The organism is Streptomyces sp., from assembly GCF_035644915.1.
In the GTDB taxonomy this organism is placed as follows: domain Bacteria; phylum Actinomycetota; class Actinomycetes; order Streptomycetales; family Streptomycetaceae; genus Streptomyces.
Window position 1 is genome coordinate 56,254 of the sequence record NZ_DASQNP010000082.1, and the last position, 44,862, is coordinate 101,115.

The window sequence follows — 44,862 nt, forward strand, 5'->3', positions numbered from 1 at the left end:
TCGCCCGTGCGGCCGGTCAGCTGCGCGAGGCCGGTTCCCAGCAGCTCGCGCTGGCGCCCTGCCTGATCGGCCCGGAGATCCCCGAGGGCCTGCTGGCCTCCGCCTCGCAGGAGGCGGACTGCCCGGCCGCGGAGCCGCTGGGCTCCTACACCGCGGTGGGCAAGCTGGTCGCCTCCACCTACGGCGCGAAGCTCGGCATCGTCCAGCGGACGCCGCAGGGAACCCCGGTCCGCTGAGCGGGGCCGGACCCGGCTCCGGCCCCGCCCGGCCGGTGCCCCGGTGCGTCCGGCCGGTCAGCCGAAGACGACGCAGGTGGCGGCCGGCGCCTCGATCGAGCCCGCCCGGTGCGGCACGCCGGTGTCCGGGTCCAGGTCGAACCAGGTGACGTCGCCCGAACGCTCGTTGGCGGCGTAGAGCCTGCGTCCGGCCGGGTCGAGGGCGAGGTCGCGCGGCCAGTGCCCGCCGCAGGGGACGGTGGTGACCAGCTCCATGCCGTCGCTCCCCGGGTCGAGGGCCAGGACGGCGATGCTGTCGTGCCCGCGGTTGGCGGCCCAGGCCCAGCGGCCGTCGACGGAGACCACCAGCTCCGACGGGTAGTTCTCCCCCGCCCCGGCGTCCCCCGGCAGGGTGCTGACCTCGCCGACCGGTTCCAGGGTGCCGGTCCCCCGGTCCCAGCGGCAGACGGTCACGGTGGACTCCAGCTCGTTGATGACGTACGCCCGCTCGCCGCGCGGGTGGAAGGCCAGGTGCCGCGGTCCGCTGCCGGGCCGCAGCGGCGTCCGCCCGTGCGGGAGCGGCGCGGCCCCGGTGTGGTCGAGCCGGTAGATCCACACCGAGTCGGTGCCGAGGTCGACCGCCAGCAGCCAGCGCCAGGAGGCGTCGGCCACCACCGCGTGGGCGTGCGGGCCCTCCTGCCGTTCGCGCACCGGCCCGGAGCCGTGGTGCCGCAGCACGGTCGGCGGCGCGCCGGGGGTGCCGTCGGGCCGCAGTGGCAGGGAACTGATGCTGCCGGAGGTGTAGTTGGCGGTGATGAGCTGCCCGGCGGCGCAGGTCAGATGGGTGGGTCCGGCTCCGCCGACGGACACCGCCGCGCCGATGAGGCAGGGGCGGTCGGGATCGGTCAGGGACAGCGCGGCCGCCGTGCCGTCCTCGGTCTCGCCGACCGCGTAGAGCAGGCCGGCGCCGGGTCCGAGCGTGAGGTAGGAGGGATCCGCCACCACGTCCGTGTGGTGGAGCACGGCCAGCTCGCCGGTGTCCGGGTGGACGGCGGCCGTGGTGATGCCGCGTCCGCCCGCCGAGGTGTAGGAGCCGATGTACGCCCGCCGTCCGCCGTCCGCGCCGTTCACTGTGCCGCCCTTCTCGTCCGTTTCCGTCCTGCGCCCGTGCGACCTGCCCGTGCGACCTGCCCGTGTGGCCCAGGTCTCGGGTGACCGTAGCAGTTGGACTGGACCAAGTGGGAGCGCTACCACGCAGCCCGCCCCGTCCGGGCCCGGGGCCCTTGGCATGCTGATCCCATGAGACCCTCGCCCGTGGCCGCGGTGATCTTCGATCTCGACGGCACGCTCGTGGACAGCGAGCCCGCCTACTACGAGGCCGGCCGCCGGCTCCTCGCCCGGTACGGCGTGACCGGCTTCACCTGGCGGGACCACACGCGCTTCATCGGGATCGGCACCCGGGAGACCCTCGCCACGCTGCGGCGGGAGTACGGGATCGACGCCCCGGTGGAGGAGTTGCTGGCCGGGAAGAACCGCATCTACCTGGAGCTGGCGCGCACCTCGGCCACCGTGTTCCCCGGAATGCGGGCGCTGGTCGAGCGGCTGCACGCCTCCGGGTGCCCGATGGCCGTCGCCTCCGGCTCCTCGCGGGCCGCCATCGACGCGGTGCTGGGCGGTGCCGGCCTGGACGCCCTGCTGCCCGTCCGGGTCTCGGCCGAGGAGGTCGGCCGGGGCAAGCCCGAGCCGGACGTCTTCCTGGAGGCGGCGCGGCGGCTCGGCGTCGAGCCCGCGCGGTGCGCGGTGGTGGAGGACGCCCCGCCCGGCGCGGAGGCGGCCCGCCGGGCGGGAATGCGGTGCATCGCCGTCCCCTACCTGCCGGAGACGGCCGACGACCCGGCCTTCGCCGCGGCGGGGTTGTGCTTCCCCGGCGGCCAGGGGGAGTTCGACGCCGAGGTCGCGTACGACTGGCTGACGGCCCCGGGACGCTGACCCCCGGACGTCCCGGCCGCCCCGGAGGAGGCGGCCGGGGGCGCGGCGCCCGTGCTCAGGACCGGCGGGCCCGTGCCGCGATCCGGTCGGCCAGCACGGAGAGGGGCACGGCGGCGATCCAGCTGTAGACCGCGGCGGTCGGCGAGACGGCCGCGACGCCCACGGAGAGCAGGAACACCAGGGCCTGGGCGGGCGGCGGCACCCTGCGCCACCAGGGGCCCGCCGAGCGGGGGGTGACCTCCACCGCCATCGCGTGGAGCACCGCCGCGGCCGTGCCGATGACCGCTCCGTACAGGCCGGGGCCGATGAACCGGTCGCCGTAGTCGTGGAGGACGGAGGTGGGGAACGGGATCAGGGACATCAGGGCGAGGAACGCGACGTTGAGCCAGAACAGCCGGGTGCCGATCCGCTCGGCCTCCCGCAGCACCGCGTGGTGGGCCCGCCAGAACAGGGCGATCACCACCACGCTCAGCAGGAAGGTGCCCACCTGGGACCAGACCCCGTCCAGCGCCTCGCGCAGCTCCGCTCCCTCCAGGCCGTCGGGCAGTTCGATGTCCAGGACGAGCAGCGTCATGGCGATGGACATCACGCCGTCGGTGAGGGCGGACATCCTCTGCGCCGACACGAACTGCTGCCGGGACCGGGCGGCCGGGCGGCGCGGACCTTCGTTCATCACCCCGTGGTAGCACGGCCCGGCACCCCGGGCGGCGCCGTGCCGCGCGCGTGTCCCCCGGTCGGTGCCGGGCGGCCCGCCACCGCGGCGCGGGAGCGGGCCGCCCGGCGCGGGTCACCCGAGGAAGCTCAGCCGGACCTGGCGGTCGGGGTTGTCCCGGTTGGTGTCCACCAGGCAGACCGACTGCCAGGTGCCCAGTTCCAGCCGCCCGCCGACCACCGGCAGCGTGGCGTGCGGCGGGACGAACGCCGGGAGGACGTGGTCGCGGCCGTGCCCGGGGCTGCCGTGCCGGTGGCGCCAGCGGTCGTCGGCGGGCAGCAGGTCGCGCAGCGCGGCGAGCAGGTCGTCGTCGCTTCCGGCGCCGGTCTCGATGACCGCGACGCCGGCAGTCGCATGGGGGACGAAAACATTCAGCAGCCCGTCGCGGCCGTCGGCCACCTCGGCGAGGAAGCGCTCGCACTCCCGGGTGAGGTCGGCGACGGTCTCGCCCGAGCCGGTGGTGATGTGGAGGGTGCGGGTGGTGAAACGATCGCTCATGGCTCCATCTTGGTGCCTGCCGGTGCCGCCCGGCCCTCCCCCGCCCGTCTCCGCCCTCCCCCACCCGTCTCCGGGCGCCCGCGTGCGGCCGTGCGCCGGGAAGCTCCCGACCCCCTCCATGGTTGGTTGAGATATGAACGATATGGCGGTCGAGGTCGTGGTGGTCGGCGCCGGGCAGGCGGGCCTGTCCAGCGCGTACCACCTGCGGCGCACCGGGTACGAGCCCGGCCGGGACTTCGTCGTCCTGGACCACTCCCCGGCCCCCGGCGGCGCCTGGCAGTTCCGCTGGCCCACCCTCACCTACGACCGGGTGCACGCCATGAACGCCCTGCCCGGCATGGAGCTGACCGGCGCCGATCCCCGCCGCCCCTCCTCCGAGGTGGTCGGCGAGTACTTCGCCGCCTACGAGCGCGCCTTCGACCTGCGGGTGCGGCGCCCGGTCCACGTGCGGGCGGTGCGCGAGGCGGGGGACGGACGGCTGCGGGTGGAGACCGACGCCGGCACCTGGACCACCCGGGCGCTGATCAGTGCGACCGGCACCTGGGACCGGCCGTTCTGGCCCCGGGTGAAGGGCCAGGAGACCTTCGCCGGCCGCCAGTTGCACACCGCTCAGTACCCGGGGCCGGACGCCTTCGCCGGCGAGCGCGTGGTCGTCGTGGGCGGCGGCACCTCCGCCGTCCAGCACCTGCTGGAGATCTCCCGGGTCGCCGCCGCCACGGCCTGGGTCACCCGCCGCGAGCCGGTCTTCACCGAGGTCCCGTTCGACGAGGAGCGCGGACGCGCCGCGGTCGCCCTGGTGGAGGAGCGGGTGCGGGACGGACTGCCGCCGCGGAGCGTGGTGTCGGTGACGGGGCTGCCGATGACGGAGGAGGTGCGGCGCGCCCGGGAGAGCGGGGTGCTGCGACGGCTGCCGATGTTCGACCGGATCACGCCCGGGGGCGTGGTGTGGGACGACGGGCGGGCAGTGGCGGCCGACAGCATCGTGTGGGCCACCGGCTTCCGCCCCGTGGTCGGCCACCTGGCGCCGCTGCGGCTGCGCGAGCCGGGCGGCGGCATCCGGATGGCGGGCACCCGGGTGGTCCGCGACCCGCGGATCCACCTGGTCGGCTACGGGCCCTCGGCGAGCACCATCGGCGCCAACCGTGCGGGACGGGCCGCGGTCCGCGAGGTCCGCGCGCTGCTGGCGGCCGGGGCGGAGGGCCCGGCCTGGAGGAGTGGGACCGCGCTGGTGGGCGCCGTCTGACGGGCGGTCCGGCGCGGGCCCCGGCCGGCCGGAGCCGGCCGGTTCCGGTCAGTGCTGGTCAGGGCCGGTCGGTGCCGGTCAGGGCCGGGAGGCGGAGATGCTGGAGTCGCGGACGACCAGCTCGGGCTGGAGCACGATCCGCTGGTGCCGGTGCTCCCCGGCCCTCTCGCCGGTCTCCTCGATGAGCAGGTCGGCGGCCGTACGCCCCATCCGGAAGGCCGGCTGCCGCACCGAGGTCAGGGGGACGGCCGCCGCCGCGGCGAACTCGATGTCGTCGTAGCCGACCAGCGCGATGTCGCCCGGCACCGAGACCCCGGCCGCGAACAGCGCCTGCAGCACCCCCAGGGCCAGCAGGTCGTTCGCGCAGAACACCGCCGTCGGCCGGGGGATCATCCCCAGCAGCCGCGCCCCGGCGTCCCGGCCCGCCGCCACGTCCAGCCGCTCGCCCTCGATCCGGCGCAGGGCCCCCTCCGGCAGTCCGGCCTCGCGCAGGGCCGTCAGCGCGCCGGTGTGGCGGTCGCGGCACTGCGACAGGTGCATCGGCCCGCTCACGTAGACCAGTTCGCGGTGGCCCTGGGCCAGCAGGTGCCGGGCGGCCAGCGTGCCGCCCGTGACGTCGTCGACCGACACCGAGCAGCCCTCGGCACTGGGCACCACCCGGTCGACCACGACGTAGGGGATGCCGTGGCGCCGGAAGCCGGCCAGGTTGCGGCCGCTGGTGTCGGCCGGGATGATCAGCACGCCGCGCACCCGCTGCTCGGCGAAGAGGGCGAGGTAGTCGGCCTCCTCCGCCGGGCTCTGGGCGCTGTTGCACAGCATCACCCCGAGTCCCGCCTCCCGGGCCGCGCGCTCGGCGCCCGTGGCGACGTCGGCGAAGAAGGGGTTGGTCATGTCGAGCACCAGCAGCGCGATGATCCGGCTCCGGCCGGCCCGCAGGTGCCGCGCCGACTCGCTGCGCACGTACCCCAGCCGGGCTATCACGGCCTGCACCCGGGCCCGGGTCTCCTCGGCGACCATCTCCGGGCGGTTGATGACGTTGGAGACGGTGCCCACCGACACCCCCGCCTGACGTGCCACGTCCTTGATGCCCACCATGCGCGCCACGAGCCCGTCCGTCCCCTGACCTTTTTCGTCCGCGGCGCCTGGCCCGGGGCCGCGCGCCCATGCTACGCACCGGATCGGGCGGCGGTGCGCGCCACGGGCCGGGGCGCCGCCCTCCCGCCGTCCAGCCGGGGCGTTCCGCCGGGGCTGAGGGCCTCGGTGCACGGGTTCCGGGAGGCGGGTGCGCCGTACGGGCTCTTCGTCCGGCGCCGCGACCGATCATGAAAGGTTTCACTCGGAGCGGACGCACTGCGGAGGGAGCCGGTACGCGCCGACGGCCGTCTCCGGTCGGGTGTCCGGAAGTCCTTGCCGGGGCGGACCACGGGCCGGTGCCCTCTTGACACCCCTTCCGGCGCCCCCTAGCTTTCCCGCGATGAAACGATTCATGCCCATGCTTGGCAACCGGGAGCGCTGACGCATGACCGCCGTGCCCGCCGTGAAGGCGGCCCTCAGGAGACAGGCCATCGAGACGCCGTCGTGGGCCTACGGCAACTCCGGGACGCGCTTCAAGGTCTTCGCGCAGCCCGGCGTCCCGCGCACCCCGCAGGAGAAGCTCGACGACGCGGCCCGGGTGCACGCGCACACCGGCGTCGCGCCGGCCGTGGCCCTGCACGTCCCCTGGGACCGGGTCGACGACTACGGGGAACTCGCGGCGTACGCCCGGGAGCGGGGGCTGCGGCTCGGCGCGGTCAACGCCAACGTCTTCCAGGACGACGACTACCGGCTCGGCAGCGTCTGCCACCCGGACGCGGCGGTGCGCCGCAAGGCGCTGGACCACCTGCTGGAGTGCGTCGACATCATGGACGCCACCGGCTCCCGGGACCTGAAGCTGTGGTTCGCCGACGGCACCAACTACCCCGGCCAGGACGACCTCCGTGCCCGCCAGGACCGGCTGGCCGAGGCGCTGTCGGCGGTGTACGCGCGGCTGGGCGAGGGGCAGCGGATGCTGCTGGAGTACAAGCTCTTCGAGCCCGCCTTCTACACCACCGACGTCCCCGACTGGGGCACCGCCTACGCCCACTGCCTGCGGCTGGGCGGGAAGGCGCAGGTGGTGGTGGACACCGGCCACCACGCGCCGGGCACCAACATCGAGTTCATCGTGGCGCTGCTGCTGCGCGAGGGGAAGCTGGGCGGCTTCGACTTCAACTCCCGCTTCTACGCCGACGACGACCTGATGGCCGGCGCCGCCGACCCCTTCCAGCTCTTCCGGATCATGCACGAGGTGGTGCGCGGCGGCGGGTACGGCCCGCAGACCGCCTTCATGCTCGACCAGTGCCACAACATCGAGCCCAAGATCCCGGCGATCATCCGCTCGGTGATGAACGTCCAGGAGGCCACCGCCAAGGCCCTGCTGGTCGACCGCGAGGCGCTGGCCGCGGCGCAGGCCGCCGGTGACGTGCTCGCCGCCAACGCCGTGCTGATGGACGCCTACGACACCGACGTGCGGCCGCTGCTGGCCGAGGTCCGCGAGGAGATGGGCCTGGACCCGGACCCGGTCGCGGCCTACCACCGCTCGGGATGGGCGGAGCGCATCACCGAGGACCGCAGGGGCGGCCGGCAGGCCGGCTGGGGAGCGTGAGGCACATGGACGGCCACGAGAGCGGCGGCGGGAACGACGGCGTGCGGAACGGGACGGTCGAGGCGCTCCTGGCGCGTTCCCGCCGGCTCGGCGCCGATCCGCGCAACACCAACTACGCCGGCGGCAACACCTCCGCCAAGGGCACCGCCACCGATCCCGTCACCGGGAGCGAGGTCGAGCTGCTGTGGGTCAAGGGCTCCGGCGGCGACCTGGGCACCCTCACCGAACGGGGCCTGGCGGTGCTGCGCCTGGACCGGCTGCGCGCGCTCCGGGCCGTGTACCCGGGGGTGGAGCGCGAGGACGAGATGGTCGCCGCCTTCGACCACTGCCTGTACGGCCGGGGCGGCGCGGCCCCGTCGATCGACACCGCGATGCACGCCCTGGTCGACGCCGCCCACGTGGACCACCTCCACCCCGACTCCGGCACCGCGCTGGCCTGCGCGGCCGACGGCGAGGAGCTGACCGCCGAGTGCTTCGGCGACACGGTGGCGTGGGTGCCCTGGCGGCGGCCCGGCTTCCAGCTCGGCCTGGACATCGCCGCGGTCAAGGAGGCCAACCCGCGGGCCGTCGGCTGCGTCCTGGGCGGGCACGGCATCACCGCGTGGGGCGCCACCTCCGAGGAGTGCGAACGCAACTCGCTGAAGATCATCCGCACCGCCGAGGCGTTCCTCGCCGAGCGCGGCAGGCCCGAGCCGTTCGGCCCGGTGGTCGAGGACCACGCGCCGCTGCCGGACGCCGAACGCCGGGCGCGCGCCGCCGCGCTCGCCCCGTACGTCCGCGCCGTCGCCTCCCGGGACCGTCCCCAGGTGGGCCACTTCACCGACGCCGAGGTGGTGCTGGACTTCCTCTCCCGCGCCGCGCATCCGCGGCTGGCGGCCCTGGGCACCTCCTGCCCGGACCACTTCCTCCGCACCAAGATCCGCCCCCTGGTCCTGGACCTGCCGCCGACCGCGCCCCTGGAGGAGGCCGTCGCGCGCCTGGCGGAGCTGCACGAGCGGTACCGGGCGGAGTACCGGGCGTACTACGAGCGGTACGCGGGGCCGGACTCCCCCCCGATGCGCGGCGCGGACCCGGCGGTCGTCCTCGTGCCCGGCGTGGGGATGTTCTCCTTCGGCGGGGACAAGCAGACCGCGCGGGTGGCGGGCGAGTTCTACGTCAACGCCGTCAACGTGATGCGCGGCGCCGAGGCGGTCTCCGCGTACACCCCCATCGAGGAGTCGGAGAAGTTCCGCATCGAGTACTGGGAGCTGGAGGAGGCCAAGCTGCGCCGGAGGCCGGCGCCCAGGCCGCTGGCCGCCCGGGTCGCGCTGGTCACCGGGGCGGGCTCCGGCATCGGGCGGGCCGTCGCGCGCCGGCTGGCCGCCGAGGGGGCGTGCGTGGTGGTCGCGGACGTCGACGCGGACGCGGCCGGGACGGTCGCGCGGGAGCTGGGCGGTCCCGACCGGGCCGTGGCCGCCGCCGTGGACGTCACCGACGAGGCCGGGATCAGGGCCGCCTTCGCCGAGTCCGTCCTCGCCTTCGGCGGCGTGGACCTGGTGGTCAACAACGCGGGCCTGTCCATCTCCAGGCCGCTGCTGGAGACCACCGCCGAGGACTGGGACCGCCAGCACGCCGTCATGGCCCGCGGCTCCTTCCTGGTCTCCCGCGAGGCCGCCCGGGTGATGACCGCGCAGGGCATGGGCGGCGACATCGTCTACGTCGTCTCCAAGAACGCCGTGTTCGCGGGCCCCGACAACATCGCCTACGGCGCCGCCAAGGCCGACCAGGCCCACCAGGTGCGGCTGCTCGCCGCCGAGCTGGGCGGGCGGGGCATCCGCGTCAACGGCGTCAACCCCGACGGGGTGGTGCGCGGCTCCGGCATCTTCGCGGGCGGCTGGGGCGCGCGGCGCGCCGCCGTCTACGGCGTGCCGGAGGAGAAGCTCGGCGAGTTCTACGCCCAGCGCACCCTCCTCAAGCGCGAGGTGCTGCCCGAACACGTGGCGAACGCCGTCTTCGTCCTGACCGGCGGCGACCTGACCCACACCACCGGGCTGCTCGTCCCGGTGGACGCGGGCGTCGCCGCGGCCTTCCTGCGCTGACGCCGTGCCCCCGCAGACCCCTGCCCGGCCACCGCGCACCGGCCGCCGTGCCGCCGCGGTCGCCGGGCGGGCCCCGTCCCCCGCCCACCCGCGAGGTTCCCGTGTCCCCATCCCCCTCCGGTCCCCTGTCCTTCGCCGCCGTCGACCTGGGCGCCTCCAGCGGGCGCGTCATGGTGGGCACGGTCGGGCCCGGCACCCTGGAGCTGCGCGAGGCGCACCGCTTCCCCAACCGCCCGGTCCGCGCCGCGTCCACCCTGTACTGGGACGTCCTCGGGCTGTACCGGGGCGTGCTGGACGGACTGCGGGCCGCGGGGAGGTGCGTGCCGGACGCGGGCCGCCTCGCCTCCGTCGGCATCGACTCCTGGGCCGTGGACTACGGGCTGCTGGACGCCTCGGGCGCGCTGCTGGGCAATCCGGTGCACTACCGCGACGGCCGCACCGACGGCGCCGCCGAGCGGGCCGCGGCCGTGATGCCGCCGCGGGAGCTGTACGCCGCCACCGGCCTCCAGCACCAGCCGTTCAACACCCTCCACCAGCTCCTGGCCGCGCGGGGCACGGCCGCGCTGGCCGCCGCCCGGCACCTGCTGCTGATCCCCGACCTCATCGCGTACTGGCTGACGGGCGAGCTGGGCACCGAGCTGACCAACGCCTCCACCACCCAGCTCGTCGATCCGCGCACCGGCGGCTGGGCGCGGCCGGTGGCGGACGCCTTCGGCGTCGACCTGGCGCTGTTCCCGCCACTGCGCCGTCCCGGGGATCCCGCCGGCGTGCTGCTGGAGGAGGTGCTGGAGGAGACCGGGCTGCCCGGACCGGTACCGGTCACGGCCGTCGGCTCGCACGACACCGCCTCCGCCGTGGCCGGGGTTCCGGCGAGGGGCCCGGCCGGGGGCGGGCGGTTCGCGTACGTCGCCACCGGCACCTGGTCGCTGGCCGGTGTGGAGCTGGACGCGCCCGTGCTCACCGAGGAGTCCCACGCCGCCAACTTCACCAACGAGCTGGGCGTGGACGGCACGGTCCGCTACCTGCGCAACATCACGGGCCTGTGGCTCCTCCAGGAGTGCCTGCGCGCCTGGGAGGCCGAGGGGCGCCCCGTGGCGCTGGGGGAACTGCTGCGCGGAGCGGCGGAGGCGCCCGCGCTGCGGTCGGTGGTGGACGCGGGCGATCCGGCCTTCCTGGCGCCGGGGAGGATGCCCGGGCGCATCGCCGCGGCGTGCCGCCGCACCGGGCAGCCGGTGCCGCGCGATCCGGCCGAGACGGTCCGCTGCGTGCTGGATTCGCTGGCCCTGGCCCACCGCAGGGCCGTCGCCGACGCCCGGCGGCTGTCGGGGCGGGAAGTGGAGGTGGTGCACGTCGTCGGGGGCGGCGCCCGCAACGAGCTGCTGTGCCAGTTGACGGCCGACGCCTGCGGGCTGCCGGTCGTCGCCGGCCCGGCCGAGGCCGCGGCCCTCGGCAACGTCCTGGTCCAGGCGCGCGCCGCCGGCGCCGTACGCGGCGACCTGGCCGCGCTGCGCTCCCTGCTGCGCGCCACGCAGCCGCTGCGGCACCATGGGCCCATGGGTGACCGGGACGCCTGGCGGCGGGCGGAGGACGTGGTATGCGCGTGGCGCTGTTCGTGACGTGCGTGACCGACGCGCTCTACCCGGGCACCGGGCGGGCCGTGGTCGCCCTGCTGGAGCGGCTGGGGGTGGAGGTGGACTTCCCCCTCGCCCAGAGCTGCTGCGGGCAGCCGCAGTTCAACACCGGCTACCGGCGCCAGGCCGAGCCGCTGGTGCGCCGCCACGCCGGGGCCTTCACCGGCTACGACCACGTCGTCACCCCGTCCGGCTCGTGCGCGGCGATGGTGCGGGAGAACCATCCGCGCATCGCCGCACGCTCCGGCGACGCCGCCCTGGAGCGGGCCGTGGCCGAGGTCGCGCCGAGGACGTACGAGCTGACGGAGTTCCTGGTGGACGTGCTGGGGGTGGTCGACGTGGGGGCGTACTACCCGCACACCGTCACCTACCACCCGACCTGCCACGGGCTGCGGGCCCTGGGGCTGGGCGAGCGGCCCCGCCGGCTGCTGGAGCACGTGCGCGGGCTGGAGCTGGTGGAGCTGCCGGGCGCACAGGAGTGCTGCGGTTTCGGCGGGACCTTCGCGGTGAAGAACGCGGCGGTGTCGGCGGCGATGGGCGCGGACAAGGCGCGCAGCATCGAGAGCACCGGCGCGGAGGCGGTGTGCGCGGTCGACAACTCCTGTCTGATGCACATCGGCGGCATCCTGTCCCGGCGGGGCTCGGCGGTCCGGCCCGTCCACCTCGCCGAGATCCTGGCCGCCACGGAGGACGGCGCGGGAGACGGCATGGGGGACGGCGCGGAGGACGGCGGCACGGGGAGCGGTGCACGATGAGCGGCCGTACGCACCCGGACCCGCCCGCCTTCCCGCGGGCCGCCGCCCCGGCCGTCCGCGACGCGCGGCTGCGCGGCAACCTGCGCCGCGCCACCGGCACCATCCGCGCCAAGCGCGCGCAGGCCGTCGCCGAGCTGGACGACTGGGAGGCGCTGCGGGCCGCCGGGGCCGCGGTCAAGGACCGTACGCTGCGCCACCTCGACCACTACCTGGAGCAGTTGGAGGCGGCCGTCACCGCCGCGGGCGGCACCGTCCACTGGGCGGCCGACGCCGCGGAGGCCAACCGGATCGTCACCGGCCTGGTGCGCGAGACCGGCGAGCGGGAGGTGGTCAAGGTCAAGTCCATGGCCACCCAGGAGATCGGCCTCAACGCGGCGCTGGCGGAGGCGGGCATCCGCGCCTACGAGACCGACCTGGCCGAGCTGATCGTCCAGCTCGGCGACGACCTCCCCTCGCACATCCTGGTCCCGGCCATCCACCGCAACCGCGGCGAGATCCGCGACATCTTCCGCACTCAGATGGGCCGGTGGGGACGCCCGGCGCCCGAGGACCTCACCGACCGCCCCGCCGAGCTGGCCGAGGCGGCCCGGCTGCACCTGCGCGAGAAGTTCCTCAGGGCGAAGGTCGGCATATCCGGCGCCAACTTCATGGTCGCCGAGACCGGCACCCTGGTGGTGGTCGAGTCCGAGGGCAACGGCCGGATGTGCCTGACCCTGCCCGAGACCCTGATCTCGGTCGTCGGCATCGAGAAGGTGGTGCCCACCTGGCGGGACCTGGAGATCTTCCTCCAGCTCCTGCCCCGCTCCTCCACCGCCGAGCGGATGAACCCCTACACCTCGATGTGGACGGGCACCACGGACTCCGAGGCCGCCGACGGTCCGCGCGCCTTCCACCTGGTGCTGCTGGACAACGGCCGCACCGATGCCCTCGCCGACACCGTCGGCCGCCAGGCGCTGCGCTGCATCCGCTGCTCGGCCTGCCTGAACGTCTGCCCGGTCTACGAGCGGGCGGGCGGGCACGCCTACGGCTCGGCCTACCCGGGCCCGATCGGCGCGATCCTCACCCCCCAGCTTCGCGGCACGGCCTCGGAGCTGGACGCCTCGCTGCCGTACGCCTCCTCGCTGTGCGGCGCCTGCTACGAGGTCTGCCCGGTCGCCATCGACATCCCCCGGGTCCTGGTCCACCTGCGCGAACGCGTCGCCGAGGGGGGCGAGACGACGGTGCGCGGGCAGCGGACGACCATCCGGCCCGCGCGGGGCCACGCGGCCGAGCGCGCCGCGATGCGCGCCGCCCGCTGGGCCTTCGACCATCCGCGGGCGCTGCTGGCCGGCCAGCGGCTGGCCTCCCGGACCCGCCGGCTGCACCCGCGGCGGCTGCCGGGGCCGGGCCGCGCCTGGACGGCGAGCCGCGACCTGCCGCAGGTGCCGGCCGAGTCCTTCCGCGACTGGTGGCGGCGCACCCGGACGGTCTCCCCGACGATCCCCCCGGAGAACGGAGGGGAGCGGTGAGCGGCCGCGACGTGGTGCTGGGCCGGATCCGCCGGGCGCTGCGGGACGTGCCGCGCGCGGAGACCCCGGAGGACGTCCCCGTCCCCCGGGAGTACCGGCGCGCCCACGCACCGGCCGGCGGGGAAGCGGCCGGGCAGCTCACGGACCTGCTGGCGGAGAACCTGGCCGACTACCGCGCCCTGGTGCACCGTACGGACGCCGACGGACTGCCCCTGCTGCTGTGCCGCCTGCTGGCGGCCCGCGGCAGCGGCACGGTGCTGGTGCCGCCCGGTCTGCCGCCGTGGTGGCTGAAGGCCGCCGGTCCCGTCCGCGTCCCCGACCGGGCCGCCTCCACCCCGGGCGAACTGGACGCGGTGGACAGCGTGGTGACCGGATGCGCGGTGGCGATCGCCGAGACCGGCACGATCGTGCTGGACGGCGGCCCCGACCAGGGGCGGCGCCGCATCACCCTGATCCCCGACCACCACATCTGCGTGGTCCGGGTGCCCGGCCAGGTGGTGGCCTCCGTACCGCAGGCGCTGGAGCGTCTGGACCCCACCCGGCCGCTGACCTGGATCTCCGGCCCGTCGGCCACCAGCGACATCGAGCTGGACCGGGTCGAGGGCGTCCACGGCCCGCGCACCCTGGAGGTCGTCCTGCTGCGCGAGTGACCCGCCGGGCCGTTGCTCCGTCGGGACCCTCCCGCTGCTCCGTCATTGCTCTACACCTTTGTCACCGTGCGTGGCCCCTTGTCGCTCCCCGCACGCGTGGATAGCTTCCCGGCATGCCTTCCCGCCGATCACTTCTCGCCACCGGCGCGGCCGCCGCGCTGGCCGCGCCGCTCCTCCCCACCACCGCCACCGCCGCCGCCCCCGGCCGGTCCGCCGACCCGTCCCGCGAACGGGGCGTCGTCACCGGCGCCGACGCCGCGGCCGCCCGGAACTGGTCCATGCTGCGCGGCCGCCGGGTCGGCGTGATCAGCAACCCCACCGGCGTCCTGCGCGACACCAGCCACATCGTGGACTCCATGGCCGCGCGCGACGAACTGGACATCGTCGGGGTGTTCGGCCCCGAGCACGGCTTCCGGGGCAGCGCGCAGGCGGGCGAGTCCGAGCCGGAGTTCACCGACCCGCGCACCGGCCTGACGGTGTACGACGCGTACGGCGCGGGCGCGGCGAAGATGGCCGAGCTGTTCACCAAGGCCGGCGCGGACACGATCGTCTTCGACATCCAGGACGTCGGCGTCCGCTTCTACACCTACATCTGGACCATGTACAGCGCGATGGTCGCCGCCCGCTCGACCGGCGCCCGGTTCGTGGTGCTGGACCGCCCGAACCCGATCGGGCGCCGGGCCGACGGCCCCCTGATGACCGAGGAGTTCACCTCCGGCGTCGGCGCCGAGGTGATCATCCAGCAGCACGGGATGACGGTGGGCGAGCTGGCCCGCTACTTCAACGGCGAGCTGCTGCCGAAGGAGGGCGAGGGCGGCGAGGTGGAACTGGAGGTGGTACCGGTGCGCGGCTGGGACCCGCACTCCACCGCCCACGAGAACGGCCTGCCGTGGGTGCCGCCCTCCCCGAACATGCCGACGGCGGACACGGCCGTCGTCTACGCCGGAACCGGCTACTTCGAGGGCACCAACCTCTCGGAGGGACGCGGCACCACCCGCCCGTTCGAGTTCGTCGGCGCGCCCTACCTGGACCACCGCTACAGCGACCGGCTCAACGCCCGGAAACTGCCGGGCGTACGGTTCCGCGAGGGCTACTTCGTGCCGACGTTCAGCAAGCACTCCGGCGTCACCTGCGCGGGCGTCCAGATCCACGTCACCGATCCGCGCCGCTACCAGCCGATCCCCACGGCGGTCGCGATGCTGGTGGAGGCGCGCCGCTACGCCGACTTCGCCTGGCGCCAGGACTCCTGGGACGCCAAGCGCCCGTTCTGGATCGACAAGCTCTCCGGCTCGCCCCGGCTGCGCGAGATGATCGACGCGGGCAAGGACGTGGACGAGGTCGTGGGCGCCTGGCGGGACGAGGTCCGCGCCTTCGAGCGGACCCGGCGCGCGTACCTGCTCTACCGCTGAGCCGACGCTCCGCCCGGCCCGCCGGGGCTAGTCCTCCGCCCGCCCCTCCATGCGGGCGAGGACCCGCGGGTCCTCCGCGATCCGGGGTGGCAGCCCGGTCCCCCCGGTGGGACGGGCTGCCACCACCTGCCGCACCGTGAGCCCTCGGGCGCTCCGCAGGTCCGCTCCGTCGAGACGGGCGTCGGTGAGGGTCGCCCAGTCGAGGTGGGCACCGGTGAGATCCGCCCCGCTGAGATCCGCCCCGGTGAGGTCCACGTTGATGAGCCGGGCGCCGACGAGATCCGCGCCGACGAGCCGGACACCGGCGAGTGTCGCCCCGGTGAGGAGGGTGTCTGCGAGCTTCGCCCCGTCGAGACGGGCACCGGTGAGATCCGCCGCGGTGAGCTGCGCCCCGGTCAGGTCCGCCCCGTCGAGACGGGCACCGGCCAGCCGCGCCCCGTCGAGATGAGCACCGGCAAAGCTCACTCCGTGGAGCCAAACGTGCGCGAGGTTCACCTCGACGAGCCAGGCACCGGCGAGTATCGCCCCGGCGAGATGGGCGCCGGCGAGCTTCAACCCGTTGAAATGGACGCCGGTGAGATCCGCCCCGCTGAGGTGGGTTCCGGTGAGGTCCGCCCCGTCGAGACGGGCACCGGCCAGCCGCGCCCCGTCGAGATGAGCCTCGGTGAGATCCGCCGCGGTGAGCTGCGCCCCGGTGAGATCCGCCCCGCTCAGCCCGGCACCGGCCAGAACCGCCCCCTCAAGACAGGCATGGCCGAGCCGCGCCCCGTCAAGACGCGCACCGGTGAGATCCGCCCTGCTCAGCCCGGCCCCGGCCAAGACCGCCCCCTCAAGACAGGCATGGGTCAGAACCGCCCCGCCGAGCCGGGCACCGGTGAGATCCGCCCTGTCGAGCCGGGCATGGGCGAGACCCGCGCCGTCGAGCCGGGCCCCGGCAAGGTGCAGTTCGGTGAGGTCGAGGAGCTGTGCCGGATCGGCGTGTCGGCGTACGGCCGGACCGGTGAGCGCGGTCAGCGCGTACTGCACGTCCGATTCGGGCTTGCCGGGAAGGTCGCGCGGGGATTCGGGGAGCAGTACAGCGCCCCGGTGAGGGGAGTCACGGGCTGCGGGGACATCCGCCCGGGTGCGGCGCGGGGCGTGGCGCCGGAGGAGGGCATTCAGGACCTGCGCCGCATGGGTGGCCTGGTCGGGCGCGTCCTGGACGATCTGTTCCAGGGCCAGGACGCCGCCGGTGCGGACGTACAGTTCCTCGGACCCGAGGCGTTCCAGAGCCTTGATGAAACGGTCGGTGATCTGGCCGCGGCGGGTGAGCCGGTAGTTGAACGCGGTGAACACCAGGGCTATGCCGGCGCCGAAGACGGCGAAGAGCTGGACGACGGACGTGCGGAATCCGGTGACCAGGGCGGAGGAACCCGAGCGCAGATCCTCGGTGCTCAGGTAGTGGCCGTCCAGCCACCACGGTCCCCGCCACACCAGGAGCACCGCTCCGACCAGCGCACCCACGACCGCAAGACATCCCAGGACGAGCAGAGTCCGTGCCATCACCCGTTGCCTGCGCATGTTTCATGACAACGCAACGTCGGGCGTCCGGGCGGGGAAACCGCCGAATCGGTGCGGCGCGAACACCCGCCCCGGCCGCCCGCCGACGATCCCCGCTCCCGGGCTTCCGCCGCCGGGCAGCCTGTGGAGGGTCGTGCGCGTCTCCCGGGACAGAAGTAACATCCCGTTCTTGCGCAAGTCGATGAAACGTATTGCAAGGGTGGCATGGTGAGGGACCGTCACACCCGCGAACCCGTGTGAAGGAGTCACCGTGCTGCGGATCGTCACCCCGCTCGCCACCCTGCCCCTCGTGCTCCTCGCCCTGAGCGAGCCCGGGGACACCGAGGCGGACGGGGCACCGTCGTGCCTCGACGGCCCCGCGGGCCGGCGCTACACCCTGGCCGGCAACGGCCACGACGACACCTACACCGTCCAGGTGGTCTGCGCGGACGGCACGCTCAGCCCCTGCGGGGAGACCGAGCCGGAGACCACCGCGGCCCGCGCGGACCACGGCACGGACGCCGACCGCCCCGTGGACATCGGTTCGTGCTGAGCCCGGTGGGCCCGGCGGCGGTCACAGCGCCGCGCTGAAGGCGTCGTGGGCCCGCTGGTCGAACAGCACGAAGCGGATCTCCTCGAACGCCTCGTCCTTCCCGGGCCCTTGGGTCTCCTCGCGCACCGTGCGCAGCGCGATGCGGGCGCCGTCGTCCAGCGGCCAGCCGTAGGCGCCGGTGGAGACGGCGGGGAAGGCGACGGTGCGGGCGCCCAGTTCGCGCGCCACGCGCAGCGACTCGCGGTAGCAGGAGGCCAGTTGGCCGGAGCGGTCCTCGGCGGGGGACCAGACCGGCCCCACCGTGTGGATCACCCAGCGCGCGGGCAGCCGGCCGGCCGTGGTGGCCACCGCCCGGCCGGTCGGCAGCCCCTCGCGGTACCGGGAGGCGCGCAGGGCGCGGCACTCGGCGAGGATCTCCGGGCCGCCCCTGCGGTGGATCGCCCCGTCGACGCCTCCGCCGCCCAGGAGCGAGGAGTTGGCGGCGTTCACCACCGCGTCGACGGACTGCTCGGTGATGTCTCCCCGAAGGAGGCGGATCGTGGCCATGCCTCCATCCTGTCACCCGTCCCGCCCCGTCCCCGTCCCGTCGCCCCGCCGGGCCGCGCCCACGGAGCCCCGGCCGGTCTCAGGAGGGCAGGGGCAGCCGGGCCGCCCAGGCCAGCCCGCCCAGCAGGTGGCGGCGGAAGACGGGATCGGCGTAGGACTCGGCGGTGTGGCCGAGGGCGGTGTAGAAGGTGCGGCCCCCGGTGTTCTCGTGGCACCACACCAGCGGGTGGTCCTCCCCCATCCCGCCGCCCTCGTACGTGGCCTCGTCGGCGGAGACCAGCACCCGCACCCGGCCGCGCGGGCTGGAGCGGAAGTCGTACCACTCGTCGGTGAACGGCCAGGTGGCTCCCAGGTGTCCGGTGGCCGGGTGGTCGTGGTCCTCGACGACCGCGACCCCCGGCTGGAGGGCCGGGTGCCGCTCGAAGCGGGCGCCGAGCAGCTCGCCGTACCAGGGCCAGTCGTACTCGGTGGTGGCCGCGGCGTGGACGCCGACGAAGGCGCCGCCTCCGCTGACGTACGACCGCAGCGCCTCGCGGCCGCCGGGGGTCAGCACCTCGCCACTGGTGGAGAGGAACACCACGGCGCGGCAGCCGTCGCCGGCCAGAGCGGCGGCGAGCACGTCGGGGTCCTCGGTGGCGGTGACGGCGAGGCCGTGCTCGGCGCCGAGGGCGCGGAAGGCGTCGATGCCGTGCGGGATGGAGTCGTGCCGGTAGCCGGTGGTCCGGGTGAAGACGAGGATCCGGGCGGAGCTCATGGCCCCATGATCCCCCGGCTCCGCGGCGGCGGACAGACGGCGTGGCCGGGTCCGCGGCGGACCTGCGGCGGCTACGCTCGGGGGCATGCCCGCTCGTCTCAAGGACCTCGTCGTGGACGCCAACGACCACCAGGCGCTCGCCGACTGGTGGTGCGCCGCGCTGGGATACGAACGCCGCAGGCCGCTGGGCCATCCGCCCCCGCCGCCGGAGTGGCCGGTGGCCATCCACCACCCGCACGACGCCGGGCCGGTGATCTGGTTCAACTCGGTGCCCGAGCCGAAGACCGTCAAGAACCGCGTGCACTTCGACGTGTGGGGCGACACCGAGGAACTGCTCGCGCTGGGCGCGACCATGGTGCGGCGGCGCGACCGGGAGATCGAGTGGGACGTCCTGGCCGACCCGGAGGGCAACGAGTTCTGCGTGTTCACCCCGCGCAGGCCGGGGCCGCTCGGACCGGGCGGGAGCGAGGGACGGTGACGGACTCCATAACGGGCCCCGGGACGGGCCTGATCGACACGGTGGCGTGGGTGCTCCTGCGCGACGGCCGGATCCTGGGCACCCGTACGCGCGGCAAGGACCTCTTCTACATCCCCGGCGGCAAGCGCCACGACGGGGAGAGCGACCTCCAGACCCTGCTGAGGGAGGTCGAGGAGGAACTGACCGTGGCGGTCCTGCCGTCGAGCGTCGCCCACGTGGGCACCTACGAGGCGCCGGTGGACGGGCCCGCGGGGGGCGCGGGTGGTCTCGTGGTGCGGATGGCCTGCTACACCGGCGACTACCGCGGCACGCTCGCCGCCAGCAGCGAGATCGAGGAGATCGCCTGGCTGTCCTACGCCGACCGCGACCGGGTGCCGCCGGTGGACCGGCTGGTCTTCGACGACCTGCACGCGGCGGGAGAGCTGTCGTGACCGGGGCCGGGGTGGAACTGCGCGCGACCGTGCCCGCGGACCTGCCCCTCCTCTTCCGCTTCCAGCTCGATCCGGAGGCCAACCGGATGGCCGCCTTCACCGTGGAGGACCCCTCGGACCGCGCCGCCTTCGACGCCCGCTGGGAGCGGCTCCTGGGCGATCCGGAGATCGTCCTCCGGACCGCGCTGGCCGACGGCGAGGTGGTCGGCAGCGTCGTGCTCTACACCCCCTGGGACGTCCCGGACCGGCGCGAGGTGGCGTACTGGATCGCCCGCGAGCACTGGGGCCGCGGCATCGCGAGCCGCGCGCTGGCCGTCCTGCTGGCCGAGCAGCCGCACCGGCCGCTGTACGCCCGCGCGGCCAAGGACAACCACGGCTCGCTGCGGGTCCTGGAGAAGTGCGGTTTCGTCCGCTGCGGCGAGGACAGCGGCCACGCGGCGGCGCGCGGGGAGACGGTGGAGGAGTGGCTGCTCGTCCTCCGCTGAGCGGCCCGGCGGCGGTCAGTACCGCTCGACCAGGTGCTCGCGGCCGGCGGGCGGTTCGTACGGCTCGGGCCAGAAGTCGGCGATGGCGCTGATCAGGCCGTCCTCGTCGAAGGTGAAGAAGCACAGGCCGGTCTCGGTCCTCCCGTCCACGGCGAAGCTCACCCAGCTCACACCCTCGCGCTCACCGGCCACGATCCGCTCGACGGTCACCCGCCAGTCGCCGGGGTACTCCGCGTTGAAGCGGACGTACGCCTCCCGGCCGCGGACGCGCTCGCGGGTCTGGGGCACCTCGTAGCGGACGTCGGGCGCGACCAGGGCGCCGAAGGCGTCCCAGTCCCGGGCCTGCGCCGCGGACCAGTACCGTTCGATCGCCGCTCGGATGTCGGTTCGGGTGTGCGTCATGAGCCGGAGTCTGCCCCACGGCACCGACAACGGGCACCGCGGCTCTCCCCGGGGCGGATCGCGACCGGGCCGGGGCCCGGCGGGAGCGGGTGCTCGCCCTTCCGGCTCCTTAAGGATTCGGCTCCACGGAGGAGTCGCAGCCGGTGACGGTGCGCGCGGCACGGGCCGTGTTCGCCGAGCGGGTGGTGCGGCCGGTGGGCGGCCTGCCGCCCGGTCCGGCGCGGGTACGGCGGCCGTGCGCGGGCCGGCCGGGCTGCTCGCGGGAGCGGGCCTCCCCGGCGGTTGCTTCCGCCACGGCTCCTACGGCGTCTCCGCGGAGTCCGACGCCCGCGGCGTCCCGGTGCGCGACGCCGGGGCCGCGGCCCCGGATGACAGGACCGCGTTCGTGGAGCAGACGCCGGCGGGGCCCGGCTCGCGGGCGAGCCGCACCCGGACACCGCGGTGGACCGGCCGGCCTTCGAGATCACCGCCCCGCTGGAGGCCGTCGGGGCGCGGTCGCTGCCCGGAGACGGCGACCGCGCGTACGAACGGGCAGCCTCCGCGGTCGTGGACCGGCTGCGGGCGGCCTCCACCGACCCCCGCCGGCCGCCGGGTCGGCCCGGCGGCCGGCGAGAAGCAGGGGCTCCAGCGCCCCGGCGATCATGTCCGGGCCGGTGGTGACGCGGCGGTGCCCCGGCCGCCGGGCGGTGACCAGCCGCATCCGCCCGCCGTACGCCCGGGACGGCCCGCGGGACCGGCCCGGCGCGGAAGCGCACGCGGCCGGACTCGGCGACGCCGCCGATGGGGACCGGCCGTCCGGCCGCGTCACCCCGCCGCGGTGCACCGGCAGGGGCGGATCAGGCAGGGGCGGTCTCCACCGCCCCCGGTCCCACGGCGTCCGGACCGGCCGACTCCGGCAGGACGGCGTCGCGCCTCAGCAGGGCCGCGTACCGTCCGTTGCGGGCGAGGAGTTCCGCGTGGGTGCCGCGCTCGACGATCCGGCCCCCGTCGAGGACGACGATCTCGTCGGCGTGGCGGATGGTGGACAGGCGGTGGGCGATCGTCAGCGTGGTGCGGCCGGTGGACAGGGCGTCGATGGCCCGCTGGACCGCCTGCTCGGTGCGGGTGTCCAGGGCGCTGGTGGCCTCGTCGAGGATGAGGATGGGCGGATCGCGCAGGATGGTCCGGGCGATGGCCAGGCGCTGCTTCTCACCGCCGGAGAAACGGTAGCCGCGCTCGCCGACGAGGGTGTCGTACCCGTCGGGCAGCGAGGCGATGTGGTCGTGGATCTGGGCGGCGCGGGCGGCGGCCTCGATCTCGGCGTCCGTGGCGTCGGGCCGGGCGAAGCGGAGGTTGTCGGCGACGGAGGCGTGGAAGAGGTAGGTCTCCTGCGACACCACGCCCACCGCCCGGGCCAGGGAGTCGAAGTCCAGGTCCCGTACGTCGATCCCGTCGATGGTCACCCGCCCTGCGGTGACGTCGTAGAGCCGGGGCACCAGGTAGCTCAGCGTGCTCTTGCCGGAACCGGTGGGGCCGACGACGGCGAGGCTGCCGCCCGCCGGGATGGTCAGGTCGATGCCGCTGAGCGTGGGGGCCTCCGCGGCCGGGTCGTAGGAGAAGGTGACGTTCTCGAAGCGGACCTCGCCGCGCGCCCGCGCCAGCCGTACGGGCCGGGCGGGCTCGGTGATGTCCACCGGCAGGTCCAGGTACTCGAAGATGCGCTGGAAGAGGGCCAGGGAGGTCTGCACCTGCACACCGGTGCTCAGCAGCGAGACGGTGGGGCGCAGCAGGCCCTGCTGGAGGGTGACGAAGGCGACCAGGGTGCCGATGGAGAAGGCCGGGCCGCCGAGGTGGAGGAGGAGTCCGGCGGCCCAGTACAGCAGCGCCGGGATGGCCGCCATGACGATGCCGATGACCGCCATCCGCCAGCGCCCGGCCATGTTGGAGCGGATCTCCAGGTCCACCAGCCGTTCGGACTCGTCCGCGAAGGCACGGGTGAGGGAGTCGGCACGGCCCATGGTGCGGCCCAGCAGGATGCCGCTGACCGACAGCGACTCGGTCACCATCGCCGACATCGCGGCCATCTGCTTCTGCCGCCGGGTGGCGATCTTCTTGCGCTCGCGGCCGACGCGCCGGCTGATCCAGACGAACAGCGGCAGCAGGACCAGGGAGACGAGCGTGAGCCGCCAGTCCAGCGCCAGCATGGCGGCGACGGTCGCCACCACGCTGGTGAGGTTGGAGACCAGGGAGGTCGCGGTCGAGGTGACGGTGGCCTGCATGCCGCCGATGTCGTTGGCGATGCGGGACTGGACCTCGCCGGTGCGCGTGCGGGTGAAGAACGCCAGGGGCATCCGCTGGAGCTTGGCGTAGACCTCGGTGCGCAGGTCGTGCATGACGCGCTGGCCGACCGTCGTGCTGATCAGCGTCTGCAGCACCCCGAAGACGCTGGTCAGCACCGCCGTGGCGATCATGCCGAGGGCGAGCAGGGACAGCAGGCCGGTGCGCTGCTGCGGGATCGCCACGTCGAGGATCTCGCGCAGCAGGAAGGGCGAGGCGACCGAGACCAGCGAGGACGCGCCGACCAGCAGCCCGACGACGGTGAGCCGTCCTCGGTAGGGGCGGAAGAGGCGGAGGATGCGGCGGATCTGGCCGGGCGGCCGCGGGGCGCCCTCCTCCCGGGGCGGTGGTGTCCAGGCGGGTTCGTCGCGGTGCAATGCGCTCCTTCGGCGGTCGGCGTGCGGGACGGGGTGACGGCGGTGGCCGATTCACCAGCGTACGGGCGCCGGTCCGGCACCGCCCGGTGCCGCGGCACCGGGCGGGCGGCGGGTCGGGGCCGGTTCAGGACGCCAGGCTCTTCCTGTCCCCCATCACGATGACCGGGTGCAGCGCCGGGTCGAGGGTGCGCAGCAGGTGCTCCATGGCGGCCTTGGACAGGCTGACGCAGCCGGAGGTGCCGCTGCCGTGGTCCATGTGCAGCCAGATGCTGCCGCCCTTCTCCTGGCCCAGGGGCCGGGTCGGGTCGTTGGGCGGGGTGCCCCGGACGCGGTTGTAGTCGATGGCGATGACGTAGTCGAAGTCGTGCCAGTAGGCGCGCTTCCAGTGGCGCGGCGCGGCGAAGGCGGCGGAACGGGTGTACGGCAGCTTCGTCCCCGGGTCGGGGAGGACTCCGCCCGCGTCGGAGAGGGTGAAGACGCCGACCGGGCTGCGCCTGTCGTTCTCGCGGTGGTCGGGGGTCCAGCCCCGCCGCCCGTTGTGGGCGGGCCAGCGGCGTTCGCGCTTCCAGGTGTCGCCGTGCCGGGTGTAGAGGACGACCGTGGCGTCGGCGGAGTCCTCGTCCTCGCCGTAGACGGCCACGACCTGGCGCGAGGCGGAGGGGATGCGGGAGTGGAGGCGGTCGCCGACCCCGGGGATGCGCCGGAACTCGGTGGCGGACGGGGAGGGGTGCGCCGGTCCGGTGCGCCGGGAGTCGGCCGCCCCGGCCCGGTCCGTGCCGCCGCCCGCACCGCCGCCGCAGCCCGCGAGCAGGGCGAGCGCCGCGGCGGCGCAGACCGCCCGCGCCGTGCGCCCCGGACCGGGGCCGGATCGCGTGGTGGGTCTTCTCCGCATGCCGTCCATCGTCCCACCCACCGTCGCGCCCCGTGCCGTTCCGGACCCGTCAACCGTCCGCCCGTCCGTCCACCCGTCCGCCGGACCTTCCGCCCGGGCGGGCGCGGCCGTCCGCGGCCGGTCGCGCGTCACCGTGCGGAAAACCCTTTGCCCGGGGCCGGAGGCGGACGGGAGTCTTGCACGGTTGCATCCGCCACCGAGACCGCCCTGGGACGCCATGCAGATTCGCGACCTTCCGTATCCCGATCCCGGCATTCCCGACGTACGGTCCGGCTTCCGCTTACTGGTCTGGCTGTGGCGGTCACAGTTGGGCGGCCAGATGAAGTCGCTGGCCTGGGGCACGCTCCACATGGCGGCGGTGGCGGCCTTCCCCGTCGCCGTGGGACAGGCCGTGCAGGCCGCCTCCGAACGGTCCGGGGAGCGGCTCGTCTCGGCGGGCGCGCTGATGGTGGTGCTGGGCCTGGCGGTCACGGTGGGTGACACGATGCTGCACCGTACCGCCGTCACCAACTGGATCACCGCCGCGGCGCGGGTGCAGCAGCTACTGGTCCGGCGGACCGCGGAGCTGGGGGCCGCGCTGACCCGGCGGGTGGCGGCCGGGGAGGTCGTCGCCGTCTCCACCGGCGACATCGAGAAGATCGGCTGGTGCGTGGAGAGCGTCTCCCGCTTCGGCGCCGCGCTGCTGGGCACGCTCGGGGTGTGCGCGGCCCTGGTGGTGTACGAGCCGCTGCTGGGCGGCCTGGTGACGGCCGGGGTGCTGGCGCTGGTCCTGGCCGTGCTGCCGCTGCTGCCGCCGGCGACCCGCCGCGCGGACGCGCAGCGCGCGAAGGCGGGACGGGCCACCGAACTGGCCGCCGACACGGTGGCCGGGCTGCGGGTGCTGCGCGGCATCGGGGGCGAGGAACTGTTCCTCGACCGGTACCGCCGGGCCTCGCAGGAGGTGCGGCGGGCGGCGGTGCGCACCGCGCGGATGTGGTCGCTGATCGACGCCGTGCAGGTGGCGCTGCCGGGACTGCTGCTGATCTCGGTGGTCTGGTTCGGCACGCGGCTGACGCTGGACGGGCGTGTCGCCGTGGGTGAGCTGGTGACGGTGTACGGCGCGGTGACCTTCCTGCTCTTCCCGCTGCGGATCTTCCAGGAGTTCGCCATGGCGTACTCCTTCTCCCGGCCCTCGGCGAAACGGGCGGCCCGCATCCTGGCGCTGCGCCGGGGGACCGGCGGCTCCCAGGCCGCCCCGGCCGCCGGGACGCCGCGCGGCGACCTGTACGACCCGGTGAGCGGGCTGCTCGCACCGGCCGGACGCCTGACCGCGGTGGTGTGCGGCGACCCGGACGCCGCCGGACGGCTCGCCGAGCGGCTGGGCGGGCACGGCACCGACACCCCCGAGGGAGCGCCGTCGGTGCTGCTGGGCGGTGTCGCACTGGACGAGCTGCCGCTGGAGACCGCCCGCACCGCCGTACTGGTGCAGGACAAGGACCCGGTGCTGCTGTCGGGCACCCTGCGGGAGCTGCTCGACGTGCCGTCGTCCGGCGGGGTCACTCCCCGGCAGGCGCTGGACGCCGCCCAGTGCGGTGACGTGCTCGACGCCCTGCTGCAGTCCACCGCCGGGAACGGCGGGGATCCGATGCGGGCGCGGATCACCGAGCGCGGCAGATCCCTCTCGGGCGGCCAGCGCCAGCGGCTGGCCCTGGCCCGGTCGCTGGTCACCGATCCGGACGTGCTGGTGCTGGACGAGCCGACCAGCGCGGTGGACTCGCACACCGAGGCCCGTGTCGCCGACGCGCTGCGCCGCGTGCGCGCGGGCCGCACCACGGTGGTGTTCACCTCCAGCCCGCTGCTGCTGGACCGGTCCGACCGGGTGGCGTTCGTCCGGGGCGGCGAGGTGGTCACCGTCGGCACGCACCGGGAGCTGCTGGTGAGCGAGCCGGAGTACCGCGCGGTGGTCACCCGGGAGACCGACGGCACCGCCGCCACCGTCTCCGAGGCGCCCCCCGCCCGTACGACCCCCGGCACGGCCGGCGCCCACGACATGGCCGCCGGGGCACGGGAGCCGCGACGGCCCGCACGGATGGAGGAGACCGCATGATCGGCGTCGCACCCCCGCAGTACGACCCGGCCGCGCCCGAGTCGGCCACGACCCTGCCGGTCGGCGGGCCGCGGACCGTGCGCGCCTACGCCGGCGAGCTGGTCCGGCGGCACCGCGGGACGTTCACGCTGCTGGTGGCGGTGAACGCGGTCGCGGTGGTGGCCTCCACGGTCGGCCCCTACCTGCTGGGACGCCTGGTGGAGGACCTCGCGGCGGGAGCACGCGACCTCCACCTGGAGCGCACCGTCGCGCTGTTCGCCGCCGCCCTGGCCGTCCAGACCGTCTTCGTCCAGCAGGTGCGGCTGCGCGGTGCCGTGCTGGGCGAGCGGATCCTGGCGGACCTGCGCGAGGACTTCCTGGTCCGCTCGGTGGGGCTGCCGCCGAGTGTGCTGGAGCGGGCCGGGACCGGGGACCTGCTGTCGCGGATCACCACCGACATCGACCGGCTGGCCAACGCCATGCGGGAGGCGGTGCCGCAACTGTCGATCGGCGTCGTCTGGGCGGGACTGCTGCTGGGCGCGCTCACGGTCACGGCACCGCCGCTGGCACTGGCCGTCGTGATCGCCCTGCCGGTGCTGCTGGCGGGCTGCCGGTGGTACTACCGGCGGGCACCCGGCGCCTACCGTTCCGAGGCCGCCGGCTACGCCGCCGTCGCCGCGGCCCTGGCCGAGACCGTGGACGCCGGGCGGACGGTCGAGGCCCACCGGCTGGGCGCGCGCCGGGTGGCCCTGTCCGAGCGCCGCATCAAGGAGTGGACCGCCTGGGAGCGGTACACCCTGTGGCTGCGGACCGTCCTCTTCCCCGTGATCAACGCCACCCATGTGCTGGTCCTGGGCTCGGTGCTGGTGCTCGGCGGCCTCTTCGTGATGCGGGACTGGATCTCGGTGGGCGAACTGACCACGGGTGCGCTGCTCGCCCAGATGCTGGTCGATCCGATCAACCTGATCCTGCGCTGGTACGACGAGCTCCAGGTCGCCCAGGTGTCCCTCGCCCGGCTGGTCGGGGTCCGGGAGATCGACCCGGACTCCGGTGACGGCGCGGTGGTGCCGGAGGGGCGCGAGATGCGGGCCGACGCGGTGCGCTTCGGCTACCACGAGGGCAGCGACGTGCTGCACGGGGTGTCGCTGGACGTGGCGCCCGGTACGCGGGTCGCACTGGTCGGTCCGTCGGGCGCGGGCAAGTCCACGCTGGGGCGGCTGCTGGCCGGGATCTACGCACCGCGGGCGGGCAGGGTCACGCTCGGTGGCGCCGAGCTGGCCCGGATGCCCGCGGAGCGGGTGCGCGAGCACGTGGCCCTGGTCAACCAGGAGCACCACGTCTTCGTCGGCTCGCTGCGCGACAACCTGCTGCTGGCGAACGCGGACGCCGCCGACGCCGAGCTGTGGGCCGCCCTCGCGGCGGTGGACGCCGACGGTTGGGCGCGCGACCTGCCGGACGGCCTGGACAGCGAGGTCGGCTCCGGCGGGCTGACGATCACCCCGGCGCAGGCCCAGCAGATCGCGCTGGCCCGGCTGGTGCTGGCCGACCCGCACACCCTGGTGCTGGACGAGGCGACCTCCCTGCTGGACCCGCGTGCCGCCCGGCATCTGGAGCGCTCGCTCGCCCGGGTGCTGGAGGGGCGCACGGTGGTGGCGATCGCCCACCGGCTGCACACCGCGCACGACGCGGATCTGATCGCGGTCGTGGAGGACGGCCGGATCAGCGAACTGGGCAGCCATGACGAGCTGGTCGCCGCGGGCGGTGCCTACGCGGCGCTGTGGCGGTCCTGGCACGGCTGAGTCCGCGCCGTCCCGGCGCCTTGCGTCCCTGATCCTCCCGCCCGGGCCCACCCCGGCCGGGAGGATCAGCCGATGAGGCCCAGAGCCCACATCCCACTCATCGCCCCGGTGATGGTGAAGGCGGGCATCAGGACGCGCAGCTCGACCCAGCTGCCCGCCCTGAACCGCATGGGTTTGGGCGTGCTCACCGGGTACCAGCGCTTGTTGCCCACGGGGATCGGCCACAGGATCGGACAGCCGGAGACGGTGATGGCGTCGCCGACGTTGTGCACCAGGGAGCCGAGCACGATCGGCAGTCCCAGCCACAGGTACTCCTGGCCGGACCCGGTGAACAGCCAGTCCGCCCCGTTGCCGGGCTCGTTCAGGATGTCCGCCAGGATCCAGGCGCTGGTCGCGCCCAGCAGCCACACCAGGATGTCGCTGGAGACCCTCGCCGCCCGCCACAGCAGGCCCTCGACGGCCAGCACCATGTGGACGAAGAGGATGCCCAGGACCGCCCATCGGCCGCCGAACGCCGCGAGGGCCGAGAAGCCCACCCCCATCAGCACCGCCCACAGCCAGGTGTGGGTGAGGGTGCGGTGGCCGCCGGCGCGCCTGGGGTCGCCGGGCTTGCGGGTCGCCTTGTAGACCGCGCACGACAGCTTCTCGATCACCTCGCACAGCCACTTGGAGAAGGGGCCGAAGGCGCGGGAGATCGTCGCCGACCTGTGATCGAGGTCGGGTGCGAGGGCCGCACCCGAGCAGATCAGCGCACCGGCCACCAGAACCGGCCACGGCATCGGCCGGTCCAGGGCGTACGCCCCCGCCCCCACTCCCAGCCAGGCCGCCGCCCCCGACAGCGAATGCGCCGGTCCCATCATGTGCGTCCCCACCCCATCGTGCTCGCTCCGCCGCCCTGTCGGCGACACAGCGTAGCGCCGATGATCTTCGTACCGTCGGCCGGTTGCCTTCGGGGCCACGGCGGCAGGCAGTATGGAGGACGTGACCCTTATCGATCAGATGCCGAGCACCGCAGATCCCGACACCCTCTACGAAGCCTTCTCCCGCTGGGTCGAGGGCCGGGGCATCACGCTCTACCCCGCCCAGGAGGAGGCGCTGATCGAAGTGGTCTCCGGGGCGAACGTCATCCTGTCCACCCCGACCGGCTCCGGCAAGAGCCTGGTCGCGGCCGGGGCCCACTTCGCCGCGCTGGCCCAGGACAAGGTCACCTTCTACACCGCCCCCATCAAGGCGCTGGTGTCGGAGAAGTTCTTCGACCTGTGCAAGCTCTTCGGCACCGAGAACGTCGGCATGCTCACCGGTGACGCATCGGTCAACGCCGACGCGCCCGTCATCTGCTGCACCGCCGAGGTGCTGGCCTCCATCGCGCTGCGGGACGGCGCGGACGCCGACATCGGCCAGGTCGTGATGGACGAGTTCCACTTCTACGCCGAGCCGGACCGCGGCTGGGCCTGGCAGATTCCCCTGCTGGAGCTGCCGCAGGCGCAGTTCGTCCTGATGTCGGCGACGCTCGGCGACGTGAGCCGCTTCGAGAAGGACCTGACCCGGCGCACCGGGCGGCCGACCGCCGTGGTGCGTTCCGCCACCCGGCCGGTGCCGCTGAGCTACGAGTACCGCACCACCCCGCTGACCGAGACGCTGACCGAGCTGCTCGAGACCGCTCAGGCGCCGGTGTACATCGTGCACTTCACCCAGGCGCAGGCGGTGGAGCGGGCCCAGGCCCTGATGAGCATCAACATGTGCTCGCGCGCGGAGAAGGACGAGATCGCCAAACTGATCGGCAACTTCCGCTTCACCACCCGGTTCGGGCGGAACCTCTCGCGCTATGTCCGGCACGGCATCGGCGTGCACCACGCCGGAATGCTGCCGAAGTACCGCCGGCTGGTGGAGAAGCTGGCCCAGGCGGGCCTGCTCAAGGTGATCTGCGGCACCGACACGCTGGGGGTGGGCGTCAACGTGCCCATCCGTACGGTGCTGTTCACCGCTCTGACCAAGTACGACGGCAACCGGGTGCGGGTGCTGAGGGCGCGGGAGTTCCACCAGATCGCGGGCCGCGCCGGCCGGGCGGGCTTCGACACGGCGGGTCTGGTCGTGGCCCAGGCGCCCGAGCACGTCATCGAGAACGAGAAGGCCCTCGCCAAGGCCGGCGACGATCCGAAGAAGCGCCGCAAGGTGGTCCGGAAGAAGGCGCCGGAGGGCTTCGTCAACTGGAGCGAGAAGACCTTCGAGAAGCTGATCGCCTCCGAACCGGAGCCTCTCACCTCCCGTTTCAAGGTGACCCACGCGATGCTGCTGTCCGTCATCGCGCGGCCCGGCGACGCCTTCCAGGCGATGCGCAAGCTGCTGGAGGACAACCACGAGGACCGGCGCAGCCAACTGCGCCACATCCGGCGGGCGATCGCCATCTACCGCTCGCTGCTGGACGGCGGGATCGTCGAACAGCTCGACACCCCGGACGCCGAGGGGCGCACCATCCGGCTGACCGTCGACCTCCAGCAGGACTTCGCGCTCAACCAGCCGCTGTCCACCTTCGCGCTCGCCGCCTTCGAACTGCTGGATCCCGAATCCCCCTCGTACGCGCTGGACATGGTCTCCGTCGTCGAGTCCACGCTGGACGATCCGCGGCCGATCCTCGCCGCCCAGCAGAACAAGGCCAGGGGCGAGGCCGTGGCCAGGATGAAGGCGGACGGCGTGGAGTACGAGGAGCGCATGGAGCGGCTGGCGGACATCGGTTATCCCAAGCCGCTGGAGGAGCTGCTCTTCCACGCCTACGGCGTCTACCGCAAGAGCCACCCCTGGGTCGGCGACCACCCCCTGTCCCCCAAGTCCGTCGTCCGCGACATGTACGAACGGGCGATGACCTTCGGGGAGTTCGTCTCCCACTACGAACTGGCGCGCACCGAGGGCATCGTGCTGCGCTACCTGGCCGGCGCCTACAAGGCCCTGGAGCACACCGTGCCGGACGACCTGAAGTCCGAGGACTTCCAGGACATCGTGGAGTGGCTCGGCGAGATGGTCCGCCAGGTCGACTCCAGCCTGCTGGACGAGTGGGAGCAACTGGCCAACCCCGAGGCCGAGACGGCCGAGGAGGCGCAGGAGCGCGCCGACCAGGTCAAGCCCGTCACCGCCAACGCCCGCGCCTTCCGCGTCCTGGTGCGCAACGCGATGTTCCGGCGGGTGGAGCTGGCCGCCCTGGACAAGGTCGAGGAGCTGGGCGAGCTGGACGCCGAGTCCGGCTGGGACGCCGACGCCTGGGCCGCGGCCATGGACGCCTACTGGGAGGAGTACGACGAGCTGGGCACCGGCCCGGACGCCCGCGGGCCGAAACTGCTGCAGATCGAGGAGCGGCCCGAGGACGGCCTGTGGCGGGTCCGGCAGATCTTCGCCGACCCCAACGGCGACCACGACTGGGGCATCTCCGCCGAGGTGGACCTCACCGCCTCCGACGAGGAGGGCCGCGCGGTGATCAAGATCATTGATGTCGGTCCGCTGTGACGGCGGCCCGGAAGCACACGAGGGAGTACCGACGATGACCGACCCGACCAGTACGGCGCACCCGGCCGGCCCGGCCCATCCGGCCGAGCGCCTGGTCGACCTGCTCGACCTGGAACGGATCGAGGAGAACATCTTCCGCGGGGACAGCCCCGACGAACCGCTGCAGCGCGTCTTCGGCGGCCAGGTCGCCGGGCAGGCGCTGGTCGCGGCCGGGCGCACCACCGACGGGGACCGCCCGGTGCACTCGCTGCACGCGTACTTCCTGCGGCCGGGTATGCCCGGGGTTCCGATCGTGTACATGGTCGAGCGGGTGCGCGACGGGCGGTCCTTCACCACCCGCCGCGTGGTGGCCGTGCAGCAGGGTCGGACGATCTTCACCCTGACCGCCTCCTTCCACCGGGGTGAGCCGGGTTTCGAACACCAACTGCCGATGCCCGAGGTGCCGGATCCCGAGTCGCTGCCGAAGCTGACCGACGAGATCCGCGAGCACCTGGGCACGCTGCCCGAACCGCTGGAGCGCATGGCGCGTCACCAGCCGTTCGACATCAGGTACGTGGACCGGTTGCGCTGGACGCCCGAGGAGCTGGAGGGCGTCGAGCCGCGCAGCGCGGTGTGGATGCGGGCGATGGGCCCGCTGGGCGACGACCCGCTCGTCCACACCTGCGCCGTCACCTACGCCAGCGACATGACGCTGCTCGACGCGGTGCGCCTGCCCGTCGAGCCCCTGTGGGGGCCGCGCGGTTTCGACATGGCCTCGCTGGACCACGCCATGTGGTTCCACAACCCGTTCCGCGCCGACGAGTGGTTCCTCTACCAGCAGGAGTCACCCGTCGCGACCGGTGCCCGCGGGCTCGCCCGGGGCCAGATCTACGACCGGCAGGGCCGGCTGCTGGTGTCCGTGATGCAGGAGGGCCTGTTCCGCAAGATGGGCGGCTGACCCTGCCCCGCCCGGCGACGGCCGGGGCAGGGGACGCGCCGAGCGCGCCGTGCCCAGGGCCAGGGTCAGGCCCAGCCGGTGCCAGAAGACCTCCTCCTCGCCGTCGGCGGTGAGCAGCTCCCGGACGACCTCCCGGGCGGCGAGGGACTCCGGCCGGACCGGGGCCAGGTCGGGCCGGAGCTCCTCCAGCCGGGCCCGCTCGGCCCCGTCCGGCACGGCCTCCTCCAGCACTTCCGGGGCGAGGACGGCGGCATGGGCGGCGGCCGCCGCCCAGGGGTCGTCCGTGCGGCGCACCACCTGGGCGATCCGGCGGTTGCGCCAGTGACGCGGGCGCCAGTCCTCGCCCTCGGCCAGCAGGCGCCGCAACCCCTCGGGCAGGGTGCCGCGGAGCAGTTCCGGCTGCTGCTCGGCGACGTCCCGCAACTCGGCCGCGAGGTAGGACCACACCACGGACCGGTACCGGTTGAGGGAGAAGCGCACCGGGCCGAAACAGCCGGCGCGGGCCAACTTGGCGAAGCGCGCCGGGGAGACGCCCAGCAGCCCGGCGCCCTCCCGGGCGCCGACCAGGCGCAGCCGGTCCCGGAGGGTGGCCGGAAATCCCTCCTCGGCGCGCAGTCTGGCCAGTTCCGCCGACGGCACCCGGTGGCGGTGGCGCTCTCCGCCCGCCGCCACCGTCGCCACCTCCCCGAGCTGGACGGCCAGCTCCATCTCCCGTGGCCTGAGCCCCAGCATCCGGCGCGCCCGGCCCATCGGCACGGCGCCCACCGGGACCCCGTCCGGCGCGCCCGCAGGCATTCCCACCGGAACGGCCCCGGTTGCTCCGACCGCTTCCCGTGCCCCCGCCGTCTCCGTCCGTACCGTTCCCACCGACACGACCGTCCCCCTTCGCAACGCTCCGATCACCGTGTGCGACGACCGTAACCCGTTGTCGCATCCCGTCGCGGAGCCTGTGGAAAACCTGGAGGAACGCCTGGTCGGAGTAGGTTCGGTGGGGTGGCGGCCGACAGCCGGCGGCCGTTCGGGGGCTGATCAGTGGCCGTTGCGCGTGGCCACGCCCAGGTGTTCGCCCACCCGGTTCACCAGCAGGGTCATCTCGTAGGCGATCTGGCCCATGTCGGCCTCCGCCGACGCGAGCACGCACAGGCAACTGCCGTCGCCGGCGGCCGTCACGAACAGCATCCCCTCCTCGAACTCGATCACCGTCTGGCGCGCCCGGCCCACGTGGAAGTGCTCCCCCGTCCCCCTGGCCAGACTGTGCAGCCCGGAGGAGACGGCGGCGAGGTGCTCCGCCTCGCTCCTCTCCAGGCCCTGGCTGGCTCCCGTGACCAGCCCGTCGGTGGAGAGCACCAGCGCATGCCGCACCGACGACACCCGCTGCGTCAGGTCGTTCAGCAGCCAGTCCAGCTCACTGCTCAGAGCCATCCCCGATCCCCCTTCTCATGGTCATGCCGTGCCAGCCTTACCCACCGCGGGCGCCGGGGCAACCACCGATCCGGCCTGCCCGGGGCACAACCGGAAGCGGAAGGAGGGGTACCGGGAAGCGGGCCCGGGAACAGGCTCGGGAACAGGCACCGGCGGTGGAGCAGGATGGCCGTATGACGGAGTACGACAGGACACGGGTGCGGGAGTTCTTCACCGAGCGCGCGGTCGGCTGGGACGCCCGGTTCCCCGACGACGGCCCGGTCTACGACGCGGCCGTGGCCGAGCTGGGGCTGCTGCCCGGGAACTCGGTGCTGGACGCGGGGTGCGGCACGGGGCGCGCGCTGCCCGCGCTGCGCGCCGCGGTCGGCCGGGAGGGCACGGTGCTGGGCTTCGACCTCACCCCGGCGATGCTGGAGGTCGCCGTCCTGGCCGGACGGCACCGCGGAGCGCTGCTGGCCGTCGCCGACGCCCTCCGGCTGCCGCTGCGCGGCGGCGTGCTCGACGCGGTGTTCGCCGCCGGGCTGGTGACGCACCTGTCCGATCCGGTCGCGGGCCTGCGGGAACTGGCCCGGGTGGTCCGGCCCGGTGGCCGCCTCGCACTGTTCCACCCGGTCGGGCGAGCCGCCCTCGCCGCCCGGCGCGGGCACGCGCTCTCCCCCGACGATCCCCGGGCCGAGCCGAACCTCCGCCCCCTGCTGCTGGCCGCGGGCTGGCGTCTGACCTCGTACGTCGACGAGGACGACCGCTACCTCGCCCTGTCCGTGCGCGTCTGACCCGCCTCCCCGCACCCCTCCCCCGCCCCGCGGTGTGTCCCCCGTCTCCCGCCCCGTCTCTCGACGGCGCCCCCGTCCCCTGGCTAGGGTGCGCGGACAACTGGCCGGAGAGGAGGCTGGCGTGGCTGGCGTGCCGGAGGCGGGGAGCGGGAACGACGACGCGCTGTACGTGCTGACCGCGGTGCTGCTCACACCCGCGCGGTTCCCGAGCGTCCTGGGCGACGACTACCCGGAGGCGTGCGCCGTGCTGGGCCTGGAGCCGTACGCGGAGGGCTACGGCCTCGTCCTCGGGCAGGACGGCCGGGGCGCGCGCTGGACGGTGGCCACGGAGGACGTGTCCCTGGTGGCGTGCGCGATCGCCGCCTGGGACTGCGGCATGGCGTACGACCTGTCCCCGGACGAGCGGACGATCGCCGCCGTGTTCCCCGGCTGGCCCCTGGCGGTGGCGGTGGCCGCGCCGGGCGTCCCGGCGCCCCACGACCCCGAACCGGACCCGGAGCTGGACGGCGGCCGGGCGCCGCTGTCCCCGCCGGACACCTCGCGCTGGGGCCCGGCACAGCGGCGGCTGGGCGCGGACGAGATCGCACTGCAGTGGGCGGACTGGCGCGCGCGGGTCGAGGCGGACGTGACGTTCGTCGAGCCGGGCGAGCAGCCGGACAGCAAGGTGCGCCGCGCCCTGGCGGAGGCCCGGGCCTATGTGGACTCCCCGCCTCCGCCCGGCCGCGTCCGCTCGGCCTTCGCCACCGACGACGCCCGGACGCTGCGCGCGGACGGGCCCGGCTGGAGCCTGGTGGCACGCACCGACGACATCGCGTTCGTCCTGCTGGACGACGAGCCGGGCGAGGTGCTTCCGGTGGGCCGCGGCCCGGAGCTGCCGGGACTGCTCAAGGCGCTGGACGAGCTGGCCGTACGGCCGGACGCCGCCTGAGCGCGGTGCCACGGGGCCCGGCCCGAAACGCCGAGGCCCCGAGGCGCCCGGCCCGCGCCCCGCGGGCCGGGCCGCGGATCAGCGCCCGAGTTCCTTGCGCGCCACCCTCCGCAGGCGCCGCCGCTGTGAGGGGTCGAGCATCAGGTAGGCGATCGCCGGAACACCGACCATCACCGCTATCGCGATCAGGAAACTGCCGGTCAGCCACCACAGAAGCAGACCGGCGGCCACGCCGCCGACGGCGACCTTCCCGCGGTTGGTCATCTTCCACGCCTCCTCAGGCGGCGGTGCGACCGCCGCTCTCGTTCTCCACAACGTCCCCACGGGCCGCCGAGTTCCCCCTACCCGTTCGTCACGCCCGCAACGGCGCGCCGACCTCGTGCATGTGCCGCAGCGCCTGCCCGTAGGAGTCCAGCAGCCCGGTCTCGGTGTACGGCACGCCCACCGTCCGGCAGTACCGGCGGACCTGCGGCCGGGCCGGCCTCAGGTGCGGGCGCGGCATGCTCGGGAAGAGGTGGTGCTCGATCTGGTAGTTGAGCCCGCCCAGCAGCCAGTCGGTGAGCGCTCCGCCGCGCACGTTGCGCGAGGTGAGGACCTGGCGGCGCAGGTGGCCCCAGGGCTCCCCGTCCGGGTCGGGCATCTCCATGCCCTTGTGGTTGGGGGCGAAGGCGCAGCCCAGGTGCAGCCCGAACAGCGCGTGGTGGACGAGCGCGAAGACGGCCGCCCTGCCGGGGGGCATCGCCGCCAGCAGCAGGGCCGCGTACCCGGTCAGGTGCGACAGGAGCAGCGCCGCCTCGACGGCCCGCCCGCGCCCCCGCCGCCGTTCCCCCTCCCCGGACCACAGCATCCGTACGCTCGCCGCCTTCAGCGCGATGCCCTCCAGGAGGAGCAGCGGGAAGAACAGCCGCGCCTGGTTGCGGGTGAGCCGGCGCGCGGCCCCCTGCCGCCCGGCGGCCTGCCGCTGGGTCCACACCAGGACGCCGACGCCGACGTCCGGGTCCTTGTCGACGTGGTTGGGGTTGGCGTGGTGGCGGTTGTGCTTGTCGTTCCACCACGCGTAGCTCATGCCGAGCAGCAGATTGCCGTGGACGAGTCCGAGCACGCGGTTGGCGCGGCGGCCCGCGGCGATCTGCCCGTGACCGGCGTCGTGCCCGATGAAGGCGGTGCGGGCCCACAGGACGGCGAGCGGGAGGGCCAGCACCAGGACCCACCAGGAGTCGCCGAGGGCCACCACGCCCGCGGCGACGGCGGCGAGCGCGAGCGCGTTGACGGCGATGCAGCCCGCGTACCAGCCGGGGCGCCGCTCCAGCAGGCCCTGCTCCTTGATCTGCCGCAGCAGGGGGACGAACTCGCTGCCGCCGGACACGGTGCGCCCGGCGCTCCGGTCGGCGCTTCGGTCGGCACTCCGGCCGGGGCCGCGGTCCGGCGCGGCGGCGGGTACGGCGGGGGGCACGGCGGTGGTCCTGGGCATGCGGCCTCCGGGGACTTTTTTCGGCATACGGTTCCGACCTGCTCGAACGTAGGGGCCGCAGTCGGCGGGAACCATGGCGGCAGCCTCCCGGTGGGGGGTGTTCCCAGCCCCCTCACGGCCCGGGGGACAGCCCCACCGGCCGGCCGCCCCGCGGTCTTCCCGCCGTCCGCGCACCACGGTTCCGGGGCGTTTCCGGGACGGTGCGGTCGTGTTGTACTCTTGGCCGCCCTCCACTAGTCAAGTTTGAGGAGTCGTCCGTACCGTGGCCCCGTCCGTGGCACCGACCCCGACCCCGCTCCCCTCTCCTCATCCGTCTCCGCCCGCCCTGCCGTACCCGCCGCCCGCCCCGCCGTACCCGCCGCCCGCCCTGCTCGCCGACTGCGCGGCCGTCTTCCTCCCGGGCGATCCGCCGCGCCGCGGCCGCATCGCGTTCTGGCACCCGGACGGCGAGCCGCCGACCGCGGGCGACCACCCGCTTGAGGAGCTGGCCGTCGTCCTTCCCGGGGCCGACGGCCGGGTGCGCCCGCGGACCGTACCGGCGCTGGTGCTGTCCGTCGCCGACGCCCTGCCCCTGCTGACCCGGATCCGTGCCGCGCGCCGGGAGGGCGCCCCCGCCTTCTGGGGAGCGGCGGCGCTGCAGGCCCTCCAACTGGCCGCCCGGGGCCGGCTGCTGCCCGGCCTGAGCCCGCTGGACCACGACGCCTGGCGGCTCGGCCCCCTCGACCCCGCCGACCTCGGCCGGCTGCGCGACCTCGCCGCCGCCATGCCGCCGCACGCCCACGCCGTACCGCTGCCGCGGGAGTCCTCCGCCGGCCCCGGGGAGCCGCGGCTGCCGGAGCCGGAGCGGTTGCTGCGGGCCTTCCTCGACGCCGTGGCCGACACGCTCCCCCGCACCCCCGCGGCCGAACTCGCCGCCGGCGGCCCGGCCTTCGCCGCCGACGCCCCGCAGCACCTGCCCGAACAGCGCGCCTGGGCGGCCGACGTCGCCGCCGGGCACGACGCGGGCGTACGGCTCTCGCTGCGCGTGGAGGTCTCCGGCCTCACCGGGACGGGCTCCGCCCAGGGCTCCGGAGGCACCGGGTCCGCCCCGCGCTTCCGGGCCGTCCTGCAGGTGCACGATCCCGCCGACCCCGCCCTCGTCGCCGACGCCGCCGAGCTGTGGTCCGGTGCCTCCCCGGCCGCCGCGGACCTCGGCCCGCGGGCCCGCGCCGACGCGCTGCTCACCCTGCGCCGGGCCGCCGCCGCGTGGGAACCGCTGGCCCCGCTGCTGTCGGCGACCGTCCCCGAGGCCGTCGACCTCACCGACGAGGAGGTCGCCGAACTCCTCGGCGCGCCGGTCACCCGCGCGCTGCGGGCCGCGGGCCTGACGGTGCACTGGCCGAGGGAGCTGGCCACCACGCTGACCACCCGCGCGGTCGTCGGCCCGGAGGACACCGGGACCGGCGGCGACCCCGGCGACGCTCCCACCGCGGCATCCCGGGCGTCCTCCCCGCTCTCCGCCGACGCCCTGCTCTCCTTCAGCTGGCGCTTCGCCATCGGCGACCAGGAGCTCTCGCGGGAGGAACTGGACCGGATCGCCGAGGCCGGACGGCCCCTGGTCCGGCTGCGCGACCGGTGGGTCCTGCTCGACCCGGAGGCGGTCCGCCGCGCCCGGAGCCGCCGGGACCGCAAGGTCACCCCGCTCGACGCCCTCGGCGCCGCCTTGACCGGTACCGTCCCCGCCGGTGCCGCCGGCCGGGACGGGGACGGAGACGAACCGGCGGTGGAGGTACGGGCCACCGGCTGGCTGGAGGCCCTGCGCGACCGGCTCGCCGATCCCGAGCGCCCCGACCCCGACCCCGCTCCCCAGCCGCCCGGGCTCGCCGCGACCCTGCGCGACTACCAACTGCGCGGCCTGAACTGGCTGCACCGGATGACCTCGCTCGGGCTGGGCTGCTGCCTCGCCGACGACATGGGCCTGGGCAAGACCGTCACCCTCATCGCGCTCCACCTGCACCGACAGCGCGATCCCGGGTCCGCCGGACCGACCCTGGTGGTCTGCCCGGCCTCGCTGCTGGGCAACTGGCAGCGGGAGATCGAGCGGTTCGCCCCCGGCACCCCCGTGCGCCGCCACCACGGCGCAGGCCGCGACCTGTCGGACCCGCCCGGCGACGGGTTCGTCCTGACCACGTACGGCACCATGCGGCTCGACGCCGACGGCCTCGCCGCCGTCGACTGGGGGCTGGTCGTCGCCGACGAGGCGCAGCACGTGAAGAACCCGTTCTCCTCGACCGCCCGCCGGCTGCGCGCCATCCCGGCCCGGGCACGGGTGGCGCTCACCGGCACCCCGGTGGAGAACAACCTCTCCGAGCTGTGGGCCATCCTCGACTGGACCACCCCCGGGCTCCTCGGCCGCCTGGGCACCTTCCGCAGGCTCCACGCCGACGCCGTGGAGAGGGGCGCGGGAGCGGACGGGGATCCCGCCGCGGCGCAGCGGCTCACCCGGCTGGTGCGCCCCTTCCTGCTGCGCCGCCGCAAGAGCGATCCGGGCATCGCCCCCGAGCTGCCGCCCAAGACCGAGACCGACCGCGCGGTCGCGCTGACGGCGGAACAGGCCGGGCTGTACGAGGCGGTGGTCCGCGAGGGACTGGCGGACATCTCCGGGACGGAGGGTCTCGCCCGCCGCGGCCGGGTCGTGGGACTGCTCACCGCGCTCAAGCAGATCTGCAACCACCCGGCGCAGTACCTGAAGGAGGAGAACCCCCGCCTGGCCGGCCGCTCGGGCAAGCTGGAACTCCTCGACGAGCTGCTGGACACCATCCTCAGTGAGGGAGCGAGCGTCCTGGTCTTCACGCAGTACGTGCGGATGGCCCGCCTGCTGGAGCGTCACCTGGCCGACCGCGGGGTGCGCACGCAGTGCCTGCACGGGGGCACTCCCGTGCGGCGGCGCGAGGAGATGGTGGCCCGCTTCCAAAGCGGCGAGGTGCCGGTCCTCCTGCTCTCCCTGAAGGCGGCCGGAACCGGCCTCAACCTCACCCGGGCCGAGCACGTCGTGCACTTCGACCGCTGGTGGAACCCGGCCGTCGAGGCGCAGGCCACCGACCGGGCGTACCGCATCGGACAGGACCGCCCGGTGCAGGTGCACCGGCTGGTCACCGAGGGCACGATCGAGGACCGCATCGCCGGGATGCTCGCCCGCAAACAGGCGCTCGCCGACGCCGTGCTGGGCTCCGGCGAGGCCGCCCTCACCGAACTGACCGACGCCGAGCTGGCCGATCTCGTCGCACTGCGCGGGGGCGAGCGGTGAGCGGGGCGGTGAAAGAGGCGGTGAACGGAGCCGACGACGGCGAGGAGGACGGAATGGACCGGACGCGCGAACGCGTCTTCGAGGCACTGCCGCCCGCCCGCGGGGGCGGCTTCGCACAGACCTGGTGGGGGCGGTCCTGGCTCAGGGCGCTGGAGGACACCGCCCTGGACTCCGAACAGCTCAGGCAGGGCCGGAAGTACGCCCGTGCGGGGGCCGTCGGCGCGGTGTCGGTCCGGCCGGGGCGGGTCACCGCGGTCGTCCGGGACCGCGACGGCACGCGCCGCCGCTGCGACGTGCTGGTGCAGGAACTCGACGACGCACAGTGGGACCGGCTGCTGGACGTGGTGGCCGACGAGGCCGGCCACATCGCCGCGCTGCTCGACCGCGACCTGCCGCCCCGGCTGGTGGAGGACGCGGACGCCGCGGGCGTCGCCCTGCTGCCGGGCATCGGCGACCTGGAGCCGGAGTGCGACTGCGGAGTGTGGGACCACTGCCCGCACACCGCGGCGCTGTCCTACCAGTTGGCGCGGCTGCTGGACCAGGACCCGCACTTGCTGCTGCTGATGCGGGGGCGGGACGAGGGGACCCTGCTGGAGGAGGTGCAGCGGCGCAGCGCCGCGCTGGCGGAACGTGCGGCGCGGGCCGGCGGTGCCGCGTCGCCGGCCGGGCGGGGGCCGGCGGGCGTACCGGCCGGGGAGGCCTATGCTCTGGGGGCGATCCTGCCCCCGCTGCCCGATGCGCCGCCCCTGCCCGCCGAACCGGGCGGCCCCGCGTCGCTGAGCGGCGGCACTCCGCCGGAGCCCGGGGTGGACGCCGCGGCGCTGGAGTTCCTGGCGGCGCGGACGGCCGTCGCCGCGCGGCGGCTGCTGGCCGAGGCGCTGGCCCCGGGCCACGCCGACACCGCCGTGCCCGCGCCGCTCACCCGGTGGCAGGACGCGGTACGGCTGGCCGCCGCCCGGCCGGGGGCGGACATCGCCGCGCGGCTGGCCGCCGGGTGCGGGCGTACGGCGCCGGAGCTGGAGGCGGCCGTGCGCGCCTGGGAGTTCGGCGGTCTTGAGGCGCTGGCCGCCCTGGAGGAGGAGTGGGATCCGCCCTCCGGGGCGGCGGCGCGCGTCCGGGAGGAGATCGCGGCGGCCTGGGCGGAGGGCGGCCGGTGGGGCGACCGCGAGGAGGACCGCGAGGAGGAGGGGCCGCCGCGGCTGCGCGTCACGCGCAACCGGTGGACGGTGGTCGGTGCGGGCCTCCAGCTCCGCCTCGGGCGTGACGGGCGCTGGTGGCCGTACCGGAGGGAGCGGGGCCGGTGGTGGCCCGCGGGTCCCGCGGGCCACGATCCGGCCGCCGTTCTGGCCGAGCTGTCGGGAGTGCCGGAGCGGCCGGAGCCGTCCGGGCGCTCCGGTCCGGATCAGGCGAGGTTCTCCATCACGGGGTAGTAGCCCCCGGACTGGCCGGCCGCCTTGGGGTGGTACGAGTTGGTGATGTTGAGCCAGTCGACGCTGTGCAGCCACGCGTCACCGGAGCAGATCTCGTGGCCGGTGAAGGGGCCCCTGACGTCGCCGAAGGTGAAGCCGTGGTCGGCGACGCGCTTGGCGATGACGTCGCTGAGGTGGTCGGCGGCGGCGTTGATGGCCGCGCGCGACGTCTCGCTGAGGCCCACCACGCAACTGCCGTTGAGCTTGTAGAAGCGCGGGTAGTTGAGCACGACCACCCGGGCGTTGGGCGCCTTTGCGCGGATGGCGCTGTAGACGGCGTCCAGCCGTGCCGGGAGGGTGTTGGCGATGTACGTGCGCGCCTCGTTGATGCGCGCCACGCACGCGCTCTCGCCCTGCAGGACGCAGGTGGTCATGGCGTCGGCGAACCCGGCGTCGTTGCCGCCGATGGTGATGCTGACCAGGGTGGTGCCCGCGTTCAGGGGGCCGAGCTGGTTGTTGATGACGTCGGTGGTCTTGGCGCCGGAACAGGCGGTGAAGGAGAAGGAGCCGGGCGCGTTTCTGTTCTTCCACAGCACCGGGTAGGCGTTGGAGCTGCGCTTGCAGGAACCGCTGGCGCTGTCGTAGTTGCCGGCGCCGACTCCGGAGGAGTAGGAGTCGCCGAGCGCGACGTAGGAGGTGGCGGCGGCTTCCTGGGCCGCGGCCACGCCCGCGCCGCCGAGGGCGAGTCCGGCGAGGGCCGTGAGTGTGGCCGCCAAGGACGCGAGACGGGGCAGCTTCATGGAACCTCCTGAGATGGGGAGGATGGGGGGAGCTGGGGTGTGCCTACTACGTAGTAGCAGTGCGGAACACTTTCAGGAAGTGTTCATGCCAAAAACAGATCCAACACTCGGTTGAACAACTGGTTGACGCCCCCTCAGGTAACGCCCTTTTTCCTGACGCTCCACCAGATGTGCGGCCATGGGAATCCGCCGGCCCCGCCCGGGCCCTCCCGGACAGGGGCGGCCGGAGCGCGCGGGACACAGCCGGGAGCGACGGCAGGCCCCCGAACGGGCGCCATCCGACCACCTGAATCCGACCGCCTGAAGCAGCCGGGGGCCGAAGAGGCGCACGTGCCGCGAGGGGGGTGGTGCCGAGCCGCGGTCCCCCCGTCCCGCCACGGCGTGCGCGTGCCCGGCGCGCGGACTCCGGCGGGCGACGCGCGGCACCCGGCGGCCGACTGCCGGACCGAGCGGGACGCGGCCCTTCCGGCCGTCGCGGACCGCCAGCGGTACGGGCGGGGACACGGAGTCCGCCCGGGACGGCTCCGAACCGGCGGACGGGGGCGGACGGGGAGCGCGTGCCGCGCTTCGAGGGCGCCGTGCACCACGCCCGTCCCGGCCCCGGCGGCGGGGAGCCGGGCACGCGCACGCCGTGGCGGGACCGGGAAGCCCGTAGCCCCTACGGGGGCGGACCCGCCCGGTCCTCCTTCACCCCCTCCGCCGTGTGGCCCCGAGGACGGTCAGGTCTGCACCAGCGGCTCGTACGCGTCGGGGTGCAGGCCGAACGTCCAGGCGACGCCCTCCCGGGCGGTCCGGGTGGTCGGCGGCACCCGCAGCCAGTAGGTGCGGTACGTGCCGTCCGGCTCCGGCGTGGAGTTGACGACCTCCACCGTCAGCACGGGCTCGTCGCCCTCCAGGTCGATCCGCCACAGGACACCGGTGGAGTCCCGGTGGACCGGCCGCGCGCCGGACTCGGCGAGGTACCGGTCGTAGCCGTAGTGCTCCAGCATCACGCGGCGCAGCTCGGCGTTCTCCTCCCGGCGTATCCGCTCGGGGGTGAGGGTGGCCAGCCCGGCGAGGAAGTCCGCCGGGACCGGCATGCCCTTCCAGGCGTGGAGGGCGAAGCCGTCGGGGAAGAGCAGCGCGGGGCCGTCGCCGCGGTCGAGCCGGCCCGCCTCGTCGCGGTGCAGTTCCCGCGGGCGTTCGGCGACGACCGCCACCCGCTCGTAGGGCCACCACCATCCGGCCGCACGGGCGACCGCCGCCAGGCCGTCGAGGGGCCCGGCACCGTCCCCGTCACCGGCGCCGTCGCCGCCGTCACCCGCGCCGAAGGCCGACAGCCAGGGCGCGTCGTGCTGGCCGAGCACCGCGTCCAGCAGGACGAGTCGCACCGCGGCCTCCTCCTCCGGTGAGGCGGCCAGCTCCTCGACGACGCCGCTGCGGATGCGTTCGACGAGGGACCGGGTGGTCTCCCAGAGCCGGGCGCCCGTCCGCGCCCAGTGCGCCGTCCACCCCGCCGGCCCCAGCCGCCGGTGCAGCCGCTCCCGCTCCGCGGCCCAGGGCAGGGTGCGAACCTCCCGGCGCACGCTGCGCCCCGCTCCCTCCAGCTCCATCACGGCGGCCACGGCCGCGCGCGGCGAGCCGGCCCACACGATCCGCTCCGGCCCGGCGAGCCCGGCCGCGCGGTACGCCAGCCGCACCCCCGCCTCCGCGGCGGCCCGGTCGGCCGGAGCGGTCTCGGCCGCGATCCGGCGCCACCGCTCGAACTCCCCCGTCCCGTCCACCGGTTCACCCTCCGTCACCGCGTCCACCGCCGCACTCGTCACCGTCACCGCTCCACCGCCTCCTTCAGTCCGCGACGATCCGCACGGCGCCCGGGACGTACTCCCGCTGCCGCACCACCCGGTACCAGCCCCTGGGCAGCGGTATCGCGGCGTGCTCCTCGTGCACCACCCGCCCGCCGTCGGGGAGATGGAGCAGCATCGGCCCGAACGGGCCCGCCTCCCGCACGAGTTTCCCCGGCCCCACCACGGCGTGCGCGTGCCCGGTGACCTCGCCCAGGGCGAGCACCATCCGCCCCCGCGCGTCCCGGGGCAGGCCGGGCCGCCCCGGCACGTGCTCCGGCAGCGCCTCCTCGTCCACCGGCACGATCAGTACGTCCCCCTGCCGATACACGGTTCTCTCCCCTCGGTGTCCGCCGCCGGACCGTCCGGCGGCGGTGATCGGAAACGCTAGGGCAGGGGTCTGACAACGCCTCAGAACCGGGCCCGCACACGGCGTTGTCAGTGGCGGTTGGTAGAAAGATCCGCACCTCGCGACCAGAGTCAGGAGAAGCGCCCCATGACCATCCACGGGCA

41 protein-coding genes (1 of these 41 only partly in view) are annotated in these 44,862 nt (G+C 74.9%); 22 read left to right on the forward strand and 19 right to left on the reverse strand.

Going from position 1 to position 44,862, the window contains the following annotated elements:
• On the forward strand, positions 1-236 hold the 3' end of the coding sequence (locus tag VE546_RS09725; protein WP_324920706.1) for a hypothetical protein. Its footprint begins 727 nt before the window's first position; only the last 236 of its 963 coding nucleotides appear in the window; its start codon lies off the left edge, out of view; its stop codon occupies positions 234-236.
• Between the two features lie 57 nt (positions 237-293).
• Here VE546_RS09725 and VE546_RS09730 read toward each other — a convergent pair whose 3' ends face one another.
• Positions 294-1,346: a lactonase family protein gene (locus VE546_RS09730; RefSeq protein WP_324920707.1), complete on the reverse strand. Its 1,053-nt coding sequence runs from the start codon at positions 1,344-1,346 to the stop codon at positions 294-296.
• A 168-nt stretch (positions 1,347-1,514) separates the two neighbouring features.
• On the opposite strand from VE546_RS09730, the gene VE546_RS09735 reads away from it, so the two are divergent.
• A complete protein-coding gene (locus VE546_RS09735; protein WP_324920709.1) occupies positions 1,515-2,204 on the forward strand; it encodes an HAD family phosphatase in 690 nt (229 codons plus the stop codon).
• Positions 2,205-2,259: 55 nt separating this feature from the next.
• On the opposite strand, the gene VE546_RS09740 is transcribed toward VE546_RS09735, so the two are convergent.
• Entirely contained in the window at positions 2,260-2,877 is a 618-nt protein-coding gene (locus VE546_RS09740) for a TMEM175 family protein (protein ID WP_324920710.1), read from the reverse strand.
• A gap of 114 nt (positions 2,878-2,991) precedes the next feature.
• Positions 2,992-3,414 carry a YjbQ family protein gene (locus tag VE546_RS09745; protein ID WP_324920712.1) on the reverse strand — a complete coding sequence of 141 codons (423 nt, stop codon included), beginning with the start codon at positions 3,412-3,414 and terminating at the stop codon, positions 2,992-2,994.
• A gap of 133 nt (positions 3,415-3,547) precedes the next feature.
• Between VE546_RS09745 and VE546_RS09750 the strand changes: the two genes are divergently transcribed.
• Positions 3,548-4,657, forward strand: coding sequence for an NAD(P)-binding domain-containing protein (locus VE546_RS09750; protein WP_324920713.1), 1,110 nt, complete (start codon positions 3,548-3,550; stop codon positions 4,655-4,657).
• A 78-nt stretch (positions 4,658-4,735) separates the two neighbouring features.
• Here VE546_RS09750 and VE546_RS09755 read toward each other — a convergent pair whose 3' ends face one another.
• The gene (locus VE546_RS09755; RefSeq protein ID WP_324920764.1) at positions 4,736-5,752 is read right to left on the reverse strand and encodes a LacI family DNA-binding transcriptional regulator; all 1,017 of its coding nucleotides are present in this window, start codon (positions 5,750-5,752) and stop codon (positions 4,736-4,738) included.
• Positions 5,753-6,176: 424 nt separating this feature from the next.
• On the opposite strand from VE546_RS09755, the gene rhaI reads away from it, so the two are divergent.
• The 7 genes from rhaI to VE546_RS09790 all read left to right on the forward strand — a co-directional run bounded on the left by rhaI (position 6,177) and on the right by VE546_RS09790 (position 15,368).
• Positions 6,177-7,337, forward strand: coding sequence for an L-rhamnose isomerase (gene rhaI / locus VE546_RS09760; RefSeq protein WP_324920715.1), 1,161 nt, complete (start codon positions 6,177-6,179; stop codon positions 7,335-7,337).
• Positions 7,338-7,342: 5 nt separating this feature from the next.
• Positions 7,343-9,415 carry a bifunctional aldolase/short-chain dehydrogenase gene (locus tag VE546_RS09765; protein ID WP_324920716.1) on the forward strand — a complete coding sequence of 691 codons (2,073 nt, stop codon included), beginning with the start codon at positions 7,343-7,345 and terminating at the stop codon, positions 9,413-9,415.
• Between the two features lie 170 nt (positions 9,416-9,585).
• Positions 9,586-11,031 (forward strand): rhamnulokinase family protein, encoded by a 1,446-nt coding sequence (locus VE546_RS09770; protein WP_324920766.1) that lies wholly within the window; start codon positions 9,586-9,588, stop codon positions 11,029-11,031.
• Entirely contained in the window at positions 11,010-11,801 is a 792-nt protein-coding gene (locus VE546_RS09775; protein ID WP_324920717.1) for a (Fe-S)-binding protein, read from the forward strand. Before VE546_RS09770 ends, VE546_RS09775 begins: the two co-directional genes overlap by 22 nt.
• On the forward strand, positions 11,798-13,309 hold the full coding sequence (locus VE546_RS09780; RefSeq protein WP_324920719.1) for a lactate utilization protein B: 1,512 nt from the start codon (positions 11,798-11,800) through the stop codon (positions 13,307-13,309). The genes VE546_RS09775 and VE546_RS09780 overlap by 4 nt, the downstream gene beginning before the upstream one ends.
• Positions 13,306-13,959 (forward strand): LutC/YkgG family protein, encoded by a 654-nt coding sequence (locus VE546_RS09785; RefSeq protein ID WP_324920720.1) that lies wholly within the window; start codon positions 13,306-13,308, stop codon positions 13,957-13,959. The genes VE546_RS09780 and VE546_RS09785 overlap by 4 nt, the downstream gene beginning before the upstream one ends.
• Positions 13,960-14,072: 113 nt before the next feature.
• Entirely contained in the window at positions 14,073-15,368 is a 1,296-nt protein-coding gene (locus VE546_RS09790) for a DUF1343 domain-containing protein (RefSeq protein ID WP_324920722.1), read from the forward strand.
• Between the two features lie 27 nt (positions 15,369-15,395).
• On the opposite strand, the gene VE546_RS09795 is transcribed toward VE546_RS09790, so the two are convergent.
• Positions 15,396-16,910: a pentapeptide repeat-containing protein gene (locus VE546_RS09795; RefSeq protein WP_324920723.1), complete on the reverse strand. Its 1,515-nt coding sequence runs from the start codon at positions 16,908-16,910 to the stop codon at positions 15,396-15,398.
• 268 nt (positions 16,911-17,178) lie between these two features.
• Between VE546_RS09795 and VE546_RS09800 the strand changes: the two genes are divergently transcribed.
• The gene (locus VE546_RS09800; protein WP_324920724.1) at positions 17,179-17,460 is read left to right on the forward strand and encodes a hypothetical protein; all 282 of its coding nucleotides are present in this window, start codon (positions 17,179-17,181) and stop codon (positions 17,458-17,460) included.
• 21 nt (positions 17,461-17,481) lie between these two features.
• On the opposite strand, the gene VE546_RS09805 is transcribed toward VE546_RS09800, so the two are convergent.
• Both VE546_RS09805 and VE546_RS09810 read right to left on the reverse strand, forming a co-directional pair.
• Positions 17,482-18,006, reverse strand: coding sequence for an O-acetyl-ADP-ribose deacetylase (locus tag VE546_RS09805; RefSeq protein WP_324920726.1), 525 nt, complete (start codon positions 18,004-18,006; stop codon positions 17,482-17,484).
• Between the two features lie 79 nt (positions 18,007-18,085).
• Positions 18,086-18,760: a ThuA domain-containing protein gene (locus VE546_RS09810; protein ID WP_324920727.1), complete on the reverse strand. Its 675-nt coding sequence runs from the start codon at positions 18,758-18,760 to the stop codon at positions 18,086-18,088.
• A gap of 85 nt (positions 18,761-18,845) precedes the next feature.
• Here VE546_RS09810 and VE546_RS09815 point away from each other — a divergent pair, with 85 nt between their 5' ends.
• The 3 genes from VE546_RS09815 to VE546_RS09825 are packed head-to-tail and all read left to right on the forward strand — an operon-like array spanning position 18,846 to position 20,154.
• Positions 18,846-19,238: a VOC family protein gene (locus VE546_RS09815; protein ID WP_324920729.1), complete on the forward strand. Its 393-nt coding sequence runs from the start codon at positions 18,846-18,848 to the stop codon at positions 19,236-19,238.
• Positions 19,235-19,669: an NUDIX domain-containing protein gene (locus VE546_RS09820; RefSeq protein ID WP_324920731.1), complete on the forward strand. Its 435-nt coding sequence runs from the start codon at positions 19,235-19,237 to the stop codon at positions 19,667-19,669. Before VE546_RS09815 ends, VE546_RS09820 begins: the two co-directional genes overlap by 4 nt.
• Positions 19,666-20,154, forward strand: a complete 489-nt coding sequence (locus tag VE546_RS09825) for a GNAT family N-acetyltransferase (RefSeq protein WP_324920733.1) — start codon at positions 19,666-19,668, stop codon at positions 20,152-20,154. The genes VE546_RS09820 and VE546_RS09825 overlap by 4 nt, the downstream gene beginning before the upstream one ends.
• 15 nt (positions 20,155-20,169) lie before the next feature.
• Here VE546_RS09825 and VE546_RS09830 read toward each other — a convergent pair whose 3' ends face one another.
• The 4 genes from VE546_RS09830 to VE546_RS09845 form a co-directional block, all read right to left on the reverse strand.
• On the reverse strand, positions 20,170-20,556 hold the full coding sequence (locus VE546_RS09830) for a nuclear transport factor 2 family protein (protein WP_324920735.1): 387 nt from the start codon (positions 20,554-20,556) through the stop codon (positions 20,170-20,172).
• Between the two features lie 109 nt (positions 20,557-20,665).
• The gene (locus VE546_RS09835; RefSeq protein ID WP_324920737.1) at positions 20,666-20,851 is read right to left on the reverse strand and encodes a hypothetical protein; all 186 of its coding nucleotides are present in this window, start codon (positions 20,849-20,851) and stop codon (positions 20,666-20,668) included.
• A gap of 541 nt (positions 20,852-21,392) precedes the next feature.
• Positions 21,393-23,249 (reverse strand): ABC transporter ATP-binding protein, encoded by a 1,857-nt coding sequence (locus VE546_RS09840; RefSeq protein WP_324920739.1) that lies wholly within the window; start codon positions 23,247-23,249, stop codon positions 21,393-21,395.
• Positions 23,250-23,373: 124 nt separating this feature from the next.
• On the reverse strand, positions 23,374-24,141 hold the full coding sequence (locus tag VE546_RS09845; protein ID WP_324920741.1) for a L,D-transpeptidase family protein: 768 nt from the start codon (positions 24,139-24,141) through the stop codon (positions 23,374-23,376).
• Between the two features lie 217 nt (positions 24,142-24,358).
• On the opposite strand from VE546_RS09845, the gene VE546_RS09850 reads away from it, so the two are divergent.
• On the forward strand, positions 24,359-26,227 hold the full coding sequence (locus tag VE546_RS09850; protein ID WP_324920742.1) for an ABC transporter ATP-binding protein: 1,869 nt from the start codon (positions 24,359-24,361) through the stop codon (positions 26,225-26,227).
• The gene (locus VE546_RS09855) at positions 26,224-28,005 is read left to right on the forward strand and encodes an ABC transporter ATP-binding protein (RefSeq protein ID WP_324920743.1); all 1,782 of its coding nucleotides are present in this window, start codon (positions 26,224-26,226) and stop codon (positions 28,003-28,005) included. The genes VE546_RS09850 and VE546_RS09855 overlap by 4 nt, the downstream gene beginning before the upstream one ends.
• A 65-nt stretch (positions 28,006-28,070) precedes the next feature.
• Here VE546_RS09855 and VE546_RS09860 read toward each other — a convergent pair whose 3' ends face one another.
• On the reverse strand, positions 28,071-28,865 hold the full coding sequence (locus tag VE546_RS09860) for a metal-dependent hydrolase (RefSeq protein ID WP_324920745.1): 795 nt from the start codon (positions 28,863-28,865) through the stop codon (positions 28,071-28,073).
• A gap of 121 nt (positions 28,866-28,986) precedes the next feature.
• Here VE546_RS09860 and VE546_RS09865 point away from each other — a divergent pair, with 121 nt between their 5' ends.
• Complete coding sequence (locus tag VE546_RS09865) at positions 28,987-31,500, forward strand: DEAD/DEAH box helicase (protein ID WP_324920746.1); 2,514 nt, start codon at positions 28,987-28,989, stop codon at positions 31,498-31,500.
• A 34-nt stretch (positions 31,501-31,534) separates the two neighbouring features.
• The gene (locus VE546_RS09870) at positions 31,535-32,437 is read left to right on the forward strand and encodes an acyl-CoA thioesterase II (protein ID WP_324920747.1); all 903 of its coding nucleotides are present in this window, start codon (positions 31,535-31,537) and stop codon (positions 32,435-32,437) included.
• On the opposite strand, the gene VE546_RS09875 is transcribed toward VE546_RS09870, so the two are convergent.
• A complete protein-coding gene (locus tag VE546_RS09875; RefSeq protein WP_324920749.1) occupies positions 32,324-33,202 on the reverse strand; it encodes a DUF6397 family protein in 879 nt (292 codons plus the stop codon). The genes VE546_RS09870 and VE546_RS09875 overlap by 114 nt on opposite strands.
• 264 nt (positions 33,203-33,466) lie before the next feature.
• Complete coding sequence (locus VE546_RS09880) at positions 33,467-33,859, reverse strand: roadblock/LC7 domain-containing protein (RefSeq protein WP_324920750.1); 393 nt, start codon at positions 33,857-33,859, stop codon at positions 33,467-33,469.
• A gap of 173 nt (positions 33,860-34,032) precedes the next feature.
• Between VE546_RS09880 and VE546_RS09885 the strand changes: the two genes are divergently transcribed.
• Both VE546_RS09885 and VE546_RS09890 read left to right on the forward strand, forming a co-directional pair.
• Positions 34,033-34,632, forward strand: a complete 600-nt coding sequence (locus tag VE546_RS09885; RefSeq protein WP_324920751.1) for a class I SAM-dependent methyltransferase — start codon at positions 34,033-34,035, stop codon at positions 34,630-34,632.
• 121 nt (positions 34,633-34,753) lie between these two features.
• Positions 34,754-35,560: a hypothetical protein gene (locus tag VE546_RS09890; RefSeq protein WP_324920753.1), complete on the forward strand. Its 807-nt coding sequence runs from the start codon at positions 34,754-34,756 to the stop codon at positions 35,558-35,560.
• A 78-nt stretch (positions 35,561-35,638) separates the two neighbouring features.
• Here the strand turns inward: VE546_RS09890 and VE546_RS09895 are convergent, their stop codons facing one another.
• Both VE546_RS09895 and VE546_RS09900 read right to left on the reverse strand, forming a co-directional pair.
• Positions 35,639-35,824, reverse strand: a complete 186-nt coding sequence (locus VE546_RS09895; RefSeq protein ID WP_324920754.1) for a hypothetical protein — start codon at positions 35,822-35,824, stop codon at positions 35,639-35,641.
• Positions 35,825-35,912: 88 nt separating this feature from the next.
• Positions 35,913-37,031 carry an acyl-CoA desaturase gene (locus VE546_RS09900; RefSeq protein WP_324920756.1) on the reverse strand — a complete coding sequence of 373 codons (1,119 nt, stop codon included), beginning with the start codon at positions 37,029-37,031 and terminating at the stop codon, positions 35,913-35,915.
• Positions 37,032-37,356: 325 nt separating this feature from the next.
• On the opposite strand from VE546_RS09900, the gene VE546_RS09905 reads away from it, so the two are divergent.
• Positions 37,357-40,317 carry a DEAD/DEAH box helicase gene (locus VE546_RS09905; RefSeq protein WP_324920767.1) on the forward strand — a complete coding sequence of 987 codons (2,961 nt, stop codon included), beginning with the start codon at positions 37,357-37,359 and terminating at the stop codon, positions 40,315-40,317.
• A gap of 53 nt (positions 40,318-40,370) precedes the next feature.
• A complete protein-coding gene (locus tag VE546_RS09910) occupies positions 40,371-41,747 on the forward strand; it encodes an SWF or SNF family helicase (protein WP_324920768.1) in 1,377 nt (458 codons plus the stop codon).
• On the opposite strand, the gene VE546_RS09915 is transcribed toward VE546_RS09910, so the two are convergent.
• The 3 genes from VE546_RS09915 to VE546_RS09925 all read right to left on the reverse strand — a co-directional run bounded on the left by VE546_RS09915 (position 41,720) and on the right by VE546_RS09925 (position 44,680).
• Complete coding sequence (locus tag VE546_RS09915) at positions 41,720-42,526, reverse strand: SGNH/GDSL hydrolase family protein (RefSeq protein WP_324920757.1); 807 nt, start codon at positions 42,524-42,526, stop codon at positions 41,720-41,722. The two genes, VE546_RS09910 and VE546_RS09915, sit on opposite strands and share 28 nt — an antisense overlap.
• Positions 42,527-43,245: 719 nt before the next feature.
• Positions 43,246-44,289: a DUF6745 domain-containing protein gene (locus VE546_RS09920; RefSeq protein WP_324920770.1), complete on the reverse strand. Its 1,044-nt coding sequence runs from the start codon at positions 44,287-44,289 to the stop codon at positions 43,246-43,248.
• Between the two features lie 64 nt (positions 44,290-44,353).
• Positions 44,354-44,680, reverse strand: coding sequence for a hypothetical protein (locus VE546_RS09925; RefSeq protein ID WP_324920759.1), 327 nt, complete (start codon positions 44,678-44,680; stop codon positions 44,354-44,356).
• Between the last annotated feature and the right edge of the window lie 182 nt (positions 44,681-44,862).

Bases quoted from the DNA above. Each gene is read 5' to 3' on its own strand.
- VE546_RS09780 (WP_324920719.1), top strand. From the start codon at position 11,798: ATGAGCGGCCGTACGCACCCGGACCCGCCCGCCTTCCCGCGGGCCGCC.
- VE546_RS09765 (WP_324920716.1), top strand. From the start codon at position 7,343: ATGGACGGCCACGAGAGCGGCGGCGGGAACGACGGCGTGCGGAACGGG.
- rhaI (WP_324920715.1), top strand. From the start codon at position 6,177: ATGACCGCCGTGCCCGCCGTGAAGGCGGCCCTCAGGAGACAGGCCATC.
- VE546_RS09805 (WP_324920726.1), bottom strand. From the start codon at position 18,006: ATGGCCACGATCCGCCTCCTTCGGGGAGACATCACCGAGCAGTCCGTC.
- VE546_RS09775 (WP_324920717.1), top strand. From the start codon at position 11,010: ATGCGCGTGGCGCTGTTCGTGACGTGCGTGACCGACGCGCTCTACCCG.
- VE546_RS09830 (WP_324920735.1), bottom strand. From the start codon at position 20,556: ATGACGCACACCCGAACCGACATCCGAGCGGCGATCGAACGGTACTGG.
- VE546_RS09755 (WP_324920764.1), bottom strand. From the start codon at position 5,752: ATGGTGGGCATCAAGGACGTGGCACGTCAGGCGGGGGTGTCGGTGGGC.
- VE546_RS09795 (WP_324920723.1), bottom strand. From the start codon at position 16,910: ATGGCACGGACTCTGCTCGTCCTGGGATGTCTTGCGGTCGTGGGTGCG.
- VE546_RS09790 (WP_324920722.1), top strand. From the start codon at position 14,073: ATGCCTTCCCGCCGATCACTTCTCGCCACCGGCGCGGCCGCCGCGCTG.
- VE546_RS09880 (WP_324920750.1), bottom strand. From the start codon at position 33,859: ATGGCTCTGAGCAGTGAGCTGGACTGGCTGCTGAACGACCTGACGCAG.
- VE546_RS09810 (WP_324920727.1), bottom strand. From the start codon at position 18,760: ATGAGCTCCGCCCGGATCCTCGTCTTCACCCGGACCACCGGCTACCGG.
- VE546_RS09895 (WP_324920754.1), bottom strand. From the start codon at position 35,824: ATGACCAACCGCGGGAAGGTCGCCGTCGGCGGCGTGGCCGCCGGTCTG.
- VE546_RS09900 (WP_324920756.1), bottom strand. From the start codon at position 37,031: ATGCCCAGGACCACCGCCGTGCCCCCCGCCGTACCCGCCGCCGCGCCG.
- VE546_RS09910 (WP_324920768.1), top strand. From the start codon at position 40,371: ATGGACCGGACGCGCGAACGCGTCTTCGAGGCACTGCCGCCCGCCCGC.
- VE546_RS09740 (WP_324920710.1), bottom strand. From the start codon at position 2,877: ATGAACGAAGGTCCGCGCCGCCCGGCCGCCCGGTCCCGGCAGCAGTTC.
- VE546_RS09735 (WP_324920709.1), top strand. From the start codon at position 1,515: ATGAGACCCTCGCCCGTGGCCGCGGTGATCTTCGATCTCGACGGCACG.
- VE546_RS09855 (WP_324920743.1), top strand. From the start codon at position 26,224: ATGATCGGCGTCGCACCCCCGCAGTACGACCCGGCCGCGCCCGAGTCG.
- VE546_RS09815 (WP_324920729.1), top strand. From the start codon at position 18,846: ATGCCCGCTCGTCTCAAGGACCTCGTCGTGGACGCCAACGACCACCAG.
- VE546_RS09915 (WP_324920757.1), bottom strand. From the start codon at position 42,526: ATGAAGCTGCCCCGTCTCGCGTCCTTGGCGGCCACACTCACGGCCCTC.
- VE546_RS09860 (WP_324920745.1), bottom strand. From the start codon at position 28,865: ATGATGGGACCGGCGCATTCGCTGTCGGGGGCGGCGGCCTGGCTGGGA.
- VE546_RS09750 (WP_324920713.1), top strand. From the start codon at position 3,548: ATGAACGATATGGCGGTCGAGGTCGTGGTGGTCGGCGCCGGGCAGGCG.
- VE546_RS09870 (WP_324920747.1), top strand. From the start codon at position 31,535: ATGACCGACCCGACCAGTACGGCGCACCCGGCCGGCCCGGCCCATCCG.
- VE546_RS09770 (WP_324920766.1), top strand. From the start codon at position 9,586: ATGGTGGGCACGGTCGGGCCCGGCACCCTGGAGCTGCGCGAGGCGCAC.
- VE546_RS09850 (WP_324920742.1), top strand. From the start codon at position 24,359: ATGCAGATTCGCGACCTTCCGTATCCCGATCCCGGCATTCCCGACGTA.
- VE546_RS09745 (WP_324920712.1), bottom strand. From the start codon at position 3,414: ATGAGCGATCGTTTCACCACCCGCACCCTCCACATCACCACCGGCTCG.
- VE546_RS09885 (WP_324920751.1), top strand. From the start codon at position 34,033: ATGACGGAGTACGACAGGACACGGGTGCGGGAGTTCTTCACCGAGCGC.
- VE546_RS09845 (WP_324920741.1), bottom strand. From the start codon at position 24,141: ATGCGGAGAAGACCCACCACGCGATCCGGCCCCGGTCCGGGGCGCACG.